Annotated in this window: 45 protein-coding genes and 9 tRNA genes (1 of these 54 running past the window's edge); 20 read left to right on the top strand and 34 right to left on the bottom strand. The window is 43.6% G+C overall.

Annotation, left to right across the window (positions count from 1 at the left end):
* A protein-coding gene (locus MKX60_RS23645) for an ABC transporter substrate-binding protein (protein WP_341061179.1) crosses the window boundary here: on the bottom strand, window positions 1-132 show its beginning. It extends 1212 nt beyond the left edge of the window; 132 of the gene's 1344 nt are visible here — the first part of the coding sequence; its start codon is at window positions 130-132; the stop codon falls past the left edge of the window.
* Between the two features lie 229 nt (window positions 133-361).
* On the opposite strand from MKX60_RS23645, the gene MKX60_RS23640 reads away from it, so the two are divergent.
* Complete coding sequence (locus tag MKX60_RS23640) at window positions 362-1249, top strand: helix-turn-helix transcriptional regulator (RefSeq protein ID WP_076299098.1); 888 nt, start codon at window positions 362-364, stop codon at window positions 1247-1249.
* A 58-nt stretch (window positions 1250-1307) separates the two neighbouring features.
* Here the strand turns inward: MKX60_RS23640 and arfA are convergent, their stop codons facing one another.
* Entirely contained in the window at window positions 1308-2822 is a 1515-nt protein-coding gene (gene arfA, locus MKX60_RS23635) for an arabinosylfuranosidase ArfA (RefSeq protein ID WP_445670771.1), read from the bottom strand.
* A gap of 225 nt (window positions 2823-3047) precedes the next feature.
* On the opposite strand from arfA, the gene MKX60_RS23630 reads away from it, so the two are divergent.
* Window positions 3048-3503: a hypothetical protein gene (locus MKX60_RS23630; protein ID WP_341061178.1), complete on the top strand. Its 456-nt coding sequence runs from the start codon at window positions 3048-3050 to the stop codon at window positions 3501-3503.
* A gap of 253 nt (window positions 3504-3756) precedes the next feature.
* Here the strand turns inward: MKX60_RS23630 and MKX60_RS23625 are convergent, their stop codons facing one another.
* From MKX60_RS23625 to MKX60_RS23585, 9 genes are all read right to left on the bottom strand, one after another.
* Window positions 3757-5826 carry a class I SAM-dependent methyltransferase gene (locus MKX60_RS23625; RefSeq protein ID WP_341061177.1) on the bottom strand — a complete coding sequence of 690 codons (2070 nt, stop codon included), beginning with the start codon at window positions 5824-5826 and terminating at the stop codon, window positions 3757-3759.
* Between the two features lie 127 nt (window positions 5827-5953).
* Window positions 5954-6829 (bottom strand): radical SAM/SPASM domain-containing protein, encoded by an 876-nt coding sequence (locus tag MKX60_RS23620; RefSeq protein WP_042124302.1) that lies wholly within the window; start codon window positions 6827-6829, stop codon window positions 5954-5956.
* A gap of 19 nt (window positions 6830-6848) precedes the next feature.
* Window positions 6849-7835 carry a Gfo/Idh/MocA family protein gene (locus tag MKX60_RS23615; protein WP_076299094.1) on the bottom strand — a complete coding sequence of 329 codons (987 nt, stop codon included), beginning with the start codon at window positions 7833-7835 and terminating at the stop codon, window positions 6849-6851.
* Window positions 7836-8096: 261 nt separating this feature from the next.
* Window positions 8097-9485 carry a threonine synthase gene (gene thrC, locus MKX60_RS23610; protein WP_341061176.1) on the bottom strand — a complete coding sequence of 463 codons (1389 nt, stop codon included), beginning with the start codon at window positions 9483-9485 and terminating at the stop codon, window positions 8097-8099.
* Between the two features lie 102 nt (window positions 9486-9587).
* A complete protein-coding gene (locus MKX60_RS23605; RefSeq protein ID WP_076283838.1) occupies window positions 9588-10091 on the bottom strand; it encodes a CYTH domain-containing protein in 504 nt (167 codons plus the stop codon).
* A gap of 230 nt (window positions 10092-10321) precedes the next feature.
* Entirely contained in the window at window positions 10322-11308 is a 987-nt protein-coding gene (locus tag MKX60_RS23600) for a phosphotransferase (protein WP_341061174.1), read from the bottom strand.
* Between the two features lie 75 nt (window positions 11309-11383).
* Complete coding sequence (locus MKX60_RS23595; RefSeq protein ID WP_341061173.1) at window positions 11384-11932, bottom strand: GNAT family N-acetyltransferase; 549 nt, start codon at window positions 11930-11932, stop codon at window positions 11384-11386.
* 90 nt (window positions 11933-12022) lie between these two features.
* Window positions 12023-12997: a phosphotransferase enzyme family protein gene (locus MKX60_RS23590; RefSeq protein ID WP_341061172.1), complete on the bottom strand. Its 975-nt coding sequence runs from the start codon at window positions 12995-12997 to the stop codon at window positions 12023-12025.
* 180 nt (window positions 12998-13177) lie between these two features.
* Entirely contained in the window at window positions 13178-15229 is a 2052-nt protein-coding gene (locus tag MKX60_RS23585) for a beta-galactosidase (RefSeq protein WP_076299089.1), read from the bottom strand.
* 170 nt (window positions 15230-15399) lie between these two features.
* Here MKX60_RS23585 and MKX60_RS23580 point away from each other — a divergent pair, with 170 nt between their 5' ends.
* Window positions 15400-16233, top strand: a complete 834-nt coding sequence (locus MKX60_RS23580; protein ID WP_076283833.1) for a helix-turn-helix transcriptional regulator — start codon at window positions 15400-15402, stop codon at window positions 16231-16233.
* A gap of 70 nt (window positions 16234-16303) precedes the next feature.
* On the opposite strand, the gene MKX60_RS23575 is transcribed toward MKX60_RS23580, so the two are convergent.
* Both MKX60_RS23575 and MKX60_RS23570 read right to left on the bottom strand, forming a co-directional pair.
* Entirely contained in the window at window positions 16304-17269 is a 966-nt protein-coding gene (locus MKX60_RS23575) for an alpha/beta fold hydrolase (RefSeq protein WP_076284135.1), read from the bottom strand.
* 227 nt (window positions 17270-17496) lie between these two features.
* The gene (locus tag MKX60_RS23570; protein WP_341061171.1) at window positions 17497-20049 is read right to left on the bottom strand and encodes a beta-mannosidase; all 2553 of its coding nucleotides are present in this window, start codon (window positions 20047-20049) and stop codon (window positions 17497-17499) included.
* A 320-nt stretch (window positions 20050-20369) separates the two neighbouring features.
* Here MKX60_RS23570 and MKX60_RS23565 point away from each other — a divergent pair, with 320 nt between their 5' ends.
* The 6 genes from MKX60_RS23565 (at window position 20370) to MKX60_RS23540 (ending at window position 27694) form a co-directional block, all read left to right on the top strand.
* Complete coding sequence (locus MKX60_RS23565; protein ID WP_341061170.1) at window positions 20370-21722, top strand: ABC transporter substrate-binding protein; 1353 nt, start codon at window positions 20370-20372, stop codon at window positions 21720-21722.
* A 107-nt stretch (window positions 21723-21829) separates the two neighbouring features.
* Window positions 21830-22723 (top strand): carbohydrate ABC transporter permease, encoded by an 894-nt coding sequence (locus MKX60_RS23560; protein WP_042185025.1) that lies wholly within the window; start codon window positions 21830-21832, stop codon window positions 22721-22723.
* A 2-nt stretch (window positions 22724-22725) separates the two neighbouring features.
* Window positions 22726-23559, top strand: coding sequence for a carbohydrate ABC transporter permease (locus MKX60_RS23555; RefSeq protein WP_341061169.1), 834 nt, complete (start codon window positions 22726-22728; stop codon window positions 23557-23559).
* A gap of 30 nt (window positions 23560-23589) precedes the next feature.
* Window positions 23590-25443, top strand: a complete 1854-nt coding sequence (locus MKX60_RS23550; RefSeq protein WP_341061167.1) for a sensor histidine kinase — start codon at window positions 23590-23592, stop codon at window positions 25441-25443.
* The gene (locus MKX60_RS23545; RefSeq protein WP_341061166.1) at window positions 25444-26943 is read left to right on the top strand and encodes a response regulator transcription factor; all 1500 of its coding nucleotides are present in this window, start codon (window positions 25444-25446) and stop codon (window positions 26941-26943) included.
* The gene (locus MKX60_RS23540; RefSeq protein WP_081382817.1) at window positions 26915-27694 is read left to right on the top strand and encodes a spermidine synthase; all 780 of its coding nucleotides are present in this window, start codon (window positions 26915-26917) and stop codon (window positions 27692-27694) included. The genes MKX60_RS23545 and MKX60_RS23540 overlap by 29 nt, the downstream gene beginning before the upstream one ends.
* An 83-nt stretch (window positions 27695-27777) precedes the next feature.
* Here MKX60_RS23540 and MKX60_RS23535 read toward each other — a convergent pair whose 3' ends face one another.
* The 5 genes from MKX60_RS23535 to MKX60_RS23515 form a co-directional block, all read right to left on the bottom strand.
* Window positions 27778-28665 (bottom strand): sugar phosphate isomerase/epimerase family protein, encoded by an 888-nt coding sequence (locus tag MKX60_RS23535; RefSeq protein WP_341061165.1) that lies wholly within the window; start codon window positions 28663-28665, stop codon window positions 27778-27780.
* 38 nt (window positions 28666-28703) lie between these two features.
* The gene (locus MKX60_RS23530; RefSeq protein ID WP_218640842.1) at window positions 28704-29732 is read right to left on the bottom strand and encodes a LacI family DNA-binding transcriptional regulator; all 1029 of its coding nucleotides are present in this window, start codon (window positions 29730-29732) and stop codon (window positions 28704-28706) included.
* Window positions 29733-29800: 68 nt separating this feature from the next.
* Complete coding sequence (locus tag MKX60_RS23525; RefSeq protein WP_076283824.1) at window positions 29801-31381, bottom strand: DUF3502 domain-containing protein; 1581 nt, start codon at window positions 31379-31381, stop codon at window positions 29801-29803.
* A gap of 77 nt (window positions 31382-31458) precedes the next feature.
* Entirely contained in the window at window positions 31459-32355 is an 897-nt protein-coding gene (locus tag MKX60_RS23520) for a carbohydrate ABC transporter permease (protein WP_197069743.1), read from the bottom strand.
* A 28-nt stretch (window positions 32356-32383) separates the two neighbouring features.
* Window positions 32384-33319, bottom strand: a complete 936-nt coding sequence (locus MKX60_RS23515; RefSeq protein ID WP_256716269.1) for an ABC transporter permease — start codon at window positions 33317-33319, stop codon at window positions 32384-32386.
* Window positions 33320-33910: 591 nt separating this feature from the next.
* On the opposite strand from MKX60_RS23515, the gene bglX reads away from it, so the two are divergent.
* The 3 genes from bglX to MKX60_RS23500 all read left to right on the top strand — a co-directional run bounded on the left by bglX (window position 33911) and on the right by MKX60_RS23500 (window position 38025).
* Window positions 33911-36070: a beta-glucosidase BglX gene (gene bglX / locus MKX60_RS23510; protein ID WP_341061164.1), complete on the top strand. Its 2160-nt coding sequence runs from the start codon at window positions 33911-33913 to the stop codon at window positions 36068-36070.
* 30 nt (window positions 36071-36100) lie between these two features.
* Window positions 36101-37069, top strand: a complete 969-nt coding sequence (locus MKX60_RS23505; protein WP_341061163.1) for a metallophosphoesterase family protein — start codon at window positions 36101-36103, stop codon at window positions 37067-37069.
* 194 nt (window positions 37070-37263) lie between these two features.
* A complete protein-coding gene (locus MKX60_RS23500) occupies window positions 37264-38025 on the top strand; it encodes a 3'-5' exonuclease (RefSeq protein ID WP_341061162.1) in 762 nt (253 codons plus the stop codon).
* A gap of 108 nt (window positions 38026-38133) precedes the next feature.
* Here MKX60_RS23500 and MKX60_RS23495 read toward each other — a convergent pair whose 3' ends face one another.
* Complete coding sequence (locus MKX60_RS23495) at window positions 38134-39453, bottom strand: 6-phospho-beta-glucosidase (RefSeq protein WP_076283820.1); 1320 nt, start codon at window positions 39451-39453, stop codon at window positions 38134-38136.
* Window positions 39454-39690: 237 nt separating this feature from the next.
* On the opposite strand from MKX60_RS23495, the gene MKX60_RS23490 reads away from it, so the two are divergent.
* Window positions 39691-40404 (top strand): GntR family transcriptional regulator, encoded by a 714-nt coding sequence (locus MKX60_RS23490; RefSeq protein ID WP_076283819.1) that lies wholly within the window; start codon window positions 39691-39693, stop codon window positions 40402-40404.
* A gap of 88 nt (window positions 40405-40492) precedes the next feature.
* Here the strand turns inward: MKX60_RS23490 and MKX60_RS23485 are convergent, their stop codons facing one another.
* Both MKX60_RS23485 and MKX60_RS23480 read right to left on the bottom strand, forming a co-directional pair.
* A complete protein-coding gene (locus tag MKX60_RS23485) occupies window positions 40493-43045 on the bottom strand; it encodes a hypothetical protein (protein ID WP_341061160.1) in 2553 nt (850 codons plus the stop codon).
* A gap of 18 nt (window positions 43046-43063) precedes the next feature.
* Window positions 43064-44908 carry an S-layer homology domain-containing protein gene (locus MKX60_RS23480; protein ID WP_076299077.1) on the bottom strand — a complete coding sequence of 615 codons (1845 nt, stop codon included), beginning with the start codon at window positions 44906-44908 and terminating at the stop codon, window positions 43064-43066.
* Window positions 44909-45456: 548 nt separating this feature from the next.
* On the opposite strand from MKX60_RS23480, the gene MKX60_RS23475 reads away from it, so the two are divergent.
* From MKX60_RS23475 to MKX60_RS23460, 4 genes are all read left to right on the top strand, one after another.
* A complete protein-coding gene (locus MKX60_RS23475; protein ID WP_341061159.1) occupies window positions 45457-46755 on the top strand; it encodes an ABC transporter substrate-binding protein in 1299 nt (432 codons plus the stop codon).
* A 93-nt stretch (window positions 46756-46848) separates the two neighbouring features.
* A complete protein-coding gene (locus tag MKX60_RS23470; protein ID WP_076283815.1) occupies window positions 46849-47733 on the top strand; it encodes a carbohydrate ABC transporter permease in 885 nt (294 codons plus the stop codon).
* Window positions 47734-47749: 16 nt separating this feature from the next.
* Window positions 47750-48637, top strand: a complete 888-nt coding sequence (locus MKX60_RS23465; RefSeq protein WP_341061158.1) for a carbohydrate ABC transporter permease — start codon at window positions 47750-47752, stop codon at window positions 48635-48637.
* A 138-nt stretch (window positions 48638-48775) separates the two neighbouring features.
* The gene (locus tag MKX60_RS23460) at window positions 48776-49552 is read left to right on the top strand and encodes a MerR family transcriptional regulator (RefSeq protein ID WP_341061157.1); all 777 of its coding nucleotides are present in this window, start codon (window positions 48776-48778) and stop codon (window positions 49550-49552) included.
* Between the two features lie 82 nt (window positions 49553-49634).
* Here MKX60_RS23460 and aroD read toward each other — a convergent pair whose 3' ends face one another.
* Window positions 49635-50399: a type I 3-dehydroquinate dehydratase gene (gene aroD, locus MKX60_RS23455; protein WP_341061155.1), complete on the bottom strand. Its 765-nt coding sequence runs from the start codon at window positions 50397-50399 to the stop codon at window positions 49635-49637.
* Window positions 50396-51322, bottom strand: coding sequence for a ribokinase (rbsK, locus tag MKX60_RS23450; RefSeq protein ID WP_341061711.1), 927 nt, complete (start codon window positions 51320-51322; stop codon window positions 50396-50398). Before rbsK ends, aroD begins: the two co-directional genes overlap by 4 nt.
* A gap of 277 nt (window positions 51323-51599) precedes the next feature.
* Between rbsK and glgP the strand changes: the two genes are divergently transcribed.
* Together glgP and katA are read left to right on the top strand one after the other, a co-directional pair.
* The gene (glgP, locus tag MKX60_RS23445; RefSeq protein ID WP_076283811.1) at window positions 51600-53216 is read left to right on the top strand and encodes an alpha-glucan family phosphorylase; all 1617 of its coding nucleotides are present in this window, start codon (window positions 51600-51602) and stop codon (window positions 53214-53216) included.
* Window positions 53217-53466: 250 nt separating this feature from the next.
* Window positions 53467-54924 (top strand): catalase KatA, encoded by a 1458-nt coding sequence (gene katA, locus MKX60_RS23440; protein ID WP_341061154.1) that lies wholly within the window; start codon window positions 53467-53469, stop codon window positions 54922-54924.
* Between the two features lie 156 nt (window positions 54925-55080).
* Here the strand turns inward: katA and MKX60_RS23435 are convergent, their stop codons facing one another.
* Window positions 55081-55275 (bottom strand): sporulation protein Cse60, encoded by a 195-nt coding sequence (locus MKX60_RS23435; RefSeq protein WP_042184993.1) that lies wholly within the window; start codon window positions 55273-55275, stop codon window positions 55081-55083.
* A gap of 394 nt (window positions 55276-55669) precedes the next feature.
* Here MKX60_RS23435 and MKX60_RS23430 point away from each other — a divergent pair, with 394 nt between their 5' ends.
* The gene (locus MKX60_RS23430) at window positions 55670-56125 is read left to right on the top strand and encodes a GreA/GreB family elongation factor (RefSeq protein WP_060625163.1); all 456 of its coding nucleotides are present in this window, start codon (window positions 55670-55672) and stop codon (window positions 56123-56125) included.
* 101 nt (window positions 56126-56226) lie between these two features.
* Here MKX60_RS23430 and MKX60_RS23425 read toward each other — a convergent pair whose 3' ends face one another.
* The 10 genes from MKX60_RS23425 to MKX60_RS23380 form a co-directional block, all read right to left on the bottom strand.
* Complete coding sequence (locus tag MKX60_RS23425; RefSeq protein WP_341061153.1) at window positions 56227-56691, bottom strand: YdeI/OmpD-associated family protein; 465 nt, start codon at window positions 56689-56691, stop codon at window positions 56227-56229.
* A 103-nt stretch (window positions 56692-56794) separates the two neighbouring features.
* Window positions 56795-56865, bottom strand: a tRNA-Gly gene (locus MKX60_RS23420).
* 12 nt (window positions 56866-56877) lie between these two features.
* Window positions 56878-56951: transfer RNA gene (locus MKX60_RS23415), tRNA-Pro, on the bottom strand.
* A gap of 30 nt (window positions 56952-56981) precedes the next feature.
* A tRNA-Arg gene (locus MKX60_RS23410) sits at window positions 56982-57058 on the bottom strand.
* Between the two features lie 8 nt (window positions 57059-57066).
* Window positions 57067-57141, bottom strand: a tRNA-Gly gene (locus tag MKX60_RS23405).
* 6 nt (window positions 57142-57147) lie between these two features.
* Window positions 57148-57231: transfer RNA gene (locus MKX60_RS23400), tRNA-Leu, on the bottom strand.
* A gap of 15 nt (window positions 57232-57246) precedes the next feature.
* Window positions 57247-57322, bottom strand: a tRNA-Lys gene (locus MKX60_RS23395).
* 7 nt (window positions 57323-57329) lie between these two features.
* Window positions 57330-57404, bottom strand: a tRNA-Gln gene (locus MKX60_RS23390).
* 16 nt (window positions 57405-57420) lie between these two features.
* Window positions 57421-57498, bottom strand: a tRNA-Asp gene (locus MKX60_RS23385).
* Window positions 57499-57523: 25 nt separating this feature from the next.
* Window positions 57524-57600: transfer RNA gene (locus MKX60_RS23380), tRNA-Met, on the bottom strand.
* Window positions 57601-57671 lie beyond the last annotated feature (71 nt).

Here is a 57671-nt window from a genome sequence, read left to right as displayed (position 1 = left end):
ACTCCCCTTGCTTTCGTTCGTTTTTGCTGGCTGGTTGTTTGAAGTTTTTTCTTTATTTCCTCCACCGCAACCGCTGAGCCCCATAACTACAATCAACAATATAACCATCGTGAAAAGTGATGCCTTTTTCATTCAGCTTCCTCCTTGAATGATTTATATACTTAACCCCTTAGGGAGTAAGTTGGGTAGCGCTTACACAACGTAGCTTGTACCAAAGTACCGCTTCAACATTGTGCATTGGATTACATTATTACAACATTAAAAGGAAACGCTTTATTTATAATAATACATGTTATATCATGAAAATAAACGATCGATTACAACCTGATTTTTAAAAATTACAACCTTTTGGAGGTGTAAGATGAGCTCCCCGATTCTCCACTTTATCACACCACCTATTCCTTATTTCATAGACTGTGGCCGTGCCCATTACGATGCTGGAGACTATCATATCAGTCGAAACTGCATCGGTGTGTTTGATCTCATCATCGTTAAGAAGGGCATCCTGCCAATCGCAGAGAACGATTTGCAGTGGGAATTAAAAGAAGGCCAATTTCTCATCCTTCGTCCAGACGCACATCATTATGGCTTCGCCCCCTGTCCTATAGAAACCGAAATCATTTGGATTCATTTTCAGACCTTTGGTAGCTGGAAAGAGTGTCAGGATATGAACGAATGTCTGGATAATCAGAGCGAGCTCATCGAGAACCATAAACAGAAAGCATATTTGAATCACTGTGATGTATGTTCGATCTTTATTCCGAAACATATGGAGATCTCACAAAAAGCAATGGAGGTGCTGGAGTTCTTTTTTCAGCTGGAACAGGAGCCCCAGTCGATGCGTAACTGGAAGCGTCAAGCCTCCTTCCAACAGTTCCTGCAATTCTTAGACCGTGATCTTGCAGAGGCGTCAGATGCAACCGCCATTCAACTGGCTGAGAAGATTGAGCTGTTCATTCGGCAAAACTACACACGTGAGGTGACCAACTCCCTCCTTCAAAAGGAGCTCAACTATCATCCCAACTACCTCGCCAAAAATATGCTGAAAATATACGGTGTAACGCCTATGGGATACCTTCTGTCCTATCGCCTGGAGCAATCCAAAAGACTGTTAATCCAGACCTCCTGGTCCATTGCACGTATTGCTGAAGAGGTTGGCTTTCATCATATTACTTATTACTCTTCCTGCTTCTCCAAGAAAGAAGGGATCTCTCCCTCAAATTTCAGACGAAAATTCACCTGTAAATAGACAAGAAGAAACGGTTGGCGCCCTTAAAAGGACGTGAACCGTTTCTTCAATTAATCTCTTAAGCACGTTGCAAGCGAATAACATTCCAAGATAATTTAGATAAGGAAGCCGTGAGGTGCCCGTCGTCCGCTTTTGCATCCCCACGATCATGTGGTGTTACCGTAGCTTGCTGTGCTACTGTATTTACTGCTTTTACATCCGCGTTCTCCAGCACGGTATGCTGAATCACACGATATCCCTCAAATCCTCGAATATCACATTCCAGCAGCAACATGTCTTCCAGACTTTTATTTACTGCAAAAATAACCAGTTCCTCATTCTCTTCGTTATAAACTACACTGGAATCTAGTAGCGGTACATCCGTATAATCCTTACTGTCATATAAAGGTGAAGACACGATAGGATGCAGCACCGTTCCCCGGCCATACAAGGACGTATGCATATAGGGATAGAAAATACTTTGACGCCAAGCTAAGCCTCCACTTATGGTCATTATAGGTGCAATCACATTAACCAACTGAGCCAAGCAAGCAATCTTTACTCGGTCAGCATTGTTCAGTAGCGTGATCAACATACTTCCGACCATCAGTGCATCTTCAAATCTATACTGGTCCTCCAGTTGAGCTGGTGCTACTTGCCAAGGGTCAATCTGCTTGTCTGACTCCAGGGTATGAAACCAGACATTCCATTCATCGAAGGAAAGATACATCGTCTTCTTACTGCGTTTCTTTGCCTTGATATAATCACATACAGCGACGATTTCTTTTATAAAAAGATCCATATCCAGTGATTTAGCAAGATAGTTTGCCGTATCGTTCTCTGCATTTCCGTAATAGGTATGCAGTGACAGATAATCAACCTGCTCATAAGTATGATCCAGCACAGTAGCCTCCCACTCAGCATAGGTAGGCATGGAACGGAATGAACTTCCGCAAGCCACCAGCTCTATGCTCGGATCAACCAGTCTCATCACTTTAGCGGTTTCGCTTGCTAGTCTCCCATATTCGGTTGCTGTCTTCTGGCCAATTTGCCAAGGACCGTCCATCTCGTTGCCAAGACACCAAGTCTTAATGCCATGCGGCTCCTCAAAGCCATGAGATCTTCTCAAATCGCTAAAATAAGAGCCAGAGGGATGATTGCAATATTCAAGCAGATTTCGTGCTGCATCTACGCCTCTCGTCCCTAGATTGACCGCCATCATAACATCCGAACGGATTCCTTTTGCCCAGCGAATAAATTCATTCGTGCCTACTTCATTGGGTTCTGTCGTTCGCCACGCTAATTCCAGTCTTCGAGGACGATCTGCTACTGGTCCTACTCCATCCTCCCAATTGTAACCGGATACAAAATTACCTCCAGGATAGCGAATCATCGGTACACCAATCTCTCCGATCATTGAAGCTACATCTTGCCGAAATCCATGTTCATCTGCTGAAGGATGGCCCGGATCATATATCCCTCCATATACCGCACGTCCCAAATGCTCAATGAACGAGCTATAAATTCTAGGATCTACCTCAGCCAGTTTGAATTCCTTTTCTATGGTCATCTTGGCCTTTTTCGACATGGTCATCACTCTCTCTCGTCTTCAGTTATGTTGGTTAGTTCCACTACTTAAACAATTACAACCTACAAGTAAGCGCTATATTACTAATACTAACAACATCAGAGTGGAATGAATATCAAGATATTGAACTACTTTTTTAAAATTTCCAACCACAATTTCTTTATTAATTCTTCCTGTTCATCTACCGATATATTATAGATAGATCTTATCGTCGTAGGAGGAGAATGAGCTATGCATATAACGAATATGACCTCTGCTATGGGAACGAGACTTAATGTAGCTGTTAGTCACCAAACTAACGATAAAACCATAAATTCAAACAGCAAGACAAGTGGTAGCGGAGACCACTTATCGATAAGCAAATCTGCAAAAGCAGCTTTTCAAAATCAATCTAAAATGAGCGGAATGGTTGATTCTCTACTTAAACAAAAACAGAGTATCATCGATAGCAAGAACAGCCTAATTGAAAGAACCACCAAAAGCTCACATAACCTTGATTCTATTCAAGATCAACTTAAGGAATTCGATAAACAGCTCCAAACGATTGACCAACAAATTGCGAAGTACACCTTTGAAGAGCAACAAAAGAACTTAGAAAAAGCTCAAAAAGAAGATCTATCGGATGAAGCTCGTTCTACTCATTCTGCAACAGCCAAACGTGAGCAGTTATCCAAAATCGTAAGATAGAATATCGGAAATGAATGAAACGTTAGGCGATACCATAAAAGACACCGGAGATAAAATTAAAGATCAGGAACGGACTGAGAAATTAGCCACCTACCAAGAAATTCAGCGTTTAGCCGAAGATTCTGATAAGTCGCAGCTAGAAATACTAATCTAACAAAGACAAAATTCTCTATATAGAAAAAGCAATCGGACCTCTACCACATCAAAGGGGTTGCCGATTGCTTTTTTATATGCAGATGATGTTATCTTTCAACTATTCCTTCCGAATCACGATAAAGCAGGTGCTGTCTGGCAAGGCCACTTCCTGTCCGCTCTCATCCATGAACCTTACTCTATCGCGCAGCGCTTCGGTATAACCTTCTTGCAAGTAATGCCGGAAGACTTCAATCTTCGCTTGCTTTCCTAAAGTCTGTTCAATAAATGAGGCAAACTCCGTAGGGGTAAAATAACCAAACTGTTCCTGTACTTCATGAATGTAAGCCTCTTCGCCCCAGGTATACGTATATAAAAACTCCATGGCATCATTAACAGGCATGAGTACTTCTTCTTCCCCTAATCTCTGATACTGAAGCTGACGTCCGGCAAAATCCTTCGCATAACGCTCCAGCCACGCCATACCGTCCTCCTCCAGAAAACGAACTTTCCGCAGCAATGCTGTGGGTTCGGTCATTATCCCATCGCGGATAATGATAACCCCGCCCACTGACAATACATCAAAAGCACTTCGCAGGGCGGCCGAGACGGTGTCATGATTGAACTTTTTACCATTAAGCGGCACATAAGAATATAGCTCATGCAAAATCGAAGAAAAAATTACCGTACCCACCGTTTCAGCCTCTACGAAATCTTCAAGGTTCAATGCATCTCCCTGCAGGACCTCCCACTGACGACCTTCCCGTTGCTTGCGCTGCCGCAGAGCTTCCACTACATTGCTCGATATATCAATGCCGATAGGGGTAACCTCTGGCATCCGCTCTTCCAGTAAATCCAGCAGCACACCGCCGCCCGGGCCGATATCCAGCACTTTTTTCCCAATGACATGCTCCAGAATCACAGCCTTATAATCTGCTGTATTATTCATTTGACTTAAGTAGGTATCTTCATTATGAAAACGGTCGAAGGCGTCCCTGCGTAGCTCGAACAAGTCGAATAACAGCAATACAGCACGTTCATACAAGGGCGATTTTTCAGCTTCCATACAGAATTCGATCAGCTTCTCTGCCGCTGCCGAGAATTGAAACTGAAAAAACACCGTGTCTGGCAGATGTTCCTTAGCGTATGGACGAAGCATTAGATGAGGATTCTCATCAGGTAAAGTCCCTTTTTCGATATCCTCCCATCTAAGCTCCGATAAATATTTTTCTATAATCCGCTTCTTATAAACATTGATCTTCTTAACACCCTTGTAGTCATAGTAAATGCTGTTCATAACCTGCTCGAAGCTGATATGACGTAGGGGTTCATTCTGAGCCCTTTGAGCTGCAAGCAACATCACTTTCAGAAATTGCTCCAACGAGAAAGTCTGCATTGCAGATTCCACATACCAGAAGATAGTGTTACTTAAAGACTCCAACCGTTCCGCATGGAAGCCTTCCTGTGTCAGCTTTGCCCACTCCGTAGTGAAATCCTCTCCTCTAGAGATCGGACCTAGCCGCATTCTGCGCAGTCTTTCTTTCATCGGCATTGGACTAGCAAGTTCACCGGATGCAATCAGAGTGATAAGCTGTTTCACTTCATGCTCTACATTCAGCCATAGCTCGGGAGATACAGCTCCGATGATGCAATGATTGAGTACGGTTAGCAAACGTTCAAGTTCCTCGGCAGTCAGTAACTGTTCCTCCACAAGATCACGAAGCGGCTTATTTACTTCCGGAGGCACCTCCCCACGGATTTGCTGTCCTATCAGTCCATGGGTTTCAATAAGCCGATGAACCAGTGCGCTTTTGTCAGAGACCGTACCGCTCAAATGTTTCCCGTATAACTGTGCGGAGCCAATGTTATGTACAAAACAGTTAATGCCTTCCTCCTGCCAAAGTAACCGCTCCTTCAATGTGCCACCCTTAGCTGCTTCTGACCAGATTAATGTTTCTTCCACAAGCTCTTTGATCCAAATCGAACGGGGAAGCTGGTCTAGCAGCTGCAAACTGCGTTCCACATAATCCAGCACGGGATTCCTGTGGTCCAACTCCTCCAGAGATTCCATACGCTCCAAATTTACAATCTGCTCCTCGGCTTGGACAATAAGCTTCAGCCAGAGGTTATCCTCCAAATGATCTTGTATTCCTTCACGGTATAAGGTGATGGCTTCCAACGATTTCAGCATATACTCCTCCTTCGCTCCAAAGTGGAGACTATAAAGACTTATTATTATATATACACTCCCGTTAATTAAAAAACAGAACCAGGATTCATGAAATTGCCATGTCCCGATTCTGTTTATATTCCAATCCTCAAGTTCCGAACCGTTGCCGATATCCGCACTTGCGGCACAGCTCTTCTACTGCCTCTCTACGAGAGAACCCGTAAAACAGATTGTTCGCTCGCTCACCCTCTACGATTTCTGAGAAAGGAGTCTCATGAATGTTTCCTAGGTTAATGACTCCTTCACCATCCAGACAGCACGGTACAACGGTACCATCCACAAGGATTGCCGCTTGGCTGCGTAGTGCATGACAGAACCCTTTTCCGTCATCTTCCGGCTCGTTCAGTGCAGGCCAACGGAACTCATGGTCCTGATTGAGATATACCCGTGGGGCAACCTTGACGCCGCTGCCAGGTACAACCTTTTCTTCGATCTTGAAATCAAGGTTAAAGGCTTCCTCCAGCACAGCAAGGGTCTCACGGTTCCGATTCTTCTCCAGATTGGTCAGATTATCCTCCGTCAAATTCCACAGCCGGAAGGAAATAATGACCCCTTGCGCGGAGGCTTCCCGTACAAAAGAAATAATCTCCGACAAATACCCTTCGCGGTTCTCAGATCCTTCATGCCCATCAAAGCTATGCAGAGAGAAGTTCATCTGTCGAAGTGCAGGTTTGCCGAGAATCTTAGGGCCAGCCTTATGAATTAACGTACCATTGGTAGTAATATTGACCTTGAACCCTTTGGCATGTGCCGCATCCAGCAGCTCACCAATCTTGGGATGCAGCAATGGCTCACCTTTTACGTGAAGGTAAATATGATTACTATGTGGCTTAATTTCATCTAATATCGTATTAAAAGTATCGAGCTTCATAAAGTTCTTCGTTCGGGCGGTTGGTGGACAAAAGCTGCAGGCCAGGTTGCAGACGCTTGTTATCTCAATGTATACCTTTTTAAAAGTCTTCAAGTGCTGCTCCCCATTCTATTTATAGATCTGCGGCATAGCGGAGGCCGATCTGTGCTCTGGCTTCCTCCATAACTTCTGCTACTGCCAAGGAATTCGCATGTGTATTAACTCTGCTTTCCCGTTCACCATTCTTAATTAAGTTGATAAATTCCTCAACCTCATAATACATAGACTCGAATACCTGAGGCTGCGTAAGCTCCTCGACGGTTCCGTCGCGATAATGAATCTTCACTTGGTAGGGTTGGTTGATCTTATCGATCACCATTGTACCACTTTCCCCTTGAATCTCGGCTGGCAAATAGGAATCAGCGATCTTGGAATGCATCACAACTGCATCCATATCATCATATTGCATGACAATACTTCCTTCTCCATCCACTCCAGAAGAGAGCATTAGACCCACGGCCTTTACAGACTTCGGTTTCCCGAACAACACTACCATAGGATACAGGCAGTAAACACCAAGATCCATCAACGAGCCATTAGAGAAGGCTGGGTTAAAAGCATTTAATACCGTTCCCTGTCTATAGGCGTCATATCTCGATGAGTATTGACAATAGCTTGCAAAATAACGACGTACTTGGCCAATCTTATACAAATTGTCTCTGATCACTCCGAAATTCGGCATGAAGGTCGATTTCATTGCTTCTACCAACAACACATCATTGTTCTGAGCGGCTTCAATCATTGCTCTAAGCTCCGCACTGTTTGAGGCAGCTGGTTTCTCACAGAGCACATGTTTGCCATGATTTAAGCACATAATCGCCTGCTCAGCATGCATGGAGTTCGGGCTTGCAATGTAAATAGCATCGACATCTTTACTGGAAACCATATCTTCCAAATTCGTATAAATTGTAGCTCCAGCATATTTTGCAGCAAAGGCCTGACCTTTCTCCATTGTGCGGGAGTACACGGCTGTCAGGATAAAGTCCTCATTCTCCAAGCCGGCTTGCACGAAGCGGTCTGTAATAAAGTTTGTTCCAATGACCCCGAAACGAATTGTCATGATAATCCCGTCCTTTTTAGTTCTTACTAAAGCTCTATATGCTATTTTCTCACTCTCAGGGTAGTCATGTCTACTTTTCAGGACAAATTTCCGACAAATTCCGATAGATCCACCTTGTGAAAAAAAGCACCACTCCTTCATCTTTTGTCGATATCAAACTATTCATAGTAAACAGCGACATTATTTGTCGAAAGATGCAGTAAAGAGGCTCCCATTCTTAACTTAAGAACAGGAGCCTGCTGAGCCATATGGATTTACAACTTATTTATAAAAAGCCTGCAATTGACGCACAATTTCATCCTTGTCATGATCCACTACGGTTTGGTGCTGTGGCATCTCGAACAACGCTTTAATTTGTGCCGGGAATTCCTGCTTAATGTCAATCACAGTAATCGCCTCATCAAACTTAGCTGGATGTGCGGTCGCAAAAGTAATCCCTATCTCATCCGAGCCATTAAAAGCTTCGTAAGCTGCGATTCCACATGCAGTATGCGGATCAAGTAGGTAGCTATATTCTTTTTGATATTTAGCAATTGTATTCAAGCATTGATCATTCTTCACGCCAAGCGCTGCAAAATCCTTCTGCACCTGCTGAAGCGCCTCGCCTTCAACCGTAATCTTGCCCTCGGTTTGCAGCTTGGACATATACGCGGATAGTTTCTCGGAATCCTCGCCTACCAAATAATATAGATAACGCTCAAAATTGCTCGCCACTTGGATATCCATCGAAGGACTGTATGTGCTTGTGAAGCTGCCCGGTTTGTATTCACCCGTGTTCACGAAACGCTCCAAGATGTTATTTTCATTCGTAGCAATAATCAGCTTGTTAATTGGTAATCCCATTTGCTTCGCCAAATATCCGGAGAAAATATTACCGAAGTTGCCGGAAGGCACGCTGATGTTAATCTTCTTCTCACTGCTGCCATCGACATGCAAATATGCATAGAAATAATAGACAGTCTGCGCCAGAATACGTACAAAGTTAATGGAGTTGATCGCACGCAGATGATAGCGACTCTTAAAGTCGAGATCCGCGAACAGATCCTTAATCACCTTTTGGCAATCATCAAAGTTACCATGAACAGACAGGTTCAGTACATTGCTGTCATCAACCGTAGTCATCTGCAGCTCCTGCACTTTACTAACCTTACCATGCGGATGAAGAATACAGATCTTGATTCCTTCTTTACCGCGGACACCCTGAATCGCAGCCGCTCCAGTATCCCCCGAGGTTGCTCCGAGGATGTGGATGATCTTGTTCTGCTTTTTCGAAATATACGAGTACAGCTCACCCATAAACTGCAGTGCTACATCCTTGAAGGCAAAAGTAGGGCCATGGAACAATTCCAGTACATACAGGGAATCATTCACTTGGTGAATAGGCGTTACTTCCGGCGTGCGGAAATTGCCATAACTAGTATTGACCATTTCCTGCAAATCTTCTAAAGGAATCTCATCATTAGTGTAATAGGCGAAAATCTTCAGGAACAATTCCTGGTAGCTAAGACTTCTCCACTCTTCTAAAGTAGCTGCTGAAACGACAGGAATCTCGGAAGGAACCATCAATCCGCCGTCATCGGCAAGTCCCATCAACACCGTATCGATAAAGCCTTTAGGTTCCACATTGCCTCTTGTGCTTATATACTTCATGCTCATCCTCCTGAACCCCTCATATACTATATATAAATATAAGTTTCACTTAATCGTTGCCTGTTTTCCCTATATACTACCACGTTTACGCGCTAAAGTCCGTTAATTCTTTGTCTTATTTTGCAGCTCTTTCCAGACGGTTTTGTTGCTGTACTGCCGTTCCGTGCTGACATCCTTGCCGAACCATTCCGGCGCCTTGAAGCTTTCCGCTTCCTCCAAAGATTCAAATTCAACCTCCAGAACGGACAATTTCAGCTGAGAATAGACGTCGATCTCAACCGTTGTGCCATTCCACACCGCCGTAATCCGCTCTTTGACCAAGGCTACCGCATTAACCGCCTCAATCATCTGATTATATAAACCCTCTGAGATAAAATATTCGATCTCTTCGCGCTTGATCCCTTTGCCATCCTTAAACGTGTGTGTATACGTTACCTCACCTGAGTCCAGATCCGTAATTTTACGCACACGCAGCTCTTGTCCGCCGTCTATCGCCAGATAGGTCTGATCGATATTATGCCGGGTCACAATCTTCAATTCGCCTTCTTGAATAAGCTGCTCCGGAAATTCCGGCAGCAGAAACTTGCGTTCGATCTCCAAAGCCATGATGTTTCGCTCCTCTTCGTGCCATTTATTTTATATTAATAATCATCATAGGGGTGAGACAAACCCAAGTCAATGTAGATTATGGGGAAAAAAGTCTTGTTCTTATCGAATTACCTCAATAATAGAAACAGCGGCAGTCATGGACGTGGAGACAAAGCCCTAGACTGTCGCTGTTTAGTTGAGCAATAGTTACCCGTTAGCTTAACGAATAATGGTTAATTTTACGCTGTCTAAAGATTTCCTAACAAAGCGGACATATTTTTTTGATTTTCTGCAAGCCAAATCATTTCCTTCGCAAAGCGAGCTGGCGGTACACTATGTTGATCCATGTTAGCATTAATCCACCATGTGCTTTCCATATACCACAACAACTGTAATGAATGTGTTAAATAGCCCTCTACCACGTCGCGTTCCTCACTGTACCCTTCCATAAACGCCGAAGCCAGGGAGACATCTAAATTATCATCTAAGGCACATGACATCACAGCACGAGCTACATCAAGCTGCGGATAGTCATATTTTAGTCGATCAAAATCTAGAATTGCAGATAATCCGTTATCATTAAATAAAAGATTATCTACCCAAAGGTCACGATGTGCCCAGCCTGTTTGAAGTAATTCGAGTAGTTCTATATTCATTTCTTCAGTAGCTTTAAATTGAGTTTCTATCTCAGCAAGCAGCTGAGGCTTACCAAGTCCCTTAGTCTTTTCCCAAACGGAGTTCCAATGTGCTAAACGCTCCTCACGACTTGGAGGAATAAATTGCGGACTATTTTTAATGCCAAGTGTCCCGTCATTTAACAATCGATGCATTTTTCCTGTTGCTCGACCTAAATCATATATTTGATGGACATTGATTTTACCTGGTGAAATTAGTTTTCCCTGGCAATACTCCATCACCAGGAAGCGTTCTCCATTATCAGATTCAAGCAAAATACTTTCATTCTGTGATAACACTTTGGGGCACGCTAGATCTTGGTCATACAATCTAATCTGTTGAGAGAGTGCTAACAATATCTCCTCTGACTTATATAATTTATATCTTTCTTTGTTGTATTGTTTAAGTAACAATTCCCCTGCATCCGTCGTAACTTTCCACTTTAAGTTTAACCAGCCTCGTTTTATCGAAGTAGTTTCAATTACATTCAAACCGAATAAACGATGAAATGTTTTTAGTAGGTCATCCAAGATCATTTCCTCTGTTAATATTGTCTCCATCTGGTCAACTCCTATATTTATAGTGAATAAGTTTTTATTCCTTATGGAGACCTATAAACCTCTGGGATTAAATAATCAATCTGTTGTTAATTTTGAATACATATTGAGATCTATAAACTTCCCGTTTACTCTTTCATACCTTCTTAAGGTTCCCTCAAACATAAAGTTCAGCTTTCGCAAGACTTTTACTGAATTCACGTTTTCGGGTTCCACTTTTGCTTCGATTCGATTCAGCTTCAAAGTTGAGAATGCGTAATCTAACAAAGCACTTATAGCTTCTGAAGCATAGCCTCTTCCCCAAAATGCTCTAGCAATGTCATATCCAATCTCCGCTTTCTCATTTTCAAAGTCTAAGGAATTAAAACCACAAGAACCTATGATTTCATTGGATTCCATTTCAATTATAGAGAAACGAATAGCTTTGTTATCTAGAGAAAATTCATCAAGAAGTTTTATCATATCTTTTGCCTGATTTTCATCAGTAAAACTATCAATATTCATGAACTTGGTAACCTCTGGATCAGACCAAATTTTAAACAAACTTGGCGAATCCGATACCTTCATTTTTCTTAAATGTACTCGTTCTGTGTGTAACTCTGTAGTTAACATTATTTTTACCTCCATTAAATTTTAATAGTTGGTTTAAAAATAATGATCTCTGCGCATAGTTCAGTCCCTTCATTTTTCATTCCCCATTAGAATATCACACCATCGTTAAAACGAATAATATACCTCTTTTCCCTCAAGAAAATCCCGACATAACGTGCTGCATATTTTGGAGGCGTGCTCTTTTATCCAACCGTTCCTCTCAGAGTCATGAATAAAAAATACGTAACTAATAAAAATATCCATAAATATTTGTCCTTCAATGTACCGAATCTCATCAAGCGAAAAGCTTGATTTAGAAGCATAACCCTCCAAAAGCGTTTTGCGGAGCTCACTTTTCAACATGGAAGATGCAGAGCCCAAATCAAACAAGTAGTAACCATAACCAAATAAACAATAATCTATTAAGATAGGATTTTGTTCTGACACAACGACATTGCCCAGTTGAAAATCAGCATGAATGAATCCCCATGAGTTGTCCCTAGCGTCTAGTTCTGCTAATTGTTCTTTTACTACGAGTAGAACGCTACTAATAACTTCGTAATCCTCCTGATTAAGGGCTCCATTGTCTGTTCCCTTTCCAAGTTCTATTAAAGTTTCATCAATCTTTGTGACATTGTATACAGGTCTATGTAACTCCAAGGGCATTAGCGTTCGTGAGAATTCATGTAGACTGGCAAGATTTCTACCTAATCTATAAACAATCTGTTCAATGTTATCTTCATCTTGGGTTAGCGTCGAGCCTTCGATCCATTCTAAAAGAGTGGCCAAACTAGTACCAAATTGCTCTGAACTATATTCAGTAACCAGTTCCCCTTTTTGATTTAGAACAGGTCTTTGAACTTTTAGTATGTTCTTCTGATCGATTTCTCGCAGAAAAAACATTTCTGCCTGTAATCCATCTCGGGTATGTTGTAAGCCTGAGAACCCTTCAGATATTGGTTTATGTATACGTAACAAATAATTCTTGTTATCCGTTTTGTCGGTCACTTTAAATGTAATATTCTCATTATGTCTAATGAATTCAATGATGGGATCGATGAACGAATACTGCAGCAATACTTTCTCAGCTTCAATGATCATAAGACTTCCCTCCTTCAAATCTAGAATATTCTTTATATTGTACCTGTTGCTCGTTGTATTTTGTTGGAATTAATAACTATATTTAAAAAGTATCCTTTTGAATATCTTCTATAAAAAAATAGAGTTACATATTAGTTCTCTAATACGCAACTCCATTAATATCATTATTTATTCATAGCGTTAATGTAATATCAATACACCAAAGCCTTCCATAGTAACCTCACCCGATAACGTTGTCCCGCTCAGTAAATCCATTTTGGTCTCATGAAGATGGATCGCGACAGGAGCTTCACTATAATTAAGCAAAAAAGTATAACTGGAAGAAGTCCCGTTACGAACTTGCAGCTCTACATCTTCAGGGAGCACCAGCCAATCTACTGGCGACTGCAGGCTGACTTGATCTATGATTATGGACGCTGCTTGTTCATTAAAGACTGCTCCGTAATACCAAACCTCGCCTTTGCCACGACGATTTCTTGTAACCGCCGGTTTTCCCGCATAATAGTCCGAGGCATAGACCGCCATGACTTCGACCGAATCATCCTCAATCCGGAGAATATCATTAAAATCATCTGCCCCAGTAACCCCTTCTGCCGCACCCGACCAGCTAATCGTCGTTGGCTGACGACTACCTTTAACCATTGTGAATTCTTCGACTGTGATCCCGCATAGATCTCTAGCAGCACCTGGGAAAGGACGCATATAGCATTGGCCGCGTTCATCCTTATAGCCGGTTCTGCATCCGAAGATCAGTTTTCCACCTTGCTGAACGTATTCATCCAGAAGCGACGCTGTCTCATCTGTCATAATTGCCGGGTGAGGATAGATAAGCACATCGTACCGTGCGAGCTCTTCCAGCGTCGTCTTTTTGCGTAAATAGAGTACGTCATTCGGGATATGCTTCCGCTGGAGTGCCTTGTACCACTCCTTATTGCTCTTCCACATAAATGGACCATGCCACACATCATACTCTCCATCCCACTCATTAGCATAATCACGAACAATAGCAACGTTAGCCTGATTACGGGTGCCGATAAGTGCTTGCCCTGCCCCCGCCAGCTCTTGACCAATCTGTCCCGCTTCCCGTACTCTTCGGTTCGGCTGGTTATGGTAGTCGTTAATGCCATGCCAATAAATTTCATTGCCCATCGTGGCTGTCCGCCAGCGGAAATACAGCACCATATCTGCGCCATGAGCGATCGATTGATAGGTCCATAACCGCATCTGTCCCGGCTTCGGAGATGGCATATCCATCCGGTTCACCCAGCCACCCGGTCCCGACTGCTGCTCCATAATACAGAAATTAGGGGAAATAGAACGGACAATAGATAATGAAAGTCCCCAGCCTCTGTCATTCAGCGGATTCCGCTCATTCGGATCATAAAAAATAGTCGAGAACTGCGGATAGGAATCATAGCTGAAGAAATCCAGTAATTCATCCGTCAATTCATGGCTGTCGAGATGCCCGAACAGACCGTTCGTTGTTACCCACTGCTTAGGGGCAAGTTTACGGATGATGTCCGCTTGGTTTTCGGCAAAAGAAATCGTATTAGCCGATATAAACCGCTTTTCATCCAAAGCCTGATGGGGATTGGGCTGCTTGGGTGACGGGGTAGGACGCGGAAGATACACCTGAGACCAATCACTATAACTCTGATTCCAAAAAACAGCCCCCCAAGCCTCGTTTAGCCGCTCAAGCGTGACATATTTCTGCTGCAGCCATTCCCGGAAAGCCTTATGGTCACTCTCTGAATAAAATTCACTGATCTCGCAGTTGAGCTCATTATCAATTTGCCAACCGACCACACCTGGATGATTGCCATAATGTTCAGCCATCTGTTCCGTAATCCGAGCACACAGCTCACGGTATTTGGGGCTACTGTAATTATAATGACGGCGCATGCCATGCTGAAGGGTAACACCTTCATACGTCACGTTTAATACTTCTGGATACTTATGGGTCAGCCAAGCTGGAGGTGTTGCCGTCGGCGTACCGAGCACAACCTGAAGACCATGTTTATGAGCTAAATCAATCGCCCGATCAAAGAGCCCGAACTGAAATTCACCCTGGACTGGTTCAAAAATAGACCAAGCAAACTCCCCAATCCGAATGATTGTAAAGCCTAGTTCTCGCATCCGGCGATAATCGTCCTCCCACATACTTTCCGGCCAGTGTTCCGGATAATAACAGACGCCAAGCTCGAATTTTTCTGTTGCGACAGGTTTCTTCATGATTACCTCCAAAGTATTAAAAATATGCTTTCAGTATTTCATAATTCTATTGTAGTATCAGTATTGATAAGGCTTATATAACAAAATATTGCGATCATATAACTATCTTGCGTTAATTACCTTAATCCAACTAGCGCTCTGATGCGCGACAGAAATGAGTGCCATATAACATGAAGAAACAATGGTATTTGCCGACGCCAGCTTTTTCAAAATATGTCTGTTATCCTGAATTTTTGGGACATTACAGTCACTTTCCACAGCATACCGAGAGAAGAAGTGAAGGATTCCTGGGAAGCTATAACCTGCATTTAATCTTTGGTGGGGAGGGTTATGTATTCCATGAGGGCGAACGTATTCCGATGAGCAGAGGACGAGGGTTTCTTTACCCTAAAGGGGCCTACCAGCAGTACGGCTCTGATCCCGGAGAGCCTTGGGATGTTCGTTGGGTTCATTTTAGCACTCAAATTGTACTCCCCTTATTAGAAGAAGTGGACCAGTCTAGTGCATACCTGTTCACTTTTGATTTGGACGCTAAGCTGGACGAGCTATTCGAGGAAATGTACTTGCTGAGCGCTTCCTATGTAACACGTAGTGAGCCAAGGCTATCCGCGCTTCTGTATGAGCTTCTAGTGAAATTGCTACAGAATTCCGAACCGCTTCACGGCTCAGTACCGCACGAGGTCAGGCAGTCTATCCGCAGTGCCGCAGATATCATTCATGTCGAATGTGCCCGTCCTTGGTCACTGGAGTCGATGGCAAGACTAACCGGGTATAGCAGCTATCATTTTCTACGGCTGTTCCGAATGGTTATGGGCAAAACACCAAACCGTTATTTAACGGATTGTCGACTGGCCAGAGCCAAGCTTCTACTGGTTTCTACTGGACTCTCCATTGCTCAGGTTGCGACTCAGTCCGGTTTTGCCCAGTCCAGCTATTTCATTAAAGTGTTCAGAACGTTCGAGGGGATGTCCCCCGTAAAGTACCGTCAGGCTTTTGGATCATAATTCCTTAAACGAGAAAAAACCGAACGACAATCAGAGAAAACCCTGAAGTTCGTTCGGCTCAAACAGTCATTTACTTAGCTTCTTCCATAAATACTCTGAAGTTTTCTACGATCTCTTTTGCTTTAGTACGATATAAATAATGTCCTTCTTCAAATGTCAGCACTTTTCCATGTACAGAGTCTTTTACTTGCTTTTCATGCTCTGGTATCCATCTATCCGTTGCTGGTTGATTCGCTTGTATAAAGAAAATAAGAGGAAGATTTTTAGGAAATGTTAAGCTTTCAGCTGATTTAAAATTAGAATACATCATTCCAGCTTCATTTAATTGGGTGGGATTAAATATGTTTTTGCGATTGATCAGTCTCATTTGTTCTTTTGTTTTATCATCAAATGGTAGTTCAGCAATGGGGTCAGCACTAAATTTCATTTGCAATCTGATTAAACCTGATTTTTTGAGCAGATTTATAGTTCTTAATTCCGAAGCTTCGATCTTCCTCTCGCTTATCGATGGAACACTACTATCAAGCCCGACAAATGCACTCACTTCATTTTCATACTTGTTAACATAATCTAGTCCATATATGCCTGAAATAGAGTGGCCCATTAGAATATAACGGTCAATATTAAGAGCCTGTAAAGCTTCATGAATTTCACTTACAATATTCTCCGTGCTGCGCTCCTTTTTGGTCAGATCACTTAATCCATACCCAAAAGGCTCAATCATGACAACTTTGTAAAACGGCGACAGTTCATCTATTAATGCTTTAAAATCAAGAGCTGGCGCTGCTGTGCCATAACCCGGTAGTAGCACGACTGTTTCTTCACCTTTTCCTTGAATATAAACATTCATGTTTTTCCCATCTACGGGTACTAACTGACCATAGGGTTCTATTTTATTTTGTTCCGATTTATTGCTGATCAAATTAACTGTATAGACAATAGCGAGAAAAAGCACGATTGCGATGATTATTGCTCCTACTACTTTAAGTAGTATGTTTAGTATTTTACTTGTTCTCGTGCCCGCCTTCATTTTCATTCTTTCTTTTATTTCCACTCGTATCTTCTCCTGTCATCAGCTGTGTTTTGGACTAGCATAACTAACTGCTAAGCTAAGATTAACCAATGAAGATGTACTCTCTATGACGTTAACATGAACGGAGTATGAATAGGAAAAACAACATTTATACCAGCACACAAAAAAACAAACCAAGAGCCGAGCTCATGGCTTGTTTCCTTTTGAAATAAATTATCTCTCCTTAAGATTTACAGTAAATCTTCGCTCACAAAATCAACCATCGATTGAACCTTCAGTCCCTTAGGAGCTCCTGGAATCCAGTCCCTTCCATCGTTCCCGCGTTCCGAGAACGTTATCGTCTTGGGCTGCCCTGGGAGAAGATCAAAGTAATTGTCAGAGAATATTCCTTCATCTTCTGAGGTCAGGTATACGCCTCTAGCTAATACATCGCTTGTCACAGTGAAGCTTAGACCTCCGCTATCTGGAGTTTCCGTTATATTAATTACTGAATGCTGCAACCGAATTTCTTTTTCCGGGATAAAATAGTGCACCTTACGATCTATCATCTCGCCATTAGCCTGCAAGCTGATCTCAAGCAATACATCGTTCGATCCATGACCTTCTAACAGTTCCGTCACTGGAGACGAGAATACGATAGCCGCTGAATCGGCTCCCAGCTCAACGGGATATGTCCACTCTCGCAGTACCGAACCGTTAAACTGATACAATTTAAGCCCCAAATCAGCGGTGACTGCTGTTCTTAAATCAGATACGACATGAACGTCAATCCGCTCGTGGTCGGTACCGTCAATAGACAACAGAACATCTTGAAAGCTTGAGCGCACGGTATATTGCAATGCTTTCCAGCGTCCGTTGTAATCCATCCCCGCCCAAGAGGCGACCGGCCAGCAATCATTCATCTGCCAGTATAAAGTGCCCATACAGTAAGGTTTATTTCTTCTGTGACTTTCAATCGCGATTCGAATCGCTTCGGCCTGGAGGATTTGACTCATATACAGAAATGCTTTAAAATCCTTCGGCTGCGGCAGATACATATCCATGTATTCCTTGATCAGCAGGTTTCCGCGTCCATTCTTCTGATGCGCCAGCATCACCTCTGAGGTAAGCTCCAAATCCTGCTCTTCAGCATAGCTCATTACGGTCTTTAGTTCCGGGAACGACTGGAATCCGTATTCACTCATAAAGCGGCCAACCTTGGTATTATAATTCTCAAAAGGCTCAATCCCGTGCCACACGCCCCAGTAATGCACATCCCCATCGCCCACAATCCGCGTCGCGTGTTGATTCATATCTCCAGTCAAATTCCGCATCGGTGAAGACGGCCAATAGTCCACACCTGGATGGAACGCGGCTACAGCCTCCGGTAGAATCCGGTGGAATATTTCCTCATAATCAGCCCACATTGTAGCTCTTTGCTCCGCGCTGAGTTTTTCTTTCCAGCCCCAGCCCATATTTTCCTCGAACTGTGACCAGGCCGAATCAATCTCGTTATTGCCACACCATAAGGCGATGCAGGGATGATTGCGCAATCTTTTGACGTTATACTCAGCCTCTTTCTTCACATTCGCAAGAAACGCTTCATCCCCCGGATACATGCTGCAAGCGAACATGAAGTCCTGCCAGACCAACAGCCCGTATTCATCACAGAGCTTGTAAAATATCTCCTCTTCATAAAAACCGCCACCCCACACTCGCAGCATATTCATGTTTGATTCTGCGGCCGTGGCAATTTCATGCCGATACCGCTCTTCGGTAACTTCTGTGATGAAGCTGTCATTCGGAATATGATTGGCACCTTTGGCGAAGACCGACACACCATTCAGTACAAAAGAAAATGAAGCCCCTTTCGCATCACGCTCCCGAATCAATTGAATGCTGCGGAGACCGGTTCTTACACTTTTGCTAACTTCAACTTCCTTACCTTTCACCAAATCCGCTTGGAATGTATATAAATGTGGCTCGCCCAGCCCTCTACACCACCAGAGCTGCGGCTGATCTACCACGATATCCATCTCTATTTGTTGCTTGCCACTCTTTAAGGAAACCGCTTGCATCGACTCTAAACCATCAGCACTCATTCGCAGCATTCCCTCCCATGCCGCAGGAGCATCTACTTCAATAATTGCGGTTAATTGAGCCTCTTCCTTTGTGATCACATTTTGGCGGATATAGAGATCTATGATTTGAACTGAATCACGTCCCTTAAGGGCCGCTTTACGCCATATTCCACTAGTCAAGAAACGCGGACCCCAATCCCAGCCGTAATGATAAGGTGCTTTGCGGGCAAAAACACTAATCCGCTGTTCCTCTAGTCCCCCAAGCTCGGATTGATCATTCGGTGCAGGTAACGCATACCCCAGCCTCTCTAGCTTAGGTAGATCCTCTTTAACTACAGAGCGGAATCTCACTAGTATATGGTTTTCACCAATCTTCAACTGATCTTTAACATCCACTCTCCACGCCAAAAACATATTGTCTGCAGCGAGCACATGTACATTATTCACATACACGTCTGCATATGTATCAAGACCTTCAAAAATCAGTTCTGTGCAAGTAAGCTCCAACCACTCTTCACCAAGCTGCAAAGTGGTTTGATATTCCCAATCCTTCTTATCAATCCACTGTAGGTTATGTTCATTTGTTCCATAGAAGGGATCTTCAATCTTTCCGTTCTTCAGTAAATCCGTGTGGACCGTGCCTGGCACAGTAGCCGGAAGCCACTCCTCGTCACCACAGCTTCTAAATTCCCACTTCGCAAGATTCATCTCTAGATGTTTCATAATATCCTCCTAATTGCTAAAAGTTTTGTAGAGCATATGCTTCTCCAAGTGACTTCGTACAAAACTCACTTCGAAAGCGTCTGCTTAAGTTTTGTAAGCCTACTCATCTTTCAAAATAACATACCTCTTCTAGCATTTCATTGAATCCACTTGTTATTCTTGGTATTTTGTTATCCATTCGTTAGGTATGCACTAATTATAATCGTTCAAACAAAACAAATAAAGACAATAAATAATAATACAATACATTTCTAAACGCTTTATTTAAAGCTATAATGTTCATGTAAACGCTAACAAAATAATGAAAAGGGGATTAAGTTATGAGAAATAAGTTATTTTCGTTATTTTTTGTTATGGTTATGATTTTATCATCAACGCTTGCTGGCTGCGGCTCGAACAATGGCAACAGCACCAATAACGGGGCTTCTGCAACCGATAAGCCCCCAGCGACTAACACAGAGACTACCGGCGGTGACACGACAAGCAACGCAACAGCCGAACCTGCAGCAGGAGCTGACATTAGCGGCAAAATCACCTTCCTGACTAACAGAACAGACATGATTGGCAAAGAATACGATGAATATTTAAAGCGCTTTAATGAAAAATACCCGAACGTTAAAGTCGAATTCGAGGCTTCCCAGACCGACTATAATCAACAGGCTAAAGTCAGAATGGCCAGCGGCGAGCTTCCTGACGTTATGTTCATTCCTACCATTCCTAACTCCGACTTACCAAAATACTTCGCTTCACTGGATGATCTCGGCCTGAACGATCAAATCACTTTTAAAGACTTCAAATCCTTTGATGGCAAGCTGTACGGAATTACCACAGGGAACTCTACATCCGGGATTGTTTATAACAAAAAAGCATTTACGGATGCTGGCATCACAGAAACCCCTAAGACTTGGGATGAATTCCTGACTGCCTGCGAAAAGCTGAAAGCAAAAGGTGTCATTCCACTGTCCTCTAACTTCAAAGATAAATGGCCACTGGGTACATGGGCTTATGATACTCCGCGCCTAATTGCAGGCAACCCCGACTTCCCTAATGAGAAGCTGAACTCTGAAACACCATTTACCATGGACAACGGCTATGGTAAAGCCTTTAACCTGCTCAAGGAGCTCAACGAAAAAGGGTATCTGGAAAAAGACATCAACTCCACCAACTGGGAGCAATCGAAAAAAGACATCGCTTCTGGTAAGTTCGCCATGTACTATCTCGGCAACTGGGTCATTAACCAAGTTATTGGAGTAGGAGCTCCTTCAGACGATGTTGGCTTCTTCCCGTTCCCTTATGACAATTCAGGTAAACCATCCGCTACTCTTAGCCCTGACTTCTTCTATGCTGTTGCTAAAAACAGCAAAAATTTAGAAGCTGCCAAAGCTTTCGTAAAATGGATGATTGAGGATTCCGGCTATGAGGACTTCGCGGGCTTTATCTCCCCACTAAAAGGAAAAGAATCTAATCTGGCTCAGCTAAAAGAATTCCAAGCTACCGGAGTAGAGTTAGTAGAAGGAACTGTTGACGATGCGAAGGTTACAGAAATCGGCAACAAGGCACAATTAGATCTCCCTGCTGTTGTACAGGAATTTGTGCTTGCCAAAGATCCGCAAACTGTATTAGACAAATGGAATAAAGCCTGGGCTAAAGCTAAGAAAGATCTCGGCTATTAATACAAACTTTTGACCAGAAGTACAACACGGTGCAAAATGGATTATCGCCCTTACGGATAGTCCATTTTGCCTTTCCATACCAAGCTTTTATGAAAGAAGGGCTAGCGATGTTCGGAACACTTTCCTATAACAAACAAAAAATGATAATCATCGTATCATTCCTTACGATCCCATTGTTGCTCCTTGCGACATTCACGTATTATCCAGCGCTTAAGCTGATCTATTACAGTTTCACCAATTGGGATGGCTATAGCCCTGAGAAACCATGGGTCGGACTTGCTAATTACCGCGAGGTCTTCTCTAATCCTGATATTTTCAAAGTATTTACACATAACTTTGCTTACTTCGCTATGGGAATTGTTCAGAACATAGTCGCCATTTATTTTGCGGTTGTTCTGAATAGTAAGCTCAAAGGGAAAAACGCATTCCGAATCTTACTTTTCCTTCCTTACATCATGAACGGAGTTGCTGTTGCTTTTATGTTTGGTTATGTCTTTGATACTACTAACGGATCTCTGAATATGTTCCTGAATAGCATCGGTCTAACCGGACTAGGACAGACCAGCTGGCTTGGAACAGAAGGACTGGTCAACTATTCTCTGGCATCCACAGGATTTTGGCGTTTCATGGGTTATAACATGGTCATCTACATCGCCTCCTTGCAGGCCATACCAAACGATATCTATGAGGCTTCAAAGATTGATGGTGCTGGACCTTTCCAAACCCTTTGGAGAATTACTTTACCGAATATGAAGCCAGTCATTCAGCTTAACTTATTTCTTACCGTCACAGGAGCACTGGAAGTCTTTGATCTCCCATTCGTATTGACCAAGGGTGGTCCTGCAGGCGCCAGCGAAACTTACGTACAGAAAGTTGTAGACACTGCATTTGCTTACAACAACTATGGTCTCGCTTCTGCCATGAGTATTATCTTGCTCTTCTTTGTCGTCATCGTACTATTAGTACAGCAACTAGTTCTTAGCCGGGGAGGAGACAAATAGACATGACAAACTCCAAATTCCACTTTACAGATGTTATTAAATACTTCTCGCTAATCATCGGCGTATTTGTCGTGCTTTTCCCTCCTTATGTAGTTATCGTAAATGCCTTCAAATCGACTGATGAATTTAACAGTAGTAGCTCCATGGCACTGCCAAAAAGCTTTTTTAATTTCGATAATTTCATTGCGGTGTTCCAACGTGGAGGTTTACTTAACGGATTTGGTAACGTATTAATTATTATAGCTATTACTTTAATTCTGAACATTCTATTTGGAACTATGGTAGCATTTGTACTGGGACGCTTCTCTTTTAAATTAAAACCTGTTGTCTTTGGTGCTTATCTAATAGCTACTATCATTCCTAGCATCACGACGCAAGTAGCCACTTTTGGTATCATCAAAAGCATAGGGCTTTATAATACACTCGGCGCCCCTATCGTGCTATATATCGGAGCAGATGTGATTCAAATTATTCTTTATTTGCAATTTATCCGTAACATTCCCGTGGATCTAGATGAGAACGCGATGGTAGAAGGTGCATCTCTTTTTAAAATCTATCGCTCTATTATTTTTCCATTATTGACGCCGGCTACGGCTACTTTGATTATCTTGAAGACGATTAGTATCTATAATGACATGTACATCCCTTATCTATATATGCCAAAACAAAGCCTGGGCGTAGTTACGACGATCCTGATGCGTTTTCAAGGGGTCAATTCGGGCGAATGGAATTTGATCTGTGCGGCCATTCTGCTTATCCTGCTCCCCACAATAATTCTATATTTCTTCCTACAACGTTACATCTTTGAAGGCGTAACCAGCGGCGCAGTTAAATAAGGCGGTTCACTTTAAGAAAGGATAACGCAAATGGTATCATTCATCCGGCTAGCCTTACGAAAAATGTGGTTGTTCCTTGCCAATCTTCCGATGGAGCGAAAACTGATCGTCGTATTTGTCTTTCTGATCTCGCTTCCAATCACTTATGTTAGTTATTTGTCCTCCCGCTCCATGTTCAATTCTGTTCTTGTGAATGCAACGGAAGGCGCGAACCAAATGACATCGAATGCCTCTGATACCATTGACCGTTATGTTGCCGATCTAAAAAGATACACAGCGCTACCGCTGTATAACACCGATGTACAATTCTACCTAACTCAGCAAAATACCGACTGGGATAAAAGTACTGGCATGGCGATGTTCCTGAGCTACTTGAAGCATACGAAGGAAGAGATCATCGCCGTGTACATGGTGGATCAGTACGGTTCTGTTTTTTATGATAGAGTCCCCGGGATCCACGAGCTGTATCCTGAAGAACGACTAGCCGAATGGAAAACCTTAAGTGAAGAAGCTGGGGCCGCTCCTGTCATTCAAGGCAGACATACGATACGTATAAACTCCAATGTCCATAGAGAAGTTTTTAGTGTACTTCGCACCATTAATTCTGTAAGCACGCTAGATAATATAGGAATTCTCGTATTTGATGTAGACATCAACTTGTTTAAGGGGATCATTGATCCCGTAAACGCAGTTACACAAGGCAACACACTAATTGTAGATAATACCGGAGAACTGATCTATGACGGCGAAGACGCCTCAGACTCGATGCAAACCGGCGAGGGGCAAAGTCTGAACACGCAGCTTTTGCTGCAGCATGTGAATCAGCAACAGGATCATTTTCAAGTAGAAATAAATGGTCAGTCTTATCTTGCAGTGTATACTGTCTCGAAACAGACAGGTTGGACGACTATGGTTACGATTCCTTTGGCCCGTATCCTGTCACCTGTACAGAAGAATCGCAATGCTCTTATATTAACTACACTGATCATTATTGCTTTTGCACTTTGTGTTGCGACGTTCATCTCACATGCGCTGACCAAACCCCTTAAATCTTTAGTCCGTCTAATGAAACGGGTACAGCACGGTAATCTAGATGTCTGGCAGCACTCCAAATATAATGATGAGATTGGAATGCTTGGCAGTCATTTTAATCGAATGATCATAAGGGTCAAGGATCTGCTGCAGGAAGTATCCCTCACCGAGAAGCGTAAGCAGAAGGCTGATATGAGGGCACTTCAGAATCAGATCAATCCCCATTTTATTTATAATACGCTGGAGTCTATCCGTATGCTGGCAGAGAGCAATGATGACCCACGTGTAGCGAAACTCACCTATTTGCTTGGACTTCAGATGCGTTACAGTATTGTCCGAAGCGAAGAAGCCGTTACGATCAGACAAGAGCTGGATCATGTACGAAATTATTATCATCTGCTACAAATCCGGTTTCCAGATAAGTTCAATCTACACATTGATGTGCCAGAGAAATTTCTACATCTTCCTGTTATCAAGCTTGTCTTCCAACCCATTGTGGAGAACGCAGTTTTTCATGGCTTAGATCAAAAAGTAGGTCTCGGCACCTTAAGCATCACCGCATGGAGTGAGCATGGAAATGTCGTATTCTGTGTAGAAGATGATGGCATCGGTATGGATGCAGCTACCCTTCGTTCCTTAAATAATAGTCTGCAAAATGGGACTGAAAGTGAAATTTTTGGTATTGGCCTACGAAATGTGAATGAAAGGATCCGGCTGCATTACGGCAGCTCATTCGGGCTCCTTGTAGAGAGTAAGCTCGGAGTGGGTACTCGTGTTACGCTGCGTATTGAGGACATTACCTTCACTACTCCTAGTGAAGATGATATGAATTACAGAGAGGAGATGCTCTGATTGCTGCGTATTGCAATTGTTGACGATGAAATCCTGATCCGCGAAGGTCTGGCCCGAATGATCAGCAAAGAAAATACTGAATTTCTGGTAATCGGCACCTACTCCGATGGGAAACATCTACTTGACGAGTTACCTTCACTTCAACTTGATGTTGTGATTACTGATATTCGTATGCCGCAAATTAACGGCTTGGAATTAATTAAACAATTAAAAGCCAGTCACCCACAAATCCGCTCCATTCTAATGAGTGGATTTGTTGAATTTAATTATGCGAGAGAAGCCATACGCAGCTCTGCAGTAGACTACTTATTAAAGCCAATCGATAAGGAGCAATTATTCGAGCTGCTTTATCAATTGGAGGAAGAGCAGCAGTTCTCTCGTGACAAGGAGGTACGTCACCGTTCTGGTCTCTTACTGACCCTTCTTCAAGGCGACGAGCCCCCTCCACCCTTGCTTTTGTCGAGCCTTACTTTGCCCCAGCCTTATTTCTCAGTCTTTGTGTTCAAAGGAAGATCAAGAGAACCCGTCTGTTTTTGTGTAGACAGTCTGCGGCAAGTGATGGTATTTAGTATCGACAGCTTAGAGATTCAAAATGGACTGCATGTCTGTATCCTGTATTCTACAAAGCAACTCTCAGACAGCGATAGGAATGAAATCGGCGACAGGATCCGTATCTCTGCCAATGGTATAATACTGCATGTAGGTACTAGCAGTTCCTATAACGATACCGCCAAGCTTAGACAAGCATATCTAGATGCTAAGTTAGCCTGCAGCATCGGCATTTATAATCCTGACCGATTGCACTATGCAAATATTCAGAACATTCAGCAGTCTGAGATAAATATCCTTGAGCCTTTTAATGCGATCAAGGAACCCTTAATCCATGATCTGCAGATCCTGAATATGGAGGGTGCTTTAGAGCGCGTGCATAACTTATTCTCAGTTCTGAAATCACAACAAGCTATGCCTCATCAAATTCTCCGTGTCTGTCGATGGGTTATTGAATCTGCGCAGAAAGAACTGCAAGAATTCGAGACCCTCTACAAAGGTGCACCCTATCTTGGGCTGGATGAAAGCATCGCGTCCAGTATGAGCTTCAGTGAAATCGAGCGTAGTTTCACCAACCATTTCTCAAGCATTCTATTTGAGATCAGAGCCCATCGCCTAGAGATGTCCGGTACAGCTGTAGAAACCATAAAGCGCTGGATATCAGCCAACTATAATCAACATGCGGATCTGAACACCTTAGCGAATATGGTTTTTTTGACACCAAGCTATTTAAGTAAGCTGTTCAAACAAGAGACTGGACTTACATTAACGGACTACATCACGGAAATCCGGCTACGCAAAGCCAAGCATCTGCTCAAGAATGCCCCTGACCTAAAGATTCACGAGATTGGAGCAGAAGTTGGATATGGCGATCCTGCCTATTTCAATAAGCTTTTTAAACGTGTAGTCGGCGTTACACCCAATGAATATAAACGAATTTCTATCGTATAAGGAGTTTGATCACTTGCAATCACAGATTCACACGAGCAGCGATAATCATGAAATCACCGTCTATGACACCACAGAACTATACGGTGAACAAGGTGCGTTCCGCGTCATGCAGTTTTCCAATCAGGCCATTCAAGGTGCGCTGGATCTCAATCATCCAGAACGAATTGTGTTTGAATATCCGCGAGCCATCATTCACTTGATGGAATGCAATGCTCCCTCTTTCGAGGATGCCTTTCTTATAGGTCATGGGATTGGAACGATTGCTGGGCATTTTCTAGACAAAAGATTTAAAGTAGCTGAGCTAGACAGCGAAGTAGTCGAATTAAGCCGCCGCTATTTTGGATACATCCAAGATAACGTAGTGATCGGTGACGGACGTCAGATCCTTGAAGGTGAAGAACCACAGAAATATGATTACGTCATCTTGGATGCTTTCACCGCCGCGGGCACGCCGAGGCACTTAATCTCCAATGAATTTTTCAGCATCGTGTATTCAAAATTGAATGCCGAAGGGTATCTCCTAATGAATCTAATGGGAAAAGGTGAAAATGACCCACATATTAACGCGATTCACACCACGCTCGCGGAAGAATTCACCTATATCAAATCCTTTTCACTGCCTTCAGATGGGGCTGCGGATATCAAAAACATCATTATTATAGGTGGATTTAAGCCGATCCGCTTTCAAGCTCGCCACATGGCAGGCTTTAAAGAAATCCAGCTTGGGCAAGGATATCTTATTCGGGATTAAAGTTATGCAAATAAAAATGACCTCACCCTCCACTTCACTGTGGATTTTGAGGTCATTTTTGGGTTGTTACTATCTGATATCCTTTACACCGGATTAGGGACAAAACTGCCACCTCGGCAATACTTCAAATAATTTAGCGCATGTACTTGTCCAGTCATTTCTAGTTCACCCTGGTAGACAGGATCATGCCAGCCTTCAATATCAATAGTTCCCTTATAGCCGGCTTGGCGCAGAATCGAGATGATATCCACCCAGTTCGTATCTCCGAAGCCAGGCGTCCGGTCCCATACATAAGACTTAGGTCCGTGAATTCCGTATTCCTTGACGATATCCCAGGCAATAGTGGCATCCTTGCCATGTACATGGAATACCTTATTCACCCATTTGCGTAGCTGCGGAATCGGATCAATGAGACCTATCAGCTGGTGGCACGGTTCCCATTCCAGACCCAGATTGTCTGCTGGTACAGCATTGAACATTTTCTCCCAGGCTGAAGGATTGTGAGCGATATTCCACTCTCCGGCCTGCCAGTTTCCACCCATAGAGCAATTTTCAAAAGCAATTCTTAAGCCACGATCGGCTGCCCTTTTGGACAATTCACTAAACACCTCTGCAAATCTCGGAATCGACTCGTCAATCGAAGAACCTGGAAGACGTCCAGTGAATCCGCCGATAATATCTGTGCCGAATAAATGGGCATGATCAATCAATCGCTCCCAGCTGGCGAGTGTGTCAGCGTTGTCGCCTGTTCCTGAAAGTGGATTGCCATAAATCCCAACAGAAGAGATGACAAAATCATGTTCAGCAGCCAGTTCCCTAAGTCGTGCAGCTGTTTCTACAAGATTGGTTTCACCAGTGGTCTGCCAAAAGTTCAGGTTAAAGGATTCAAAACCATGCTGAACGATTTGTGGAATCATGGTGACAGCCTCTCCGCCACGAACTAGAGTACCTATTCTCAATGTGTCTTGCATTTGGGTTACCACTCCAATGATAGCGTTTATAGTCAGTATTATACCTTAAGTGTTTTGAGCATCTTGCAAGAGCCTCGTTTGAGCAATACCGCATCGTAGACAATATGCTGATGACCTGACCGTCCAGAAATTAGATCAAGCAGAACGCCCACACTGGATAAAGCCATTTCTGTACCCGGTTGGCTGATCGTATCAAGTGAAGGATGAAAATATTCAGCCATTTCGATCCCGTCAAAGCCAATGATTGAAATATCATCCGGAATAGACAACCCCGCGGTAAGCACCGCTTTGGCAGCACCGATAGCAATCGTGTCGGAGGCTGCAAATATTGCGGTTACTCCCTTATCCCTTTTAAGCAATCTTCGCGCTGCATCAAATCCAGAGCTAGGACTGTATTCACAATCTTCCACAAGCTGTGCATCATAAGGCAGATTATGTTCTTCCAGTGCTTTCTTGTAGCCCAAATAACGCCGGTTGCCTGTCGTTTCATCCAGTAATGGGGACTTGGCTAGAAAACCAATATTCTCATGCCCAAGTGAGACCAAGTAATTGGTGGCCTTATAAGCTTCCTTCAATTCATTAATGGTGACACTAGAAAAGATATCAGGGTCCACCTCTTGTGTAGATGTGATCGTTGTCAGAACAAATGGGACCGTCAGCTGCTTGAATTTCTCTTCAGAATGATTGTAAGTTCCGCCCATGAAGATAATCCCGCATAGATTCTTTTCTTTAGTCAGCTGAATCGCCGCATTAATTTCATCCGTTCCATCCTCTACCTGATGAATGAGGAAGGGATAACCTCGAAGATTAGCCTGCCGCTCGATTTCTTTGATCATATTGGAGAAAAACGGATTAGTAATCCCTTTAACCATGAGCGCAATATTCTTAGACTCCGTCGTTTTTAAATTTCTTGCATTGGAATTAGGAATGTAATTATATTCCTTAACAACATTCAGAACCTTTTCCCGTGTAGCCTTGCTCACCAGCCCCTTATTGTTGATGACCCTGGAAACCGTCGAGATGCCCACTCCGGAAATCCGCGCGATATCCTTGATATTTACGTCCACTATACTCCCCCACTTATAAGTAAGGGAGCTATATGCTACTATAGCTCCCTCACACCTTTTAACGTTCTTTAGTTCACTGGAACAAACTCAGCCAATTGCTTTTCTACTTCGGCAATAACCTTGTCAATTCCTGCTTTTTTCAGTTGCTCACGGTAATCCGCTACAGCAGCTTTAGGATCTTTGCTTGTTTTACCAAGCATCAATTGAACACCAAGCTGGGAATTTACGTTGGAGATCGAAGCAATCTCTGTAGTAACATTCGCTGGATCGAAAGTAAAGCCGTTGTATGGATCATTGATAGCCACTTTATCCCACTCTGCGAACAGAGAATTACGGATTGGGTTCTCTGTGTCCGTAGGAACTACGAATTTGTCATTACGAAGTGACCAAGCAGCGAAACCTCCGCCGTCTGTTTTTTCGTTGAAGCCTGCAGGCTGCTTTTTAACTCCATTTTCCATGACATATTGCTTACCTTCAATACCGTTTTGGATGAGGTTGTAGTAGCTTTCGTCAGTCATGAACTTCTCGATTACCATCAAAGAACGCTCTGGATTCTCAGAGTTGACACTAATTACGGTAGAGTTATCAACACCCATTTTACGTTTAATCTTCTTGTTAGCTTCTGCAAAAGTATAGAAATCAGTTTCTACCCCTGGTAGTGCCGTCTTATCCCCGCCATATTGACCGAGCCAGTCCTGAGTATGCGTCAAGTAACCCGCGGAGTTTGCTGCTCTGAAGTTATCCTTGCTTCCAAGTGATGAGGACAGTACATCTTTGCCCCAGTATCCCTTGTCTGCCCATTCACGCATCTTCACAGCCCAATCTTCGAATTCTTGGGTGTAGGCTGGAGAGAACACTGTTTTGTAGTCCTCTGCGCTCTTAGTCGCTAAATTGATTTCATTTGTTGAGATCCCTGGTGCATTAAGCCACTGACCAGTAGTATCTACGAGCATTCTGAACATATTTTGTGCATCTTCAGCTTTACCATTAATAGGTGGGAATGATTCATTGGCAACTACATTGTCCATGTATTTAACCATATCGTCGATAGATGCAATTTTTTCCATGCCGTATTTTTTCAGCAAGTCTACACGATAAGCATAACCGCTTGGTGTATATTCGCTATAAAGACTCGGAACACCATAGATTTTACCTTTGACCTTCGTATTTTCCCACACACTTGCTGGAATTTCTGCCTTCAGCTTAGGAGCAACTTTGTCGAGCATGTCAGTAATGTCTACCAATGCACCTTCACTTGCTAATGTATAGTAGTTTACCGGTGCTCCAGGAGAAGCATGTGACAAATCAAAATTTTCACCAGAAGCAAATAGCAATGGATATTTCGTTGCAATATCTGGCCAGTCGATATATTTAATTTCTAAAGTTGTATTGATATCTGCCTTGAGTTTTTTGTTAATCTCAGCTAGAATCGCCTTATTTTGAACACCTTCACTGCCCCACAAGTAGTACGTCAGCTTTGCTTCTTTGGAAGTATCGACTCCTCCTGTATTGTTAGCAGATGTTTCTGGTGATTTAGTAGCTGCTGCATCATTGCTAGAAGCATTGTCTTTGGATGATGAGCAAGCTGTAAGTGCCCCCGTAAGCATTAGGACAGCTAGTAAAGAAGACGCCATTTTTTTACCTTTCATTAGGTAAACCTCCCTTTTTTTCTGTTAATAATGATTGCTTGATTTATAATAAACGCCCTATGAAAAGGAAACGTCCATTAACCCTTTACTGCCCCGATTGTGAGGCCTGTTACGAAGTAACGCTGCACAAATGGATATAGAAGAATAATAGGTCCAGTAGCTAGCACAGCTGTAGCCATTTTAATGGATTGCGTCGGAAGATCAGCAGTATTGATTACCGCCCCCGAATTGACTAGCGCTCCGAGATTCGCCTGATTGACCATTCGCTGCAAGAAGTATTGAAGCGGATACTTCGTCGGATCGTCGATATACAACATTCCGTTATACCATTCATTCCAAAAGCCCAGTGCCGAGAACAATCCAATCGTAGCTAAGGATGGAACTGCTAGTGGAATGAATATCCGCCAATAGATGCGGAAGTCACCGGCGCCGTCAATTGTAGCGGATTCATATAGGGAATCCGGAATAGCTTTCATAAAGTTACGCATTAGGAAGATGGACCAAGCGCCCACTACACCCGGAAGGATCATGGCGAATAAGCTGTCCTTCATATGAAGATGTTTGACCATCAGGATATACGTTGGAATCAAACCACCGCTGAAAAGCGTTGTAAAGTAAATCATAAAGGAGAAGAAATTACGATATTTGAAATCTTTTCGGTTAAGTACGAACCCAGCCATTGACATCATGAATAGTCCAAGTACCGTACCTACTACGGTGATAAAAATCGTAACCTGATAAGCACTTACTAGTTTGCCAGAGTTATTTAACAGCAATTCATAAGCCTTTATTGAGAATTCCTTTGGCCAGAGCTTATAGCCTTCACGGACAATTTCCTGTTCATTCATGAACGAGGAAGAGATCATTAATGCAAAAGGAAATACACAAAATAGTGCAAAGATTGTAATGCAGAGATAGCTAACCGCTTTAATGAGAATACTGCCAGAATCCTGCTTGATTTTTGATTGTTCCACTGATATCACCCCTATTTCGTTTCTGAATTTAGAATAATGCGCTGTCTGGTTCGACCTTACGAACAATAAAGTTTATCACCAGTACCAGAATCAGACCGAATAAGGATTGATAGAAGCCGACTGCCGCACCCATGGAGAAGTTGAATTGCCCCACTAATGAACGGAAGACATAGGTATCAATGATATCCGTCTGCGGATACAGCACGGAGTTAGTACCAATCAGGTTGTAGAATAGGTCGAAGGAGCCTTTAAGAATGCCACCCAATCCGAACAACAGCAATAGAATAAAAGTAGGCTTCAGAATTGGAAGAGTCATGTAGCGAATCCGCTGCCAGGTCGTAGCCCCATCCATATAGGCCGCCTCATACAAATCATGATTAATTCCTGTAATGGTTGCCAAATAGACAATCATACCGTATCCAGTTCCAGCCCAAATCTTAAAGGCAACAATGATATACTTCCAAATCCCAGGGTCAGAGTAAAATTCATAACGATCTAACCCCAAGCTTACAAACATCGTATTAATAAAACCTGAGTTGAAGTTGAACAAGTTGTAGGCAAATACACCGACGATAACCATTGAGATAAAGTTTGGAAGAAGAATGACGGACTGCGTTATCTTCTTGAACCACTTACCTGCTATTTCAGATAACATAATGGCGAAAACGATTTGAATAATATTCCCCAAGGCAAGAAATACAACATTGTAGAGTAGTGTATTTTTGGTAATATTCCAGAGATCACCGTTTTGAAACAGGAACTCAAAGTTCTTAAGGCCAATGAAATTACTACCGAAAATTCCCTTGTTTAGTTTGTAGTCCACAAATGCGACGTAAGCGCCAGGCATTACGGCATAGTGAAAAATAATGAAGTATAGGATTACAGGCAGCAACATTAGAAAAAGCACTTTGTTCTTAATGACTTCCCGGACAATATTTCCACCCGCAAGCTTAATTCTTGACAATGAGCCCACCTCCAATTTGAAAGATGCATTTCATCATATGCATAACTTAGCTTCCTTTCTTGTCCCGCAACCAGCTTAAAACTGATTGCTCATCCTTTATGATAAAGCGTATCGGATGATATAGAAACGTTTCCATAATTTCTTTGAAACTCCCTGTACGAAAATCATACTCCCTAGATGTATGCGCTGTCAATTCATTTTATTTTTGTTTTTCTAGTAATAAAAATCACAATTTACAACCTAAATATAATGAATCAGCCGATTTCACGAAGATAATTGACTTTTTATGGCCTTCGGACTAAGATCGATATGTATCGTTTATGGAAACGTTTCTATCTGTTCTTTCATAAACATGTCAGCCTCTATCTATGACGTCTGACGTTGAACTCCCCGTACCGATCTATTACATGTCTCATCCAATAATATTAATCTGCGTATGCACACGGAACAGGGTATTGAAAGCTATCCTTTACTCGGAATCCTCTCCCGCTTAAAGTAGCGGCGAACAGAAATCGCAAGCGCTTTCTTATTGGTATAGCACATCTAATTTTCACAATAACTATCAATGCGCTCACGAGGAAGGTGTTAACCATGACTAAATCTTTTATCCAAGATCTTGTGAACGATATGACTCTGGAAGAAAAACTGGCCCAATTAACCCAGCTAGGCCCTCACTATTGGGGCTTGGATGATACCGTGGATTTAACCGGCCCATTTAAAGAACTGAACATTCAGCCACAGGTAATGGAGAACATCGGAAGTGTTCTGAACGGTATTGGAGCCAGAAATGTGATTGATCTGCAGACCCGGCATTTGCAAGCCAGTCGTCAGAAGATTCCTCTGCTCTTCATGGCGGATGTCATTCATGGCTACAGAACAATTCTTCCGATCCCGCTTGCGATAGGTTGTAGCTTTGATATGGAAGCTTGCGAACGATTTGCTGAAATTGCAGCCAAAGAGAGCGCAGCTGCCGGCATCCATCTCACTTTCTCACCTATGACGGATCTCGTACGCGATCCGCGCTGGGGACGGGTGATGGAGACATCCGGTGAGGATCCTTATCTAAATGCCCGTGTAACTGAGAGCATGGTACGGGGCTATCAGGGCAAAGACCTAAAAGAAAAAGGGCGGATCGCTGCCTGTGTGAAGCACTTCGCCGGTTACGGCGCTCCCGAAGGCGGTCGTGAATACAATACGGTAGATATGTCCCTCGGCGTATTACGTGAGTTCTATCTACCAGCCTATAAAGCTGCTGTAGATGCTGGTGTAGCCATGGTGATGGCCGCATTCAATACGATTGACCGCATACCAGCAAGCGGTAATTCCAAACTTCTCCGGGGAATTTTGCGTGAGGAATGGGGCTTCAACGGCGTTACTATTGCCGACTTCAATTCCGTCAATGAGCTAATCCCCCATGGTGCAGCTGAGGATGGCCGTGAAGCAGCGGAGAAAAGTATAGCTGCCGGACTTGATATTGAAATGATGTCCACCCATTATCTAAACCACGGTGCCGGTCTGGTCGAGGAAGGCAAGCTGGATGTCTCTTTGATCGATGAAGCCGTTATCCGAGTGCTAGAACTTAAGGATGCCCTCGGCTTGTTTGACAATCCGTTCAAGGATGCAGACCCGTTAGTAGATGAGGCGCCCACGCCGAGCACGGAGAATTTGCAAGCAGCTAGAGAGCTGGGTGCCAGCTCAGTGGTACTGCTGAAAAATGACAATGACGCTCTGCCCCTTAAACGCGGTATGAAGATTGGATTGGCTGGTCCCTTCGCTACCTCTATTCATGTGCTGGGCGGCTGGTCTGGAACGGAAAAAGACCCGGCCGTATCACTCTACAACGGCATTTCTCAAAAAACATCTGCCGCAGATATTATTACGGCCATGACTGGTGAGCTGGGAAGCATGCTGGAGGGTGTTTTTGATGTAGAGGATGAAATCGAAGAAGCCTTCCAGCGCCTAAAGGATTGCGATGTAATTCTCGCTGCTGTAGGTGAGAATCAGCAGGATACCGGGGAAGGCGGAAGCAAAACCAATCTGCGCTTGTCGACCAATCAGGAGAAGCTGATCTGGCGTTTGAAAGATACCGGCAAAAAGATTGTTACCGTTGTATTTAGCGGCCGACCACTGGAACTAACCCCTGTTCTTGAGGCCAGCGACGCTTTGCTGCAAGCCTGGTTTCTGGGTACAGAATCCGGAAACTCACTAGCTGATGTGCTGTTCGGAGATTATAATCCATCCGGTCGTTTATCTATGAGCTTCCCTTACTCGGTTGGACAAATTCCTATCTATTACAATGCCTATCAGACGGGGCGTCCCTATGATCCCCTATATCCCAATGTACGATATGTAACTCGATATCTGGATTGCCCTAATGACCCTCTCTTCTGCTTTGGCTATGGTCTGAGCTATTCCAGTTTTGATTACAGCAACTTCAATGTTGATGCTAAGGGTCGGATTGTTGCCTCCATTGAGGTGGAGAATACTTCAGACATCGCCGGTAAGGAAACCGTTCAACTCTATATCCATGACGTCAGCGCAAGTGTCGTTCGCCCGGTCAAAGAACTAAAGGGCTTCCGGCAAATTACACTCGCAGCGCATGAGAAACAAGTAGTTTCTTTCGAGATCACTAGAGATATGCTAATGTTCTACGGAAAAGACGATCACTTGGTCTACGAGCCCGGAGAATTTGATATTATGATTGGTAGAAACTCCGGAGATCATTTCACACAGCGGATCTGGATCGGCTAACAATATTACACAGTAAGGGAGATACCCCCAATGAGACACAGCTTATCATTTCAGCAAGATGGAACCTTGAAAATTGTACAGTTCACTGATCTTCACTGGATGGATGGAAGAGCCGAAGATCAGCGTACTCGGGAACTGATGGAACGCGTTCTGGAAGCGGAACAACCTGATCTTGTGGTCTTCACGGGAGATCTGATTTACACTGCCCCTGTCTCACCTGGTGAACAGGCGTGTGAAGACCCTGCCCAAGCATTTCGGGATGCTGTCGCTGCTGTTGAGAAAACAGGTACCCCTTGGGCCTTCGTATTTGGCAACCATGATACAGAAACTCTGATTTCCCGCAGTGAACTGATGCAGATTGCATTGGAACATCCCCACTGTCTGGCCGAAGCCGGTCCAGAGGATCTTGAAGGCTCAGGCAATTACACACTTGAAATAAAAGATCAGGATGGCCATGCGGCCGCTGTCCTTTATTTTGTTGACTCCGGCAGCTACTCCGAGATGGAGCATATCCCTGGCTACAATTGGGTTAGCCGGAATCAGATTAACTGGCTAACTGCTGAATCCGCTAGATTGAATCCTAAAACTGCTGAGAACAGGCTGCCTGCATTAGCTTTCTTCCATATCCCGATTCCCGAATATCGTGAGGTCTGGTCTACACAAGTCTGTCATGGGTATAAGTATGAGCGTGTATGCTCACCTGAGGTTAACTCGGGATTATTCTCGGCTTTGCTTGAAATGGGTGATGTGCTGGGCACCTTCTGCGGACATGACCATATCAATGATTTTACGGGCAGCCTGTATGGCATACGTCTTTCCTATGGCCGTGCTACCGGCTACAATACTTATGGAAAAGAAGGCTTTATGCGGGGCGCACGCGTCATCAGACTGACCCAAGGCACCCAAGACTTCGATACCTGGCTTCGTCTTGAAGACGGATCTGTCCTGCTGGAACAGCCAATTCATCACCCTGAACCTACTTCCGTTCCAGAGCATTAATCGTCTTACTTTATTGTCTGCAATCATCTTTGCTCATTTATAGTAATAAAAGGAACCCGCATAGTGCAGGTTCTTTTTTATGTTCCAATATTAGCTTGTTCCCATATTCCCCATTACATCGCTTTTTTTGTTAAAATAGAGTAGTCGACGTATTAAGCACTACAGCGTCAGTCATGGAACGGAGGCAAGTACCTGTGGATTATATTATTCTGGACATCGAATTCAACGGCCGTAAGTTTGCCAGCGAGCACCCTATGGAGGTCATTGAAATTGGAGCTGTCCGGTTAGACTCTTCATTGCAGTATAAGGATGAATTCTCTTCCTTGATCAAACCCATATATTTCTCTACCCTTAATTCTTTTATTAAGAAAAAAACCGGGATCCCCCAAGAGGAAATCGATATTGCACCCCGCTTCCCGAAGGTCATCACTGCTTTTAGAGAGTGGCTTGATCTAAGTACAGACGGAGTTCTGCTGCTTACTTGGGGTGGCGAGGATATGAAGCGAATCATTCAGGATGTGCGCATGCACAAGATGGACGAATCCTATTGGATGTCTGCTACGTATTTGGATTTGTTAAAAGGTGTGCTGCGAGCACGTGGGCTTAGCAATGATATTAGTGTCGAAGGCGCTATGGCATTGTTCGAGCTTGAGCCTTCCGGCTCCGCTCACCGGGCACTGGATGATGCACGAATGACATCGGAGATTTTCCGTGCGGTGTTTAACGAGCTAGATTTCGAGCGCTCCCAGCATTATGTAGATACCTTCTCCAACGCAAAGGAACGCAAAACGGTCAAAGCTGCCATCAAAGCCATAACCGCGCAAAAAATAGTACCTACCTGGGAGCTTGTTGTTGAGCATTACTTCTCAGACCCAGCAACCCTCGCCGATCCACGTAAACTAGAGGAATTGAATAACTATTTCGCAGCACAAATGGGACTTAAAAAGGTTCAATAGTCTACTAAAACAGCATGTAGGACAACCTAAACAGCGGCAGTCTTCCCAATGAGCACTCAGAGGATGGCTGCCGCTATTTTGAGTTAATATAACAAAGTACTAAGGAACTTATCTCTGAAACTGTGGTAGAAAGTCGGCATTCTGCTCTAGAATATCAGCTAGCACCGCCTTGGCAATTCGTTCATCGCCGACCAGCGGGTGGAGCGTCAATGCCTGAAGAGCAGAAGCATAATCGCCTTTCACCGCAGCTTCAATCGTCAGCTCTTCATAGGACTTCACCACCTGAAGCAATCCTCTAATCTGTGGAGGCAGTGGCTTAACTAGTCCCAAAGCATGTGGGCCATCCGATTTAATGACACAATTGATCTCAATGGATACATCATCCGGAAGACAAGGTATTGCCCCTTGATTGCGAACATTTACAGTCTGAATATCGCCTGTATCATTATAAATAGACTTCATGAGCTGAACGGCCGCTTCAGAATAATAAGCTCCGCCACGTTTCTCCAGCTGGGCAGGCTTTTCATGTAGTTCCGGCTGTTTATACAGCTCAAACAGCTCCGCCTCTACTTCCTTCACATCATCTGCACGAGTTTTGCCTGTCGCCTGATAATATTCTAGCATCTCGCCGTACATTTCTTCCTTCATATAATAGTAACGGTGATAAGCGCAGGGAAGGGCACCTACCGAATGAATAAACTCAGCATCCCATTCCAGATCGGGAATATTGGCTGGCGAAGATTGACCGATGCTGCCAAGTCGGGTCATGAAATCCTCTGTCACATCATCACCATCAAGCACTACCCGGGTCGTCCAATTCAAATGATTAATTCCGACAATCTCAATGAACATCCGCGTTTGCTCCACCCCGTATAGCTCGGCAATCTGCATTTTTGTACCAATAGGTAGATTGCATAACCCAACGGACTTAACCTTAGAATACTTGGAGACAGCTTCTGTAATAATACCGGCAGGGTTAGTGAAGTTAATCATGAAGGCATTGGGCGCTAGCTCTTCAATATCACGGCAAATACCAAGAATGACTGGAATGGTACGGAGAGCTTTGGCGAAGCCACCTGCTCCTGTCGTCTCCTGACCGATCAGCTGATGAGACAACGGTATCTTCTCATCTCTTGAACGTGCGTCTAACATCCCTACCCGAATTTGTGTCGCTACAAAATCAGCATCTCTGATCGCTTCGCGCCGATCCAAAGTCGTATACAATGTAATCAGCTTTCCACTCGCATTAATCATCCGCTGAGCCAGTTCGCCAATAATCCGTAACTTCTCTGCCCCTTGCTCGATATCGGCTAAATACAGCTCAGTGACCGGAAACACTTCATGATAACGGATCAGCCCCTCAACCAGCTCCGGTGTATAGGAGGAACCTCCCCCAATAACTGCAATCTTTAAGTGTGACTTCTTCATTTATTGTTCTCTCCCTCTTGCACTCAATTAGTTTATAGTAACATCGTCATATCTTGTTCCTACAATTTTTTCTTTTGTCTTCTAATAAAATACTTTGAACAAGGTTAGGGCCATTCACTATTCCAATATTAGTAATTTATTCGTCGTTTTCTTAGTTAAACCGCATTTATTTTATGTTTCCTCCGATTCTTCATCCGTGATATAATATAACAAATATGTAATCGGAGGATGTTTGTAATGACAAAGAGAATAAATAACTCATTATATTCCATCATAAAAGAACAACTTCTGAAACAAATTCAGTCTGGAGTATACGCAGTTGGAGACAAGCTTCCTACTGAGGCTGAGCTATGTGAGATGTTCTCCGCGAGTCGAACAACAATCCGCCTTGCCCTTAGCGAGCTTGAAAATCAAGATATTTTGGAGCGGTATCAAGGGAAGGGAACTTTCGTCAAACGTAAGGAGCTTCAGCTCAACCAGGCGCGCAGCTTCACTGAGGATGTGCTGATGAGTGGCAAAGAGCCCACCAGCAAAATTATCGAAGCCAAAGTAATACCAGCCGAAATGCCGATTAATGAATATCTTAATATCCCTTTAAAGGCACCCGTGAACCACTTGCTGCGGATACGTTATGCCGACAATGAGCCATTACTTTATGAAAATACTTATATCGCTTGGGATCTGGCACCTGGTCTTATCAATGACTACAAGGAGGGTTCGCTGTTTTCCTTTTTAGAGACAGAGCATAATCTAAAAGCCCACCGTTCCGTTGAACAGTTGAAACCCGTTCTAGCCAATAGTACCGCCAGCAAGCTGCTTGGAGTTAAGGAAGGCTCGCCCTCTCTGCAGGTAAGGACATTTACTTATTTAGCTGATAACTCCCCACTGGAGTACAGCTTTGGCGTATTCCGTGGTGATTTTCCCATCTATACAATTGAACGACAATTTTGAGGCTCATCACTGGCATCAGCTAATAATTAGATAGAAGTAACCTGCCTTGAAGAATGCGAAGCGCCCTTGCGGGCGCTTCTTTCTGTACTCACTCTTTTATAATTTCAAAGTAGCGTCCCATCCAGTATGGCAGGGTGAATACCGACCCGGCTTCTATGCTACCCGTGCGATAGTTGTAGTTTGGATTGACGCCAGTGGATTGGCTCTCATTAGCAAACGGATTGGAATTGTGCTTAATAATCCGACGCTCATCAGGAGCGAGTGCGTAATTTGTCTGTTTGGCTTTATCGCGGTCTCCAGGTTCAATATAAAATACATCCTGGCGATCCCATTCAACAGGAAACTCAATCTGGAATTCAGGGAACCGGTAGAGGAATCGAACGGCCGACTGTAAATCTACATCTGTTTTGTCAGGATGCGCGAGCTGATACAGGAAGGTATAGAACGGATTCTCCTCCCGGACTTCGTTAGAGTACCACTGATCATAAGCCTCTACGATCTTGGCGTGTCTAAGCTCATCCTGTTCCAGTGTGACAAGTATAAATACCGGGAACCATCCAAGCTCTTCATCGGAATAGTTGATATATTGGGTCCAGTCATTGTGCAGCGTAGCATTGGCGTTGGTACTGTCGCCTGCATTGTCCATGGTTACCACCTCATTGCCGTTATCACTGTAAGCATTGGTAGCTTGGCGCACAATTCTCCGTTCAACATATTCCAACGCCATATCTATATAGCCCAGACCGTTCACATACGGATCTTCCTTACTATAGCTGCTAGCAAAAGCCTGTTCATATGCCATCTCGTATTTGAGCGAGTCCGCCGGATATCTTTTTTCAGTGACGAAGCTAGCTGTTTTCAGTACACCCATTACCTCGAGAGCATTGAGCGGTGCATCTTCATAGCCATAGGACAGTGCATCGTTCCCATCCTTATCGACACCAACACTGAATTCCCACTGTTTCTGCTTCTCCATAGTGCTAAGACTGTCGTTAAAATACTTCCCGAGCCATCTCGACCACTGTGTCGATTTGCCAGTAGCATCCTCAATATAGTAATGGTCATCCTTCAGAATCAGCTCTGTCATACGGTGCGTAGTTTCTTCAATAAAGGATTTCAGCTCTAACAATTCGGGATCATTACTGTCCCCTACCAGATATTTGAAGGCTGTATAGAACATAGCATAGTGGCCAATCACTTCATCTGATGAAGTATCCGCTTTATAGACGATCTGATTCATATCAATATGACCATCTACAATTACGCTACTAGGGAACAAATCATTGAAGAAATCAGGAATTTGCTCATACACAGGTGCTGTCAGCTGAAACAAAGGTTTATTCGTTTCGCTCGTTGTCTTATCTTCCTTTGCGGTGCTGTTGTTGGTGGCCGCCGTAATCACTGGAAGCACTTGATATACCGGACCGCTTTCCGTTGTTTCAACGATGGTTTTAATATCAATGCCTAGCTTCTGCCCCTCGGGACGTGTCAGGTTGAGCTCATCGATTGATGCTTGACTAAGACCGAGCCCATTATAATTCATTACATCAGTACCACCACTCGGGAATAACGTCGAGCCTTTTTTGTTCTCCGCATCCTTAGTCACCCTGACCATCGAATAGCCTATGGGTTCTACACCGTCATCGCGTTGCATGCTTGGAATAATCCCATTTGGATTATTCTTATCCGGACCGACGAAATTCTGGAACCAAAAACCATTCGTCGATTGATACCCATACACTGTATTTCCCACCGTAGCTGCAGTCGCCTCGCTAGTTAGCATATAGGAACGAACTGGGAAGCCATTTCCGCGGCCCGACACATAATCTAGTAGCAGCACTGCTTTGGTGGCACGGAGTGCAGCAGCCTTTGCGTCATTTATTTCCGCCACCTGCTCTGAGGTCGGATTGGTGCCGTATTGCTCCTGCAGCGCCTTATAGCGGAAGACCTCGCCCATCGCATACATTGTCGTCCATAAGCCATCATTATCACTGGTCGTAGGTGTTGAATTGAAAACACCAGTTGCCGAATTGTAGTTTACAGCATCTGTTGTGTTGTCCGTGTCAGTAAAGGTAAAGCTTGTGCCATGAACCATACCGCGTCTGTCCAGAATAGTCTGAACTAAATCCTCATAAATGAATGATTTCTCATGCATTGTTTGCTCCGGCATAGCAATATGCGTCACACCACTTGCTGTCCGCGCCCAAATACCTCCCGCTTCGTCACTAGCTAAACCAGTAACATGATTATCTCCGCCATACAAATATCTTGGACCTGCCATGTATTGAACGATATCCTTTGTATCACTTGCATTAAAATCGACCCGCTGTAGTCCATTCTGCGTACCAATCCAATAGACGCCTTCCTTATCGAGAACGACACTTGTCACATCACCGATCACTGACAGCGGCAAAAATTTCAACGCACTTGCGTCCGTAATCCAGTCAAGCGTATTCGGAATGGAAGCTGAGCCATTTTTATAGTAGGTCATTTTCTTTGACTGCACGGCCTCCAGCTGAACAGGTGAATAGCTAGCTCCAGGCAGCTTTGCTGCCCCTACAGGTATTGCCGACAGTGTGAATAACGTAACAGCAAGCAATGCGCCTGTTATTTTTCGAGCGCGTTTCTTCATCATTTGCATAAATTCATTCCCCTTCCCTTATTGATAAATATGCGATACACCTGTTTCCGTAATGGCCAAAACACCTGTGCTGCCGTCAGAGATTAGCAGAAGCACTTTATTATCCGTTAACTGCTTAGTCTCAGCTGTATAAGCTAGCATTTCATTGGTGGAAAGCTTAATTCGAGTAACCCCACTATCGGTTCCAATCCATAGGTACGTCCGATTTTTATCTAAAACTGAGCTGTTAATTCCTCGAAGGGAGGCAAAAATAGAAGGCTTAGCGTTGAATTGGTAGTTTACGAAGGTAATAGCGTTGGTGAGATCAGGCATAACTACTGCTGAGTTAGCGATTGAAGGTTTATACGAAGGATCTTGAAGAAAAGTTATATATTGCTTAGCCGTTCCTTCTGCCCCAGTAGAGCTAAAGGATTTAAGTACCTCTTCATAGCTGTACAGTACGGTAGCTTTTGGTTCGGGATCAACCGTACCAGGTTCTCCCGTTCCAGGATTTCCTGTACCCGGGTTTCCTGTACCGGGATTCTCTGTTCCCGAGCTACCGGAACCAGAACCGCCAGAACTACTCGACGTATTAGGCACCCCATTACCGCTGCCTTTATAATCGTGACCGTTTATTGTCACTTTACTAGCATTCACCGTCAGCTTGTTCGGCATCGATGCCAAGGAAACTCCCTCAGCATTCACTTCAGCTTCTGCAATTGTTCCTTCACCAGTTACTTCAGCCCCACCGTTAAAGAACAACTTCTTAATGCTCGCACCTTTCACAAGCTGAATTCTTGACTCTGCTGCTAAAGAGGCGACCTTAAAACTAGTGATTTCGCCACCATTAAAGACAAAACGTGTCTTTCCGGCAAGATTTAGCTGATTTACATTTCCATTCAATGAGACATCCGCAAGCCCATTTGTTAGTACATTAATTGTATCAATTGGGTTATTGGATTCATTAACAACCTGCGATCCCGAGAGGACATCTATAAGTGGGAGTGTCGTTGTCCCTTTAAGTACAACTCTTATTGGAGAGGACGGTTTATTGATTACAATTCTTTTTATTTTACTGTCCGTAATTGTGATACTGTTCGCACCCCCGCCGTTTATGTAAACGACGCCTCCGATTACTGCACTTTGCAGACTCAAATCTCCTTCCCCAACACCCGGAGTTATATATAAATTGCCTGTAAGGTTCAGATTGGATAGGACTGCTCCGGGCCTGTTGACAATCATACTGCTGCTAGAGATACCGGAATGTTCTCCGCCATCGGTGATCAGAATCCCCATAGCTCTATTAATCATCTTCACTGCCTCTGCACGAGTCAGCTCCTTCTTCGGCTGAAAGGTAGCCTCTGGTGTGCCTTCCACATAGCCGGCTGCCTTCATCGCATAGACCGCTTCCTTAGCCCAACTGGAGATTGCTGCATCATCAGCAAATGCGACACCACTGCTTGCCGAAGTCGCAACATTAAACACTCTGCTAAGAATAAGAGCAGCCTTCTCCCGGGTAAGTACCTCTAGCGGTTCAATGCCTCCCTCCCCATTGCCGAGAATTGCCCCAGCAGCAACCGCCTTGCTAATTTCTGGCGCATACCAAGCAGTCAAAGGTACATCCTTAAAGGTTTCACTACTCACTGCACTGAAATTAAAGATGCGATTGATCAAGGTAACGAATTCTGTCTTTCGAATTCCTTCGTTAGGCAATACCTTGCCGTCTTTATCACCTTTGAGTAGCCCCATTTCCTTCCACGAGGCAATTTCTGTTGCAGCCCATTTTGGAATAACCTCCGTCGTGTCTGCGAATGCGGCTGACGTGTACGCCATAGATGATGTAACAGCAAGTATAGCGAGTGCCTGCTTCAAGCTGAACTTCATATGCGCTCCTCCTTCATATTTTTGCTTTTAGTTTCACCATATAGAAAACTCAAATGCTAATATTATGTCACCTCCATGTAATATTCTCATAATTTGTAGTAACGTTTAATCACATTCTATTTTTAATCATAACAAATTGTCAATAGCTTATTTAGAGTGCATTCATTTTAATTTTATTCAGCATAATTCAAAACCCTTTAGAATATAAACCCTTATACATCCACTTTTGTTTGCGCTTTCATTCACTAATGTTAATTTTTAAAGCCCCCGGATTACAGTTAGCATTCCTGCATTATTTTTCTTATTAAAATCTTAAAAGTGATTGACATCACATTAAATATAATCAATAATGAGAACTAAGTTGTTACTACATTTATTTCATCCAATTTATTACTCCTCTTAGCTCATGCCAACATCGCCCTCCTGTGTTAACTTAAATCACACGAAAGCTAATGGAAGAAGAAACTTAGGCACTCTTAGCAGTATAGGAAGTAAGCACGATGTCAATTTCATTATTGTTTCTATTAAACTCAAGGAGAGATGATCGATTGAGAAAATGGATGATTGGACTAGTTGCATCAATGCTGATTACTACTTTGGCAGGCTGTTCCTCCACCTCAAACAAAGAGAGCACAGCAGTAAACACAGGCACTACTGAGGGAAAAACGCAGACACTTCGCATTGCCATGGGTTCACCAGGTGAAGGTTTAATTAAAGTCTGGGAGGACATTGGAAAGGAATTCGAAAGCCAACATGCGGGGATTAAAGTTGAGTTCAACTATCAGGATGATGATACATACCAGACCATCGGGCTACCCAATCTACTCAGCGGCAAAAATGCTCCCGACCTCTATTTCGAGTGGGCTGGACAACGGCTACAGACAAGAGTAAGCGATGGTTATGCCGCAGATATTACCGAACAACTACAAAGCTCAGGCCTGAAGGATATGTTTGCTGACGGCACCTTCAACGGTATGATTGTCGACGGCAAGACGTATATGATTCCAACAGCAGGCGATGTGACAAATATGATCTTTTACAATAAAGAAATCTTCAGTAAGCAAGGTCTTGAACCGCCTACCACCTGGGAGGAGTTCCTTACAGTGTGCCAGAAGCTTAAGGATGCCGGCATTACGCCGCTTGTTATCGGTAACTCCGATCTATGGACAGCCGGCAACTGGATTGCCCATGTCATTTCTAGAGTAGTAGGAGAAGATGCTTACAGTGAAGCGCTGCAGTTAAAGCAACCGTTTCATTCAAAAGATTTCATTAAAGCATACACCTATGTACAGGAGCTATGGGATAAAGGCTACATCAACGACAATGTGAATGCCCTCAACGACAGTGAAGGTGACATGATGTTCCTGAACGGTAGCGCGGCCATGCACCCCATTGGTAGTTGGCTTGTCCCAACCGCTGTTGAAGAAAACCCTGATCTTCAGCTAGGCTACTTCAATACTCCAGTCATGCCGGAAGGTAAAGGCAATCAGGATAGTGTAATCGGCGTACTTAATGGTATGGTCGTCAACAAGAACTCTAAGCTGATCGACGAAGCCATTGATTTTATGAAATTATATAGTTCAGCTGAATCGTCTAAAAAGCTATCCGATGCCGGGGCTGTACCGATCACTAAAGATGGTATTAATACCGAAACGACCCACCCGCTCTCGTTAAGCTTAAATGATCTGATGGAAAATGCACCTGCTCTAGTATCGCCTCCTGATACCGGCTATTCCATCGAGGTTGCAAATGCCTTAAATATGGCTACATCTCAAATCATTGGTGGAGCCAAATCCCCGGAAGACGCATTATCCGAATTGGAAACAACCATAGCCCCACTTAAATAAACATTCCTCATCCTTTATATAAGTCTCATCAGACCGCTCATCAGCAGTATACCTTGGGCGGTCTCCCCATACTTATGAACTGGAGGTATTGTCATGTCCGGCAAGAGTAATAAGCTTTCCCCTTACTTGTTCACAGCCCCCGCTGTATTGATATTTGCCTTTGTCGTGCTTGTGCCTGTTCTCATGACCTTCGTATTCAGCTTCTATGACTGGAACGGGATCGGCGCAATGACCTTCACAGGCTTCGACAACTATATTCGGGCTTTTCATGACCGTATTTATATTAGCTCCTATGGACATACACTTATCTATATTGTTGCTACGGTATTTGTGGAAGTATTAGTCGGACTTGGACTTGCAGGTTTAATAACAATGGGTCGCAAAGGCAGCGGACTATTCCGACTCGCCTTCTTTGTTCCTGTCATGTTACCAATGATTGTTATCTCCTACCTGTGGAAATTTGTTTACAATTCCGATTTTGGGATCGTCAATATGCTGCTGGACACAATCGGCCTGGAGAGCTGGACACGCGTCTGGCTAGGCAACCCTGATACCGCACTATACGCAATTTGTATTGTCTCCGGATGGGTATATGCTGGATTCTATATGACTATCTTTTATTCTGGCATACAGCGTATTTCCAAGGAGGTCTATGAATCTGCTTATCTGGATGGTGCAGGAGAAAGACATATTTTTTTCAAAATTAAAATTCCAATGATTCGTAATTTGGTGGAAACGGGAATCCTGCTATGTGTGTTAACTGGGTTTCAAGCCTTCGACCTGTTCTATGTTATGACCAATGGTGGTCCTTATAACTCAACGGAAATTGTTACTACCTATCTCGTCAAAGTCGTGTTTACTCATATGAGCATCGGCTATGGCTCCGCGCTGGCTGTCATCATGACGATTGTTATCGCTGTGATCGGACTCGTTACCGGCAAATTAACTAAGAAGGACTCCGACGCGCTGGAGTATTGAGAAAGGAGAACTGTATATGCCCCCACTAACCACCACTGTCATTCCTATTAAAAAAAACAGTAACTCCGTCAAAGCTACGTCCAACAATAAATGGTTCTCACATATTGGATACTATATCTTCATGATCGTGCTCTCGTGCTTCTATTTCTATCCGATTGTTTGGCTGATCCTTTCATCCTTCCGTGAAAATAATAAGATCTTCTCAACTCCGTTTGCACTACCGGAAACGATTAATCTACAGAACTGGTCAAAAGCCTGGAATATCGGCAATATGAGTACCTACGCTAAGAACAGCATCATTGTCACGATATTAACTGTCATTGGCATTCTGCTATTCGCAAGCCTCGCAGCCTTCGCCTTTAGCAAGCTTCGCTTCCGTGGAAGCAGCCTCCTAATGCTGATGTTCATATTCGGTCTGTTTATGCCTCTGCAATCGTTTTTTATTGCACAGAGCTATATTTTTGAGCAACTGAATTTGAAGGATTCTTATTGGGCACTGATTATACCTTATATTGGAACTGGGCTGCCACTTGCGGTCATCCTGCTTAAAGCCTATTTAGACTCCGTTCCCAGAGAGCTTATGGAGGCTGCACGCATGGATGGCTGTGGTGACTGGTTGCTCTACCGAAAGATCATTTTCCCTCTGTTGATCCCTAGCATGGCTACGGTGGGCATTTTCTCGGCGTTAAATTCCTGGAATGAACTATTGCTTGCCATGCTGTACATCCAGAATGATGCCTTAAAAACCATCCCAGTCGGACTCTTGGCGTTCTCCAGCAGGTATATGACCGATTACAAGCTACTGTTCTCCGCACTCGCTATCATTACACTGCCGATGATTATTGTGTATATCTTCTTTCACCGCTATATCGTTGCGGGTCTGACCGAAGGTGCACTTAAATAGTCTCCTATCACAACATAAATAATATAATTAAGCAGCGGTAGTCTTCCCAATGATCATTCAGAGGGTAGCTGCCGCTGTTTTTGGTAACTATAAAATAATATTTGACCTTTACGCTACGTAAAGGTGTACAGTGAATTTGTGGGAGGTGATACTACGGAATACACAGTGCAGAAGCTTGCGGAGTTAGCTGGTGTTAGTACACGGACCTTGCGATATTACGACGAGTTTGGCATTCTTAAGCCGGCGAGAATCAACTCCTCGGGGTATCGTATCTATGGCCGTACCGAAGTAGATCTACTACAGCAAATTTTATTTTATCGAGAGCTTGGCTTAAGTCTGGAACGTATCAAAGCTATTATGACTGAACCGTCATTCGACGGAGCCAAAGCGCTACAGGAGCATCATGACAAGCTGCTTGAAAAGAGACATCAATTAGATCTATTAATCGCTAACGTCGAACAGACGCTGGCTCACCAAGAAGGGAGAATGATTATGAGTGACGCTGAAAAATTCGAAGGCTTCAAGCAAAAACTGGTAGAGGATAACGAGAAGAAATACGGTCAAGAAATACGGGAGAAATATGGGGACAGCACCGTAGAACAATCCAACAAGAAGCTTAAAGGTATGACAGAAGAACAATATGCGGCTATACAGCAGCTTGAGGAGGAAATGTTCGAGACGCTCTTACAAGCGATGGAGCATGGAGATCCTGCCAGTGTATTAGCGCAAAAAAGTGCTGATCTACACCGCCAGTGGCTCTCCTTCTACTGGGATTCCTATTCCAAAGAGGCACATGCTGGAGTTGCGCAAATGTATGTTGATGATGAACGTTTTACCAAGTACTACGACAAGCATCGCCCTGGACTTGCGGAGTTCCTAAGAGATGCCGTTCACGTATATACGGGAACAAAATAATAAAATAGAAATAGAGCGGTACCGGAAAATCCGGTCGCCGCTCTATTTCTATTATCCGGAACCTCACTGATAGCTCTAGCTCCTATAGACTGCGATGCAGCAGTGACAGTACATTTCGCAGCTCAACCACAGCTACCTGTCCAGGCGCAGAGGGCTTATGCGCCGCTCCAAAGGTAAGCGCTGAACCGAATATTTCACCGGCTAGACGGCTAATTACCCCAGCTCCCGCCATGGACATTGTAATAATCGGGCGATCTGCATATTGTTCTTTCATCATATGCGTAGCTTCTAGTAAAGTCAGTACATCCCCCGCATCCTGAGGCATCACCGCAATTTTAGGCAAGTCCCCACCAAGCTCCTGCATCTTACATAGACGCGAGATTAGCTCCTCTTTGGGAGGTGTTTTATGAAAATCATGATTCGATATGATAACAGCTACGTTATGAGCGTGAGCAGCCTCAACTAATCCTCGTACATCCTGTTCCTCATTAAACAATTCAACATCAATAATATCTACTAGCCCACTCTCAGCAGCAGCAACATTAAGAGCTATGTAATATTCTATACTGACCTGCTTCTCTCCACCTTCCTTCGCACTACGGAACGTAAAGATCAGCGGAAGATCCGGAATGATCGCGTGAATATCACTTAACGCTGACTTCACTGCTTCTAAATCCTCCACTTTTTCAAAAAAATCCGTACGCCACTCCACCAAATCAGGATTTAGCTCTTTTAAGGCTTCAGCTTCCTGCTTCAGTTCAGTAAGGGTAGCACCAATTAACGGGACGCATATTTTAGGTATTCCTTCACCGATCACTACATTTTTAACGATTAATGTTCTGCTCATGATTTTAGCTCCTTATCATCCGATACATGCTTTATAAAATTTTCAACCTCAGGCAAATACGGCAGTGACGGTATTGCACCTGCTTTCCCAACAGCCAAAGCACCGACAGCATTCGCGAAGCGTAACGCTTCCTCCAATGACTTACCTGAGACTAACTGCTGTGCGAGTGCACCATTAAAGGAATCTCCCGCAGCAACTGTATCTATTGCCTTTACCGGGAACCCAGGAACTAACTTGGTCCCCTCAGCATTAACTAACAATGTGCCTTTAGCACCTAAAGTTACAATAACGTTCTTAACACCCTTTTGTAGCAAAATACGGGCAGCCTGCTCAGCCGTCTCTATACTATCGACAGTCATCCCAGCTAGAATTCCTGCTTCCGTCTCATTTGGCGTCAAATAGGTTACTTGACTTAACATCTCATCCTTAAGCCTTCTGGCTGGTGCAGGATTTAAAATGATTGGAATCCCATAACCATGGGCAATAGCAACAGCCTGTTCGGTCATTGCTAAATCCATTTCAAGCTGTAGCACGATTAACTTAGCTTGTTGAATTACAGGCGCCAACATCTGAATATCTTCCGCAGAAAGCTCCATATTCGCCCCAGAAACAACTATAATACGATTCTCTCCATCTTCTTCAATAACGATTGAAGCTACACCTGTTGCCTCCGTTTCACTCACTGAGATATGTTCTATATGAATACCTTCTTGCTTAATAATCTCAAGCATTTCGCTTCCAAAGGTATCTTTTCCGACGCTGCCGATCATACTAACCTCAGCACCCAGACGTGCTGCGGCAACGGCTTGATTCGCTCCTTTTCCACCGGGAGATAGAGAAAATGCTTGTCCCATAAGCGTTTCTCCTGCATTCGGTGCCCGGTTCGTACGTACTACCATATCCATATTTAAGCTTCCAATCACAACTATACCCAACTTATACACCACCAATAATTATTTCTTCAATCTCTTTATCTTAGGGTCTTCCCTTCACTTTATCAATCACTTCCGTTGATTTTGCCCCTAATTGGCTATTTTCACCAAATCGACGTTATGCTTTTGTAGATAAAGTGTGCTAGAATGATGGTGCAATCGCTTCCAAAACGATTGTTGACTGTTTTTTGAGCAAACGTTTGCATCGTAGATAATGCCAGCAGCTTTACTGCAATTCAATCTAATCCGCGATTAGGAGGCTTATCAAGTGAACGAACAAAAATTACCATCAGTAGCTTATTTCAGTATGGAGTACGGGTTACATTCCGATTTTAAAATGTATGCCGGAGGGCTTGGAATTCTCGCCGGAGACTACATTAAGGGAGCTAAAGACATCAATGCTCCTATCATCCCTATCGGGCTGAAGTGGAAACAAGGTTATACGGATCAAAAAATTGATGCGAACGGTAATCCATACGACTCCTATCACAATTATGTTTATGATTTTCTTGAAGATACAGGGGTGAAGGTAACCGTAAAAGTCAGAAAGACCGATGTGGTGTGCAAAGTATGGAAGACTGATTATTTTGGCAACAGCACGTTGTATTTACTGGATACGGATATCCCCGAGAATAATGATGCTTGGATTACTGGACAATTGTACGGCTGGTTCGGTGAGGAACGGATCGCTCAAGAGATCGTACTCGGGATTGGCGGAGTAAAAGCTATGCGTGCTCTGGGCATTCCGATCGATGTCTATCATTTCAATGAAGGCCATGCGGCCTTAGCAGCCATCGAGCTCATTCGTGAGAAGATGTCCGGAGGCAGCACCTTTGAGGAAGCTTGGAAAGCTACTCGGGAAGAGGTTGTGTTCACTACACATACGCCGATAAAAGAAGGCAACGAAACCCATCCGCTCGACCGCCTAGAGTATATGAGTGCATTCAATGGCTTAACCCGCGACCAGATGGAGCGTATCGGTGGTGAGCCGTTCAACATGACGGTTGCCGGTCTGCGACTCTCCCGTATTTCTAATGCAGTGGCTCAGCTTCATGCGGATACAGCCAATAAGATGTGGAAAGAGGTTGCCGGAAGATCGGACATCATTGGCATTACTAATGCCATTCATACCCCTACCTGGGTAGATGAAAGAATGACACAAGCCTATGAACAAAATGGCGATTTATGGGCAGTGCATAAAGAAATTAAGGGTGAACTGATTAATTTCATCAAAGAACGGTCCGGCATTAGTCTAAATGCTGACAATCTACTCATTGGCTTCTCACGCAGAGCTGCTCCTTATAAACGCAGTGACCTGATCTTCTCGCAGCCAGAAATTATTGAGCCTTATCTGGAGTCCGGCAAAATACAAATTGTCTTCTCTGGCAAAGCTCATCCACTCGATGATAACGGCAAAAAAATCGTCAGCAATTTAGTGGCGATGATGAAAAAATATCCGAAGAGTGTTGTCTTCTTGGAGAATTACGATATGACTATCGGCGCACAGCTGACACGCGGTTCTGATATTTGGCTCAACAATCCGCGTAGACCATTGGAAGCAAGTGGTACCTCCGGGATGAAGGCAGCCATGAACGGCGTATTGAACTGCTCTATTCTAGATGGCTGGTGGCCGGAAGCCTGTATAGATGGCGAGAATGGCTGGCAGATCGGAGACGGCTTCGAGACTACTGACTTCGAGGTTCTGGATAAGCATGATAGTGATGCGCTATACGACACCCTATTGAATCGAGTACTCCCAACCTATTATGAGAATCGTGAACAGTGGGTACAAATGATGAAGAAGAGTATCGAAACCACTCGCACCGAATTTGCCACCAAAAGAATGCTGGATGAATACTATAACAGAATGTACATTAAAAACTAAGTACAGAAAACGGATATTCCTATATCAAAATAGAACAGCGCACCCTCCAGTGATGGTAGAGGTGCGCTGTTTCTTTTTTAACTCTGCTTAGTAATTAATCACTCTATCTATCATATATATCTGAATGGGACGACGATTACCACATACTGTAATGTGTCAATTATTCAAAAAGTGTTGCATTTTCCCCGAAAAACATTAATATAGAACTTATACTAAATCTAAAATCAAATCTTACGAGGTGATTCTATTAATGAGCTCCAATAATAATAATCTTACGACCAGCTGGGGTGCTCCAGTAGGCGACAATCAAAATTCAATGACAGCCGGTGATCGTGGTCCTACTTTGCTGCAAGATGTCCATCTGCTTGAAAAATTAGCCCACTTTAACAGAGAACGTGTTCCTGAACGTGTCGTTCATGCTAAGGGTGCTGGCGCTCATGGGTATTTTGAGGTCACTCAGGATTTAACTCAATATACAAAAGCTAATTTTTTATCTGAGGTAGGCAAGCGTACCCCAATGTTCATCCGTTTCTCAACGGTAGCTGGGGAGCTAGGTTCTGCTGATACTGTAAGAGACCCACGTGGTTTTGCTGTGAAGTTCTATACCGAAGAAGGAAACTATGATCTCGTAGGTAACAATACACCTGTATTCTTCGTTCGTGATGCAATCAAGTTCCCCGACTTTATTCATACACAGAAGCGTGATCCACAGACACACTTAAAGAACCCTAATGCGGTTTGGGACTTCTGGTCTTTATCGCCGGAATCTCTACATCAGGTTACGATTTTGATGTCAGATCGCGGAATCCCAGCTACGTTGAGACATATGCACGGGTTCGGAAGCCACACCTTCAAATGGGTAAATGCCGAAGGCAATACCGTCTGGGTGAAATATCATTTCAAAACAGAACAAGGCATTAAGAACCTTGCTCCAGATCTTGCCGCCAAAATAGCTGGGGAGAACCCAGATTATCATACAGAAGACTTGTTCAATGCTATTGATAAAGGAGATTTCCCAGCGTGGAAGCTCTACGTGCAGATTATGCCGATCGAAGATGCGAACACTTACCGCTTTGATCCATTCGATGTAACCAAAGTATGGTCGCAAAAAGATTATCCATTAATTGAGGTTGGCCGCATGGTACTGGATCGCAATCCAGAGAATTACTTCGCGGAAGTAGAGCAAGTTACGTTCTCTCCTGGCTCTTTTGTCCCTGGTATTGAAGCTTCTCCTGATAAATTGCTACAGGGTCGACTGTTTGCTTACGGCGATGCTCATCGTCACCGTGTAGGTCCTAACCATAACAGCCTGCCTATCAACCGTCCAAAAGTAGAAGTGAAGAACTATCAACGTGACGGTGGCATGGCACTCGGCAACAATGGCGGATCCGGTGCCTATTATGAGCCTAACAGCTTAGGCGGACCTAAAGAAGCACCACAGTACAAAACATCACCTTTCGAAGTATCTGGAAATGCCGACAGTGTCTCCTATAATAGTGATGACCATTATACACAGCCTGGTGACTTGTATCGCCTGATGAGTGAAGAAGAACGTACCCGTCTTGTTCAAAATATCGTAGGCGCTATGACACCAGTTGAAAGTAACGATATTAAACTTCGTCAAATTGTTCATTTCTATAAAGCTGATCCAGAACTGGGACAGCGTGTTGCATCCGGTTTAGGATTATCCGTCCCAGGCGAATTATAAGACTGTAATTGCACTTATACAATCAAAGAGGACCTTTACCCGTAAATGGGAAAGGTCCTCTTTTTTCATAAGAAAAGCTAAAACATATAATATATAAGAACGATCACGATGCATAGCGTGGAGACAACAGATAAGCACGAAAAAAAAGTATTCCAGTTATTGCCCTTCATTTGTCTTATACACGACCAGTATACTGCTTCTTTGATGCTCTGCCCCATCACGTGAAGATTTGACTACCGAACCGTAACAGATATTCACAACCTGTTCCTCACGCAGCCCTGCCAAGAACTCATTCGCCTTATTCTCAGCATACGAATTATCAGCATCTACAAACTCTTTTACTTGAATCATCCTGATCTCTCCTTTAATAAATTATAGTTACTTTTTATGTCTAGATTCTATAGGTGAACTCAACGAAATGTACATGGCGTATCACTCCCCTGGTAACATTTAATGTAAAATTATCTTCGAAATATAGTATAGGCATTCCGCAGTTTTCTACGAAATGCCTATAACATCAGCCTATCATAGCACCCAACTATACAATAGTCAAACGTTTTAAATACAATATTTAGTAAGAATTTATTGCCTTTGCAAAATGGATTGGATTTACATATAGAAGCTGTTATACTGATCAGAAGGTTCCCTCTAGGGGACCTCTATTTGTATAGGAGGGATTTTAATATGGCAACGCGTCATAACAAATTTGCAAAGAATGTGCTACTTAGAGGGGGTGAAATCTACTATGAACCATAGTCTAATTTATGAAGGCTCAAGGACACAACTGGTCCAGCAGCTTATTTATTTTGATGAGGAAAAAATCGCATTTCTAAATCAGTATTTCCCGGAACGAAGCAAACAAAGAAGTAATGCTGAAACGCTGTTGTCCCGTTATTGCTCCGAGCTGGAACAATTACTTTCCCGTTTCAATGGTGAAGAATTGAATTCACTCGTATTGATTGGAAGTCAGCTTCAGCTACGCTACTTAGACGACAATACTACAGATACCTACACCATCGTATTTCCAAACCAGGCAGAACCCAATGATAACAAGATTTCAATGTTCTCGCCTATTGGCATGCAGCTGCTGTTAGCTCAGATCGGCAGTACATGTCAGCTAGCTATTCCTTCAGGTGAGTTATCAGTAAAAATCGAAAGTATTAAGTTTGTGAATTGTGGTGAGGTGGCCGTTCTTATTTAAGCCCACTCGCACATATCACCAACATTAACAGCGTCCCTTTCCAATCTTATGGAAGAGGACGCTGTTCATCTATTCAGCCTGTTAAGCACTTCTTCATACTTTTATTTGAGCCTCAATCCTTCACCCAGTTTACTGACTGATTTTTCGATACGAGATGCTCTGGTTTCAGGTCTTTTCGCCGTTTCGATCCAAGATACATATTCCCTCTGATAAGAATAAGCCAGACCGTTATAATAAGCTTCTGCCTGCTCATGGCTACTCAACGCATCAAGGAAATCCTCTGGGGCTTCTACCTCCCGTAATTGATGATCTTGCTCCATCGTCACCTGCACAATATCACCAGGTTGAGCTTTGGCTAGATCCCGTAGTTCCTTCTTTACCACCATAAAATGCTTTCCGTTTCCATGGGGCATAAGCGTTCCTCTATAGGGGATTCCATTTACACTTCCTTTTACCTGTATTCTGGACTTTGTTTCAAATATTTGTTCGGCATCAAAAGGGACGTTAAGATAAGTCCAGCTCCCACTTGCATCAGGTCGCACTAATTTAGCTTCAAATTCAAACATTGCTACCTCCTCAACTAAAAGCCCTAAGTTCTATTGTATCCATATGAATGTAACTATACAAAAAAAACACCTGCCTATAATAGGCAGATGTTTCTTAATTATAAGCGGGTGATGGGAATCGAACCCACGCTATCAGCTTGGAAGGCTGAAGTTCTACCATTGAACTACACCCGCAAAGGTATAAAATCGGGATGACACGATTTGAACATGCGACCCCCTGGTCCCAAACCAGGTGCTCTACCAAGCTGAGCTACATCCCGTCAAAACATGTAATTACTTAGTAATAAAAATGGCGCGCCCTGAGAGATTCGAACTCCCGGCCTTTTGATTCGTAGTCAAACGCTCTATCCAGCTGAGCTAAGGGCGCAAAAATTATGGAGCGGAAGACGGGAATCGAACCCGCGACCCTCGCCTTGGCAAGGCGATGCTCTACCGCTGAGCCACTTCCGCAAAATATGGTGCGCGTGAAGGGACTTGAACCCCCACGTCGTGAAACGCCAGATCCTAAGTCTGGTGCGTCTGCCATTCCGCCACACGCGCACACTTTGAAAATAATGGTGAGCCATGAAGGACTCGAACCTTCGACACCCTGATTAAAAGTCAGGTGCTCTACCAACTGAGCTAATGGCTCTCATAAATGGCTGGGGATATAGGATTTGAACCTATGCATGACGGAGTCAAAGTCCGTTGCCTTACCGCTTGGCTAATCCCCAACAATAATTAACTAAATGGCGGAACCGACGAGATTCGAACTCGCGATCTCCTGCGTGACAGGCAGGCATGTTAGGCCAACTACACCACGGTTCCATAGACATAATGCATAAGAGTAAATTGGTTGCGGGGGCAGGATTTGAACCTGCGGCCTTCGGGTTATGAGCCCGACGAGCTACCGAGCTGCTCCACCCCGCGTCATTTAATAATTATATACTATTCATTTACACTACGCCAGCTAGTCCCAAAACATCATGCTTAAGGAAAAT

The organism is Paenibacillus sp. FSL R5-0914, assembly GCF_038004525.1.
Classification (GTDB): domain Bacteria; phylum Bacillota; class Bacilli; order Paenibacillales; family Paenibacillaceae; genus Paenibacillus_AQ.
The sequence above is the reverse complement of the archived record's forward strand: the minus strand, read 5'-3'. Positions and strand labels throughout refer to the sequence as shown.

Excerpts from the sequence above, each read along its gene's own strand:
- MKX60_RS23640 (WP_076299098.1), top strand. The coding sequence starts at position 362 with ATGAGCTCCCCGATTCTCCACTTTATCACACCACCTATTCCTTATTTC.
- arfA (WP_445670771.1), bottom strand. The coding sequence starts at position 2,822 with ATGACCATGTCGAAAAAGGCCAAGATGACCATAGAAAAGGAATTCAAA.
- MKX60_RS23630 (WP_341061178.1), top strand. The coding sequence starts at position 3,048 with ATGCATATAACGAATATGACCTCTGCTATGGGAACGAGACTTAATGTA.
- MKX60_RS23625 (WP_341061177.1), bottom strand. The coding sequence starts at position 5,826 with ATGCTGAAATCGTTGGAAGCCATCACCTTATACCGTGAAGGAATACAA.
- MKX60_RS23615 (WP_076299094.1), bottom strand. The coding sequence starts at position 7,835 with ATGACAATTCGTTTCGGGGTCATTGGAACAAACTTTATTACAGACCGC.
- thrC (WP_341061176.1), bottom strand. The coding sequence starts at position 9,485 with ATGAAGTATATAAGCACAAGAGGCAATGTGGAACCTAAAGGCTTTATC.
- MKX60_RS23605 (WP_076283838.1), bottom strand. The coding sequence starts at position 10,091 with ATGGCTTTGGAGATCGAACGCAAGTTTCTGCTGCCGGAATTTCCGGAG.
- MKX60_RS23600 (WP_341061174.1), bottom strand. The coding sequence starts at position 11,308 with ATGGAGACAATATTAACAGAGGAAATGATCTTGGATGACCTACTAAAA.
- MKX60_RS23595 (WP_341061173.1), bottom strand. The coding sequence starts at position 11,932 with ATGGAGGTAAAAATAATGTTAACTACAGAGTTACACACAGAACGAGTA.
- MKX60_RS23590 (WP_341061172.1), bottom strand. The coding sequence starts at position 12,997 with ATGATCATTGAAGCTGAGAAAGTATTGCTGCAGTATTCGTTCATCGAT.
- MKX60_RS23585 (WP_076299089.1), bottom strand. The coding sequence starts at position 15,229 with ATGAAGAAACCTGTCGCAACAGAAAAATTCGAGCTTGGCGTCTGTTAT.
- MKX60_RS23580 (WP_076283833.1), top strand. The coding sequence starts at position 15,400 with ATGAAGAAACAATGGTATTTGCCGACGCCAGCTTTTTCAAAATATGTC.
- MKX60_RS23575 (WP_076284135.1), bottom strand. The coding sequence starts at position 17,269 with ATGAAAATGAAGGCGGGCACGAGAACAAGTAAAATACTAAACATACTA.
- MKX60_RS23570 (WP_341061171.1), bottom strand. The coding sequence starts at position 20,049 with ATGAAACATCTAGAGATGAATCTTGCGAAGTGGGAATTTAGAAGCTGT.
- MKX60_RS23565 (WP_341061170.1), top strand. The coding sequence starts at position 20,370 with ATGAGAAATAAGTTATTTTCGTTATTTTTTGTTATGGTTATGATTTTA.
- MKX60_RS23560 (WP_042185025.1), top strand. The coding sequence starts at position 21,830 with ATGTTCGGAACACTTTCCTATAACAAACAAAAAATGATAATCATCGTA.
- MKX60_RS23555 (WP_341061169.1), top strand. The coding sequence starts at position 22,726 with ATGACAAACTCCAAATTCCACTTTACAGATGTTATTAAATACTTCTCG.
- MKX60_RS23550 (WP_341061167.1), top strand. The coding sequence starts at position 23,590 with ATGGTATCATTCATCCGGCTAGCCTTACGAAAAATGTGGTTGTTCCTT.
- MKX60_RS23540 (WP_081382817.1), top strand. The coding sequence starts at position 26,915 with ATGAATATAAACGAATTTCTATCGTATAAGGAGTTTGATCACTTGCAA.
- MKX60_RS23535 (WP_341061165.1), bottom strand. The coding sequence starts at position 28,665 with ATGCAAGACACATTGAGAATAGGTACTCTAGTTCGTGGCGGAGAGGCT.
- MKX60_RS23525 (WP_076283824.1), bottom strand. The coding sequence starts at position 31,381 with ATGAAAGGTAAAAAAATGGCGTCTTCTTTACTAGCTGTCCTAATGCTT.
- bglX (WP_341061164.1), top strand. The coding sequence starts at position 33,911 with ATGACTAAATCTTTTATCCAAGATCTTGTGAACGATATGACTCTGGAA.
- MKX60_RS23505 (WP_341061163.1), top strand. The coding sequence starts at position 36,101 with ATGAGACACAGCTTATCATTTCAGCAAGATGGAACCTTGAAAATTGTA.
- MKX60_RS23495 (WP_076283820.1), bottom strand. The coding sequence starts at position 39,453 with ATGAAGAAGTCACACTTAAAGATTGCAGTTATTGGGGGAGGTTCCTCC.
- MKX60_RS23490 (WP_076283819.1), top strand. The coding sequence starts at position 39,691 with ATGACAAAGAGAATAAATAACTCATTATATTCCATCATAAAAGAACAA.
- MKX60_RS23485 (WP_341061160.1), bottom strand. The coding sequence starts at position 43,045 with ATGCAAATGATGAAGAAACGCGCTCGAAAAATAACAGGCGCATTGCTT.
- MKX60_RS23480 (WP_076299077.1), bottom strand. The coding sequence starts at position 44,908 with ATGAAGTTCAGCTTGAAGCAGGCACTCGCTATACTTGCTGTTACATCA.
- MKX60_RS23470 (WP_076283815.1), top strand. The coding sequence starts at position 46,849 with ATGTCCGGCAAGAGTAATAAGCTTTCCCCTTACTTGTTCACAGCCCCC.
- MKX60_RS23465 (WP_341061158.1), top strand. The coding sequence starts at position 47,750 with ATGCCCCCACTAACCACCACTGTCATTCCTATTAAAAAAAACAGTAAC.
- aroD (WP_341061155.1), bottom strand. The coding sequence starts at position 50,399 with ATGAGCAGAACATTAATCGTTAAAAATGTAGTGATCGGTGAAGGAATA.
- katA (WP_341061154.1), top strand. The coding sequence starts at position 53,467 with ATGAGCTCCAATAATAATAATCTTACGACCAGCTGGGGTGCTCCAGTA.
- MKX60_RS23435 (WP_042184993.1), bottom strand. The coding sequence starts at position 55,275 with ATGATTCAAGTAAAAGAGTTTGTAGATGCTGATAATTCGTATGCTGAG.
- MKX60_RS23430 (WP_060625163.1), top strand. The coding sequence starts at position 55,670 with ATGAACCATAGTCTAATTTATGAAGGCTCAAGGACACAACTGGTCCAG.
- MKX60_RS23425 (WP_341061153.1), bottom strand. The coding sequence starts at position 56,691 with ATGTTTGAATTTGAAGCTAAATTAGTGCGACCTGATGCAAGTGGGAGC.